This is a genomic window from Leclercia sp. M-A074-M (assembly GCF_965195605.1).
GTDB lineage: Bacteria > Pseudomonadota > Gammaproteobacteria > Enterobacterales > Enterobacteriaceae > Enterobacter.
The window spans coordinates 55,418-112,103 of record NZ_CBDAHM010000001.1 but is presented as its reverse complement, the minus strand read 5'-3'; the positions used below and the strand labels follow the sequence as shown (position 1 = coordinate 112,103).

Genomic DNA, 56,686 nt, shown 5'->3' with positions numbered 1-56,686 from the left:
CCTAAAGGCTTGTGGGAAGCCGTTCTCAGGATATTCAGACCGTGTCAACACCATTTCGCAATATGCCAACACGCTGTCAGGATCGCAGTTGAGGTAGTCTTGCTCAAACAGGTCAACTTCGTCGTGCTGACTTTTTATTTCTTCGAGGTAAGCAGTTCTTCGGGCCTGATAATCAGCAACTAAAGCATCAAGCTCAACTTTCTGGCTTAAAAGTTTAATTGAATGATCTTCCTTACTTTTATTGAAAGATTCTTCTGCCTGCTTCAATTCTCGATAATATCTGTTCTTTACCCACGGGAAAATAGTCTTCCATGCAGCTGGAGCATGCACAACTTTTATCTCTGGCTCCGGGTCTGGTAAGAGATGCTTAGGTGTTTTGAAGTCTTCGAATTTTGGGTGTTTTTTCAGCGCCGAAAAATCAATTGAATCATCAAATTCGAGAGTATGTTCCAGAAGTGTTGAAAGCGCGGAAATAGTCTCGTTCAGCTCAGCGTTAAGATCGGAAACTTCATCTTGACGTTCTTCCAAATACATGGCTTTTGCTAACTTATCAGCCTCCTTTTGCTCGCGAAGTCTCTGAGCATTATCACGTTTTATTTCGCGCTCTATTCGGCGAGCCTCGGCAAACTGATGGCGCTCTGCTCTCTTACGCTCACGCTCTGCTGCTGCTACGGCTCTGCCTGTAGCACGTATAAAACCTTCAAATCCTGATCTCCGTCCCATCCCAATCCCCAACATAAAGTTCAGTTTGCAACAAGGGAAGTTGCCTCAAGCAACCGTCCATCTAATTAACCTGTAATTAATCTACTTTATTAGCACCAACTCAATCTATAACATTTTAAAAAAGCAATTAGCCCACATCTCAAAATATGCAGGTTTGTTTTCGCTTATCCAATCAACGGAGTGCTGGTCATGATCACTAACTGATTGAGTGCTGTTTTATCAACGTCCGCTTCTGGCACAAAACGGAAGTTACTCTTCCCTTGTAAGCGGGACTCTGTTGGGGCGTACTGAACTTTACAGACTTAAACGAGCGCTTTGCACACAGTGCGGCAAGCGGGCTTATGCTCTCATTTTTCATAATTCTTATCGGCATTTTGTGTGCCTAAAGCATTGATCAAAACGGCCTATAGGTATACTGTATATTCATACAGTTAATGCAGCGGAGGCTATTATGAGAGTTGAGTTAAGCATTGATAGAACTAAAGAACTTCCTAAGGGCGCTGTCCCGGCTCTGGAAAAAGAACTGTTAACACGACTGCAGGATCAGGTAGGCGATTGCACCCTAGTTATACGACGAACAGGCTCAGATGGGTTAAGTGTTCTGGGCGGTGAAAAGGACGCGAAGAAGAAGGTAGAAGAGATCCTCCAGCAGACCTGGGAAAGCGCTGACGACTGGTTTTATTAATTCAGCATGTAATTAGTTTCCTGGTGGAAGGGGAGGTTTGGTGAAGCAAAGAGAAGAATTTCCAAAAAAGGGTTATGCAGTCATCAGGTGTCACGATGGGGTTATCGTTGCACGACTGCACTCATTTCCTGAATGTGATCGTGCGCTGATGTACAGGCGAGGTGATGAGGTGTCGTTTACGCCGCTTCTGGATGATGAGATTGTAGGGTCGCCAACTCTCTTTACGCAGATGCTGGAGCGGGCAGGTTACCGCGTTTCGCTTAATTCTGTTAAACTCCCGTCATAGGCCTGAACAACCTATACCTGCTGCGCCACTGGAGAGATACCATGGCGCAAAAACCTACCAAACAAAAACTTAATCTGGTTCCTTTCGGAATCAGCGGTTTCTTTTTGCCTGCGCACTTACAGGTGGCAGCATGAAGAAAACCAGCTTTATTCACACTCAGCTCACCACAAAAGAAGTGGACGAACTCGAGGCCCGCTATCGCGCTAATGACGTACGGACTGTGCGCAGCCTTGATTTCGATCTCATCCACTGGACACTCACCGCTTATCTGCCGGAGGCAAACAGAGCCCCGCGTCAGGATAAGACCTTCCAGCAAAAGCTCTGGAGGGAAGCGTGAAAACCTACAACATCACCCCGATGGGCAAACCCAGGATGACCAGGGCGGATAAGTGGAAAAAGCGGCCGGAGGTTCTCCGGTACCGCGCGTTCTGCGATCACGTTCGGCTGCTGGGCGTTGAACTGCCGGAAGCAGGCGCGCACATTACGTTTATCCTCCCGATGCCCCCATGCTGGAGCAAGAAGAAGCGCCAGGAGATGGCAGGGAAACCTCACCAGCAGAAGCCCGACAAAGATAACCTGGAGAAAGCCCTGATGGATGCCATCTATGCCGATGACGCCCATATCTGGGATTCCCGCGTGACGAAGCGCTGGGGTGAGTTAGGGCAGATCATCATCGGGGAGATCGACTGATGCGCGCCTTGCTGAAACCGGTTATTGCCCGGGAACTGGGCGTTGTGCTGCTGAAACCCGGCAGCGAGCTGATGCCCATGTTCATTTCAGGGCGCGTGCTGGTGGAGAGCCAGCCTGCCAGTATGGCCAGCTTTGAGACCGGGAGAGTGCCCGATCTACGGCAGCCGCTGGCGGCCAATCCGGCGCTGCGTCCGTTCTTCCTCCACGAAAAGGTGATCACCGCTGCTGGTGGGCTGGCTGGCCTGGAATACTGGTTGCTGCGCCACGGCGGCGGCACCTGCCAGTACCAGCACAGCGACTACCACTATCACGAACTGACTACCATGCGGCATGAGCCCGGTGCGATTCTTCTTTGCGGCCACTGCGACAACCGGCTGCGCGAGCAGTACACCGAACGACTGGCGGAGCTGGCGCGGCAGAACGTCATCGACTGGGTGCTGGACATCGTCCTTGTAGCGCTGGCACTCGATAAAACCCGTGAACTATCTCTGGCTGAATTGTGCTGGTGGGCTGTTCGTACCGGCGTCACCGATGCGCTGCCTGAATCCGTTGCCCGAGATGCATTGCGCCTGCCGGCGGAGAAACAAACGTACCGCGAGAGCGAGATCGTACCGTCGGTACCGGCCACCAGCATCATCGCCGACAAAGCCCGCGCGCTACCTGCAGCACCTGCAACACCTGCAGGTGCGCCACCAGCCATTAAGCCAATCGTGGGCGTCCTGGTGGATCCCGAGTCCCCGCAGACCCTGATGAAGCGGCCAAAGCGGACCCGCTGGGGCAAACCCAAATATCTGGCATGGGTTAAGACGCAGCCCTGTGAGTGCTGTGGCAGGCCGTCAGATGATCCACACCATCTCATCGGCTGGGGTCAGGGAGGCATGGCAACGAAGGCGCACGACAGTCTCGTGATCCCTCTGTGCCGCCAGCACCATACCGAACTACATAACGATCCGGTGAAATTCGAGCGTAAGCATGGTACTCAGCCGGAAATGATAATCAGAGTGCTGGACCGGGCCTTTGCGCTCGGCGTTCTGGCTTAAGGAGAAGATGATGCGAGATATGTATGAACTGATGGAGCGTTGGGGAGCTTGGGCTGCTTCAGACAGTAGTGGCGTTGACTGGCAACCTATAGCTGCAGGATTCAAAGGGCTCATGCCTCACGGCAAAAAATCACGTCTTCAATGTGACGACGATGAGGGGCTCAAGATTGACGGTTGCGTGGCGCGTCTGCGGAAATGTAAGCCAGACGAGTATGAGTTGTTAATCGCACATTTCGTAGTAGGTATCTCATTACGAGCTATAGCTAAAAAACGCAAATGCTCAGACGGGACGATAAGGAAAAAATTACAAACAGCATTGGGGTTTATTGACGGATGTTTGTCATTTCTACCTTTGTTACAATGACTTAATCTTAATGCAAAAACTCTCTACATTCCCTACTTTTATATGTATATAATACCAGGATATAGTGATGGAGAATCTTGTGAACATTCAAGCAGTAGACATTTTTTGTGGCGCGGGTGGCTTAACTTTTGGTTTAAAAAAAGCTGGGATTGATGTTTCCCATGGTGTTGACATTGATGACTCTTGCCGCTACGCCATTGAGATAAACAACCCGCAAACTACGTTCATTAGCCAATCAGTTACTGAATTGAAATCCAGCGATGTGTCTACTATGTACAAAGACGGGAATCTTAGGTTGCTTGCTGGATGTGCTCCATGTCAACCGTTCTCCAAATACCGTAATCCTAATAGTCGGGAAGATGATTCTAAGTGGCGTTTATTGACAGAATTTCAAAGGCTTGTAAGCGATATTCTACCTGAGCTTGTGACCATGGAGAATGTACCACAGCTTAGGAATCATAATGTTTTTGAAGAATTTGTAAACGCATTAAAGGCACTTGGATATCATTTGTGGTATGGCGTAGTCAAATGCTCTGACTACGGTTTACCTCAAAATAGGCGTAGATTAATTCTAATTGGCTCCAAATTGGGGCCAATTAGTCTCGATCAAGAAAAAGTTAGTAAAAAAGTTACTGTTAAAGATGCAATTGGTCAGTTGCCAAAAGTAGATGCGGGTGAAAAACTTGAAAGTGATCCCTTGCATTGCTCCCCTAAATTAAGGGACCTTAATCTTAAACGAATTATGCATTCTTTGCCTGGAGGTACATGGGATGATTGGCCTGAAGACATTAGAGCCGACTGCCATAAAAAGAATTCAGGCTCTACTTACAAAAGCGTTTATGGCCGGATGATTTGGGATGACACAAGTCCCACAATAACTACCCAATGTTATGGTTATGGAAACGGACGATTTGGTCACCCGGAACAAAATCGCGCAATTACATTGCGCGAAGCTGCTATTTTACAATCGTTCCCGTTAGATTATAAGTTCCTTGACAAGGATACACCATTTTCATTCCAAAAATTGGGAACTATGATTGGAAATGCTGTTCCCCCTATAATTGGTCAAATAATAGGGGAAACATTCGTCAGGCACGTTGAGGGGATAAATACCCGTTAGAGGTAATATAATTTTCTGTTGAACTAATCAATAAGCGCAAATATAAGTCAATTCTTTCCGATCTTAGTTTAACTTCTTCTAGAGGGTCAATTTGACCCTTTTTAGAAAAACTGGTGCTTCCATGCGCAAGCTCATTTCTAATATCCTTAAGTAAATCTAAATCAACCCCATTTCTACATTCTGGTGAATTAGCAATGTTGATACCATAAGCTTGGGTTATTTTGTGTAATACAGGTTTGCAGACATTTCCATTAAATTCTTTCCGTATATTTAATGAAGCTGAAATGATTTTTTTTGAGATGTCAGAACCTATTTTTTGATATAGAGATTTTCCCGTTTCGTTATCTGAAATAATACGATGAAGGATATTTACCTGAAACTTCTCCCGAAGGGAAGTATAATTCACACCATTATCTTGTAAATGGTCATAAATTGATTCAATGCAACCTCTGGCGGTGTTTTCTACTTGATTATAAAGCATCATATGTACGGATGATTTTAAAATATTAATCCTTAGAGTATTGGATTCTATTTCATCTTGATAGGTTTGCTGTTCCAGTTGCTGGGTATGAGCCTCTAAAGATGATGCGAGAGTAAGTAACTCCATAATATCTCTCGCTCTTTCTTCATACTCATCTCTTAAATGAAGCAGACTCATAGTTATATCCCTAAGAGTTTATCTTTAACATAGAATATTCTGTTCTTGAGTTGACTGGTGTTGTTGGCACTATCAGCAGTAACTATTGTTTCAAATTCTTCTCCAAATAACCAATCTCCTACAGGAATAGCGGGTTCTTGTAATTGCGGGTTAGTTTTTAAGGCAAGTGCAGTTCCCACAGCAATAGCTTCGTATCTGGCGCGGGGTGTAGTTTTACTCGTTGGTGTCTTTTTGAATCCCATAGGGAAATGAGCATCAACAAAAGTAAGCATGCTTTCAAAATCATGTTTGAAGGTGTCAACATCTTGTTGGTTGACATTTTCGGCCTGAATATTGAGATAATTATCAATAAATGGAGCAACAAAGCCTTTATAATTATCTAGATCGTTCAAATATGCAAAAAATCTCAAAACTAGTTCACGATGATCGCCATTGGAACGTTTCCGATCAGATAATGGAGCCAAGCGACCAAATAGTGGGTTTGTTGAGCAAGGGGTCACTACATCTCTGTAGAATATTGATGCAGCCGCATCTGAACCGTGCCTAACTTCCATTGCTTCCAATCTTTTCACACCTGAGTTGATCCTTTCGAATAAATCCCTTCTATGTTGCTCCTCTACATCACCTTTTAACTCTATAAATCTTAATGATGCCCTTAAAAATCGTCTTTGTCGACTGGCTAAAAGATCAGAAAATTTAAAGCCCTCTAAGCACTTCAATTCTTTTAAATCCTTCAGTTCAAATTGATCATTCCAAAAATAATAAATCGAGCGAATCCTTTGAGAACCATCAATGATTTCCACGCGACCGTCTAGTTCTGGATCTTCATTAAACACATCAGCTATATAAAGGTATGGTATTGGAAAGTCTAATAATATGCTTTCGATAAAACGAGATGCCGTTTTGATATCCCATTTATAGTCGCGTTGATAATCAGGAATAAATAGCTCATTTTTATCAATGTCAAGGTTATCGCCATACTTTTGAACAATTACTTCAACGGTCCACTCACGTACGTTGTACCCAATGTTTCTCTGAGCAAGCCTAATATCATTGTCAGCAGAGGCGACCAAGGCCGCGATTTCTGCTTTTTTTCTGTTTTTTGTGTTTTCATCTTGTATCTGTTCAAGTTCTTCTTTGAGTTCTTTAAGCGTAGTCATGTCACAGTTCCTTTAACTGAAAAGTAGATTGTAAGAAAACAATAACGCGTACGCAAAAACTATCGTAACCTGTTAAGAGTAGTTTCTACGCCACGGACTTAAAACGATTTTAAACCTCGCTTAGGCGGTTTTTTATCCTCTATTTTAGTTGCCAGTGCGCTGCTTGGACGAGTGATATACTGATGATGGCATGTGATAATGCTCTCGATACGATTACAACACTCAGGTGGGGAAGCGCCCACTACACAGAGACAACTGCATGACCCTGACCAGCATTCATTGCTGGTCTTTTTTATCTGCCATTAGCTCAACTGGAAAGAGCACGGAGCTTCTACCTCTGTGGTTCGGGGTTCGAGTCCTCGATGGCGGACCATTGCATCGCTTCATTCTTAATTAAGTATTTCTCACACCAGCCCGTAACCAAAATGGCTAGACTCTCCTCACAGTGAGGGAGGGAATGGCATGATAGAGGGGTTTTACTGGATACAGCACAATGGCAGAATTCAGGTTGCCTACTATACCCATGGAGAAACGGAAGACCTTGAAACGGGTAAGACCGTAATCGGTATCTGGCACCTGACGCAGGGTGATCCCATTTGTGATGACGGCGAAGCAGAAGTTCTGGAAGGTCCTCTTACACCATCATGATCTCGTCGGTCGTTCCGGGTTTGATGAAGGTGGTCGTTATTCGAATGCGTTCCCTGTAATTACAATTTAGGCGAATTTGGAATAACGCTCCTATTAACTGGCATCATCGCACTCCTGTAACCAGACTTAGTTTTCTGCTTACGACTGAAAGGAGCGAACTATGCCAGTTAACCATGCTGAATGCATCGAAGCCTGCTACAAATGCGCGGCTGCCTGTGATTATTGTGCTGCTTCATGTCTGAAAGAAGAACAAGTGGATATGATGCGTGAGTGCATAAGACTCGATATGCAGTGCGCGAATATTTGTCGGCTCGCAGCGCAATTTATGACCTTTGATAGTGAATTTGCCAGATCGCTATGCCGGGTCTGCGCAGAAGTCTGTCAGAAATGCGGTGAAGAATGTGGGAAGCACGAAGCAGAACATTGTCAGAAATGCTCTGAAGCCTGCCTTCGTTGTGCAGAAGCGTGCCGCTCGATGGCTTAATGGAGCTTTCTCCCAGTTTTCTGTTTGAGCATCGACACTTAGAATTCTGACAAATTTTTGCTATGGTTATGAGTCAGGTGAATCCCCCTATGCGGCGGGGCAATCCAGTTAACTGCTAAGTGCAGATATGCTTGCGGCTCGTATGACTGATAACGAGTCACCGGGAGGCACCCGGCACCTGTCTTATTCCATTTCTGAGTTAAATATCGCCTGCTCGTAAAGCAGGCTTTTTTATATGCGCTTCGAAACCAATGCTATTATTTAATCGTGAACCAAGCCATAACCATTAACCGGACATCCTGACCGGCCAGTAACGCTGCCCGACACAGCTGTTGTATGGATGATGGCGAGGTAAAACACCTACCTACTTAAATTTCCAACTCAGTTAGGCCCGCTTAAAACGCGGGCCTTTTTTTATCTCAGGCTCCCGGAACCCCCATCAAGGTCCTGTCGTTAATTCATCCGGAGAGTCTGATCCCTTCCCACACAACACCCGCGAACCAGCGAGGTGAGAGATATGAAAATGCATAATGACCCCCACTCCTGGACGGAGTTAATCGATCTACTCCACAGCTGGTGGCGTGGTGAAACACCCATTGGTGCCGTGCTGCTGTCAGTTGTGATGGCAGTGCTGAGAATTGCCTACGGCGGCGGTGGCTGGAAAAAGATGTTGCTGGAAGGCCTGATGTGCGGCGCCATGACGTTAACGGCTGTATCTGCACTGGATTACGTAAACCTTCCTCAATCCCTCTCCATTGCAATCGGCGGGGCGCTGGGCTTTGTCGGCGTCGAGCAGGTCCGTTCTGTAGCAAACCGAGTTATCAACGTTCGCTTTGGTGGTGACACCAAGTAAGGGACACTATGAATCAGGCACAATTTCAAAAGGCGGCTGGGCTAAGCGCCGGGTTAGCTGCGCGCTGGTATCCGCATATCGACGCAGCTATGAAAGAGTTCGGCATCACCGCAGTTAACGATCAGGCCATGTTCATCGCGCAGCTGGGCCACGAGTCGGCAGGCTTTGCCTCGCTGGTGGAGAACTTCAACTATTCGGTTGGCGGTCTGAAGGCGACCTTCGGTAAGCGCCTGACGGCATACCAGTGCGAGATGCTGGGCCGGGTTGACGGTAAGCAGACTGCCCACCAGCCGCAGATCGCCAACCTGGTATACGGCGGCCGCATGGGCAACATCTTCGAGGGCGACGGCTGGAAATATCGTGGCCGTGGCCTGCTGCAAATCACCGGGCGGGAGAACTACACCAAATGCGGCGCAGCCCTGAAGCTGGATCTGGTAAGCACGCCGGAGCTGCTGGTGCAGGAACGAAACGCTGCCCGGTCGGCGGCCTGGTTCTTCGCGTTACGTGGTTGCCTGCTGTATTCCGGCGATATTGTGCGGGTCACGCAGATCATCAACGGTGGGCAGAATGGACTGGCTGATCGCAAGGTGCGTTACAGCCGGGCGCTGGCGTCGCTGTCATGAAGCTGCGATACGTTCTTTTGGCGCTGGTGGTCGCTATCTCGTTAACCGGGGCGATGGCCTGGCGTTCTGGCTGGAGCGCACACGCTGACCATATCAACGCGCTGGCGGCAAAGAAGAAAGAGAACTCCGAGAAAGCCATTCAGCCGGTAGAAGAGAAAGCCGTCGCGGCCACCGCCGAGGGCAAAGTGATTTACCGAACCATTACCCGCGACGTGGTGAAATATGTTCAGTCTCCGGATCGTACTGTGTGCCAGTTTGACGATGCTGCTGTGCAGCTGCGCCAGCGTGCAATCGACGCTGCCAACTCCATCAGCGGATTTGATGCAGGAGCCGTGCAAGGGAAGTGATGCTGGTGCCAATAGCGACGAAGATCTACAGGCTGATATAGAGACCGCGCAATGCCTGCGCCAGCTGCGTTTAGATAATTACCGCTGGCAGGCCTGGTATAACGCTGTAAAGTAAATGCCGAGCGAAGCTAAATTGCTGGTGGGCTTACTTGCTCTGAAAAATACCCCTTCCGAAATGAAATCCTGCAGTTCGGAAGGGAGACCAAGAGGGGTCATCTTTACAAGGAGAATATCAATGTAGTGCATGACTCAATAAAAATCCCAAGTATTAAAATAATAACGAAAATGACACTTTTTTCTGATTAGGCTAATACCTGCTGAATATTTATTAGCCCGACTAAGCAAAAAGTTTTATACAACTCACATTAAAAATTTCGGCATCAACTACATTCAAATTGCACGAGTGATTCGACATCTTTGCCATTTAAGCCAATCCCCCTAAGCGGTGGGGCAACCAGTAAATGCTGGACGTATGCGAATTTGCTTACTGGAGTAAGTTCACCGGGAGGCACCCGGGGTTTGAGGGTAAGACTGAAGGAACAGGCATAACGTCGAACTTTGTGCAAAAGCTATCTACATTGCTGTATGACCCTGACCAGTTCTGTCCGAGCTGGTCTTTTTTTGGCAAAAAAAAGCCCCCTGGAGAGAGGGCAAGACATGCTATGGACGGATGTTTCTGAGTGTACTCATGCGGGTCATGAGACAGTTCCATGGGATTCCCTGGTGCAGGTAGGAGCCTTGCAGGGAGTTATAAATATGGTTCGTAGTTCTGATTTAACAAGCGGAAGCGGTAATACCAGGATGATTCTTAATACATAAAAGTAAACGTCCTGATATAGGGTCATATGCTTCGTTAAAGTCTTAACCCTGAGGCCCGGACACCGCCTCCTCTGAACTTTAAGCATAGAAAATTCTCAGCCTCGAAATCGAGAGGCTTTTTAATCACCGAGGAATAAGCATGACAGTAGTTCTTACAGCAAAACAGATTGAGGACCTGGCAGCCTTCGCTAAAGAGGACGGCCAGGCACAATACACCATCACCACTGTGACAATCCCTGAGTTTGATGCGGATGATGGCGAGATTACTCCTGAATATACCGGATTGATTGTGTACTCCGATTCACTTGAACATGGTGTGCTGCAACTCGACGACTAAGTAATCATTACAAAGCTCATCTGCTGGTGGGCTTGATAATGTTAATGAGAGTTTAAAAAGGAAAAAAAACCGGAAGATGCGACATCATCATCCCCGGCAACCTGACACACCATTGTTGTATTTATTTCCCAAAGAAATCATGGCTTATTGATTACATATGGGCAAGAAAACGAAACATTAAATTAACTTAAGTAAAACATTTCATATTTAATTAGTCGTGATTATCAATCCGAAATTGTGCGTGTGAGCATCTTCGTATGTGGATATGAAAATGAGACTGCCACCTTGAGCGAGTAGGATAATGCTGGAGTGTTTCAAAAAAGAAGCCCTCACAAGGAGGGCCACAGCAGTCTCAGTTCAGGTGCTCTTTTTATTAATGTTTCCCCGGAGTTGGCATTCTCCGCACAGAGTCCCAAATAGCCTGGCAGGCTATGGGCTAACAACAAGCGTAAGCGTGGGATATTAAGAATTTCCTCAAAAGCCATCACCATGGGCAGACCCATAGTAATGGCTTTAAGGATATAGCCTGGACATTCCCAACAGGTGACAAGACGATCTCCGGACCTGCGGAGCTTTTTTATGCGTATCGCCGATGCATTAACGTATATGATAATCATTATCATTTGTGGGTCCTTTCCGGCATATCGGCCTGCTACGGGGCGGCGTCCTCGCAGATTATCGCTATTTATGAAAATTTTCGGGTATTTGCCGTTTCCGTTCTTCTTCTGGCTATCTTGCTGTTTTTACTGAAAACACCCCTTCAATAGAAAGGAAATGGTGAAGCCCAGGAAATGGTGATTTGGCGTCTGTCGTTTCCTTTCTCTGTTTTATGCCAGGAGTGAGCAATGGAGGTTAACAAAAAACTCTTATCCGAGATTTTCGGCGTCAGCGTTCGTACCATCCAGAACTGGCAGGACCAGGGGATGCCGGTAGCGCGAGGAGGCGGGAAAGGGAACGAAGTTATGTATGATTCCGCCGCTGTTATCGAATGGTATTCCGCGCGGGATGCTGCCATTGAAAATGAAAAATTACGGAAAGAGGTTGAGGATCTGCGCATTGCCTCCGAGTCCGATCTTCAACCTGGCACCATTGAATATGAGCGACACCGTCTTACCCGAGCACAGGCTGACGCTCAGGAACTTAAAAATGCCAAAGAGTCCGCTGAGGTTGTGGAGACCGCATTCTGCACGTTCGTGCTGTCGCGGATAGCCGGAGAAATTGCCAGTATTCTCGATGGAGTGCCTCTGTCGGTTCAGCGGCGCTTCCCGGAACTGGAAAACCGACATATTGATTTCCTCAAGAAGGACGTCATTAAGGCCATGAACAAAGCAGCTGCGCTGGATGAAATGATACCGGGGTTGCTGAGTGAATATATCGAACAGTCAGGCTAAGGGGTTGCAGCACTCTGTGAGTGCGGGACTCCGTTCGCTTTTCCGGCCCGAGCCGCAGACAGCTGTTGAGTGGGCAGACGATAACTATTACCTCCCGAAAGAGTCTGCTTATCAGGAGGGGCGCTGGGAAACCTTACCCTTCCAGCGTGCGATCATGAATGCCATGGGCAACGACTATATCCGTGAAGTGAATGTCGTGAAATCTGCCCGTGTTGGTTATTCAAAGATGCTGCTCGGGGTGTATGCGTATTTTATCCAGCATAAGCAGCGAAACTCCCTTATCTGGTTGCCGACTGACGGCGATGCCGAAAACTTTATGAAGTCGCATGTCGAGCCGACAATCCGTGATATTCCCTCGCTCCTGTCCCTTGCTCCCTGGTATGGCAAAAAACACCGGGACAATACCCTCAGTATGAAGCGTTTTTCAAACGGGCGTGGATTCTGGTGTCTGGGTGGGAAGGCCGCAAAAAACTATCGTGAGAAATCCGTCGATGTGGCGGGCTATGACGAACTGGCCGCCTTTGATGAAGATATCGAGAAAGAGGGGTCCCCGACGTTTCTGGGTGATAAGCGTATTGAAGGCTCGGTCTGGCCCAAGTCCATCCGCGGATCCACGCCAAAAGTCAGGGGCACCTGCCAGATTGAGCGTGCCGCGAAAGAGTCGCAGCACTTTTTGCGGTTCCATGTTCCCTGCCCGCATTGCGGGGAAGAGCAGTACCTGAAATTCGGCGATAAAGAGACACCGTTCGGCTTCAAGTGGACGCCGGGTGAGCCTGCGAGTGTGTTTTACCTTTGCGAGCATAATGCCTGTGTGATTAAGCAGCAGGAGCTCGATTTTGCGCAGGCCCGTTACCTTTGCGGGGAGACGGGGATCTGGACGCGGGACGGTCTGTGCTGGTTTTCATCATCCGGTACCGAAATTGACCCACCTGACAGCATCACTTTTCATATCTGGACCGCCTACAGTCCCTTCACGACTTGGGTACAAATCGTCAAAGACTGGATCAAGACCAAAGGGGACACCGGCAAGCGTAAGACTTTCGTGAACACCACGCTTGGTGAGACATGGGAGCCGAAAATTGGCGACCGTCCCGATGCTGACGTAATGGCCGAACGTAAGGAGCACTTTGGCGCCGCGGTACCGGAGCGGGTGGCCTACCTGACAGCCGGTATCGATTCACAGCTTGACCGTTATGAAATGCGGGTCTGGGGCTGGGGGCCCGGCGAGGAAAGCTGGCTTATCGACAGGCAGATCATCATGGGCCGTCATGACGATGAAGCCACTCTGCTCAGGGTTGATGAGGCTATCAACCGGACATACACCCGGAAAAATGGGGTGGAAATGTCGGTTTCACGCATCTGCTGGGATATCGGCGGTATCGACCCGACCATCGTCTACAACCGCTCGAAAAAGCATGGCCTGTTCCGCCTGATACCTATTAAAGGGGCATCTGTCTACGGTAAACCGGTTGCCAGCATGCCGCGAAAACGCAACAAAAACGGTGTTTATCTCACGGAAGTGGGCACCGACACGGCTAAAGAGCAAATCTATAACCGTTTCACCCTCGTGCCAGAGACCGGTGACCCCCTCGCCGGGGCAGTTCATTTCCCTAATAACCCTGACATCTATGATTTAGCCGAAGCTCAACAGCTGACAGCTGAGGAGCAGGTCGAAAAGTGGGTGGACGGCAAGAAAAAGATCGTCTGGGACAGCAAAAAGCGACGAAATGAGGCGCTCGACTGCTTTGTCTACGCACTTGCAGCCCTGCGGATCAGCATTTCGCGATGGCAGCTTAATCTCGATTCTCTTCTGGCAAGTCTGCTGGAAGAAGACAGTGGGCGTAAAATTCACAAAACCCTGGCTGATTACGCCCGGGCATTATCCGGAGAAGAATAATGGCGACACAGGCTGACCTGGAGGCAGCACGCGCTGCATTACATGACCTCATGATGGGTAAACGGGTGGCAACGGTACAGAAAGATGGCCGAAGGGTGGAATTTACAGCTACCTCAGTCAGCGAGCTGAAAAAATATATTGCTGACCTTGAATCTCAGGTTGGCTCCACTTCACGGCGCCGGGGACCGGCAGGGTTTTATGTATGAAATTACCAGCTTTAGTGGGGCCGGACGGTAAAACATCCCTGCGCGAATATGCTGGGTATCACGGCGGTGGCGGCGGATTTGGCGGCCAGTTGCGATCCTGGAATCCGCCCATCGAAAGTGCTGATGCGGCGCTCCTGCCTAATTTCTCACGTGGAAATGCCCGTGCTGACGATCTTGTACGAAATAACGGCTACGCAGCAAACGCCGTGCAACTTCACCAGGATCACATAGTCGGGTCATTTTTCAGACTGAGTTACTGCCCGAGCTGGCGTTATCTCGGCATTAAAGAAGAGGAGAGCCGCGCGTTTGCCAGGGAGGTTGAAGCCGCCTGGTATGAGTATGCTGAAGATGACTTTTGCGGAATTGATGCCGAGCGCAAGCGAACGTTTACGATGATGATCCGTGAGGGGGTCGCGACGCATGCATTCAACGGTGAGTTGTGCGTGCAGCCCACCTGGGACAGTGATTCAACGCGGCTTTTCCGCACGCAATTCAAAATGGTCAGCCCGAAGCGCGTGAGCAACCCGAATAACATGGGGGACACCCGGAACTGCCGTGCCGGTGTCAGCATAAACGATGCTGGTGCAGCGCTGGGTTATTACGTGAGTGAGGACGGTTACCCGGGCTGGATGGCTCAGAAATGGACGTATATTCCCCGCGAACTGCCCGGGGGCAGACCATCGTTTATCCATGTGTTCGAGCCGCTCGAAGACGGGCAAACCCGCGGTGCCAACGTGTTTTACAGCGTGATGGAGCAGATGAAGATGCTCGACACCCTGCAAAACACGCAACTACAGAGTGCGATCGTGAAAGCGATGTATGCAGCCACCATCGAAAGCGAACTGGATACGCAGACGGCAATGGACTTTATCCTCGGCTCTGACAGTAAAGACCAGCAAAGCAAAATGACAGGCTGGCTCGGTGAGATGGCATCGTATTACACCGCGGCGCCGGTTCGGCTCGGTGGTGCCAAAGTCCCGCACCTGATGCCTGGTGATTCACTGAATCTGCAGTCAGCGCAGGATACGGATAACGGTTTTTCAACCTTTGAGCAGTCACTGCTGCGCTATATCGCCGCCGGGCTGGGGGTCTCATACGAGCAGCTCTCGCGTAACTATTCCCAGATGAGTTACTCCACCGCACGCGCCAGCGCCAATGAATCCTGGGCGTTCTTTATGGGTCGACGCAAGTTCGTCGCATCCCGGCAGGCCTGTCAGATGTTTGTCTGCTGGCTGGAAGAGGCGATTGCGCGCCGGGTTGTCACCCTCCCATCCAAAGCCAGGTTCAGCTTCCAGGAAGCGAGAACTTCATGGGGTAACGCAAACTGGATCGGTTCGGGGCGCATGGCTATTGATGGCCTGAAGGAGGTGCAGGAGGCTGTAATGCTTATCGAGGCCGGTCTCAGTACTTATGAGAAGGAGTGCGCCAAACGCGGGGATGACTATCAGGAAATATTTTCTCAGCAGGTACGTGAAACTATGGAGCGCCGGAGCGCGGGCCTTAAACCCCCGGCCTGGGCGGCAGCCGCTTTTGAATCCGGGCTGAAAAAAACAAACGAGGAGGATAAAGATGACGCCAGAGCTTCGTAATCTCCCGCATATTGCCAGCATGGCCTTTAATGAGCCGCTGATGCTAGAACCCGCCTATGCGCGGGTTTTCTTTTGCGCCCTGGCAGGCCAGTTGGGTATCACCCGACTGACGGATACGGTGTCGGGCGTCACGCTCGGCGCTGAACAAATTGCAGAGCCGCTGGCACTGTTTGGCGAAGATGAGGAAATGGGACCCCGGCCAGCGCGCAGTTACCAGATAACGAACGGCATCGCAGTGCTACCCGTTTCCGGCTCGCTGGTCAGTAAAACCCGTTCGCTGCAGCCTTATTCCGGCATGACGGGATACAACGGGATCATTGCCCGCCTGCAGCAGGCCATGAGCGATCCTGGCGTCGACGGCATTCTCCTCGATATGGATACGCCTGGCGGGATGGTGTCCGGGGCATTCGACTGCGCCGACATTATTGCACGGATGCGCGATATCAAGCCCATCTGGGCGCTGGCAAACGATATGAACTGCAGCGCCGGGCAGCTTATCGCCAGCGCCGCTTCCCGCCGCCTGGTCACCCAGACCGCGCGTACGGGCTCAATCGGCGTGATGATGGCGCACAGCAACTACGGCGCTGCCCTGAAAACGCAGGGCGTCGAGGTGACCCTGATTTACAGCGGCGATCACAAGGTTGATGGCAACCCCTACGAAAAACTACCGAAAGATGTTCGCGATGATTTTCAGACGCGGATCGACGCCACGCGTCAGATGTTTGCCGAAAAGGTTTCCGCTTATACCAGCATGTCTGTGCAGGCCGTACTAGACACCGAGGCGGCTGTCTTCTCCGGCCAGGAGTCCGTGGATAACGGTCTGGCGGATGAACTTGTTAACAATACCGATGCGCTCGGCGTGATGCGTGAAGCACTCGACAGACGCAAAAAAACAACCACTGGAGGAACTATGCCATCACCTTCTGCATCTGCAGCGACCAATCAGCCAGCTGACCAGACAGCTACACAGACTACTGCACCGGCTGAGCAGGTCACTACCGTTGACACAACAACCGCTGCCTTGGTGGCCCCGGCAGATCTCAGCGCTCAGGTATCGGCAGCCGTAGCCGCAGAGAATGGTCGCATCATGGGTATTCTGAACTGTGAAGAGGCAAAAGGTCGCGAATCACAGGCCCGTGCGCTGGCCGAAACGCCGGGCATGACGGTCGAGAGTGCGCAGCGCATTCTGGCCGCGGCACCGCAAAGCGCCCAGGCGCGTACCGATACGGCGCTGGATCGTCTGATGGAAACCGCACCAGGTGCGCTTTCAACAGGGAATGCCTCTGCTGAGGCCGGCGACGATTTGTTAAACACCCCCGTTTAAGAGGCTAACATGGCAATCACTGAAGTATTTACTCATCACCAGCCGCTCGGTAACAGCGATCCGGCACACACCGCGTATGTACCGGGCGCACTGACGGCATCCGCCCCGGCAATGACCCCGCTCATGCTCGATGCTACGTCCGGTAAACTGACCATCTGGGACGGCGAGCATGCAGGTGCAGCATGCGGCATTCTGGCGGTTACTGCTGACCAGAACAGTGCAGAACTGGCATTTTATAAATCCGGTTCATTCCGCATCGAAGATGTGCTCTGGCCTTCTGCCGTCACCGACGACCACATTAAGCGCAATGCATTCACCGGCACGGGCATCAGCATCGTCTAAGTCGCTTCATATCAGTCTCTTTCATCCATAAAGGCCGCCAGCGCGGCTTTTTTTTCGGGAAAAATCTATGTCAACGTATACCACTGCCCAGTTGCTGGCGGTCAATGAGAAGAAATTTAAGTTCGATCCGCTTTTCCTGCGCATTTTCTTCCGCGAAAGCTATCCCTTCAGCACTGAGAAAGTGTACCTGTCGCAAATCCCGGGCATGGTGAACATGGCACTCTATGTCTCGCCTGTTATTTCCGGCAAGGTCATCCGTTCCCGCGGGGGTACCACCTCAGAATTTACACCTGGATATGTCAAACCCAAGCACGAAGTAAACCCGCAGATGACCCTGCGTCGTCTGCCGGATGAAGATCCACAGAACCTGGCGGATCCTGCCTATCGCCGCCGCCGCATCATTCTTCAGAACATGAAGGATGAAGAGCTGGCGATTGCGCAGGTAGAAGAGATGCAGGCCGTATCCGCCGTACTCAGCGGTAAATACACCATGACCGGGGAGGCGTTCGAGCCGGTGGAGGTGGATATGCAGCGCAGCGCCAGAAACAACATTGTTCAGGCAGGTGCTGCGGCCTGGTCCGCCCGGGACAAGGAAACCTATGATCCGACCGATGACATCGAGACGTATGCGGTGAATGCCAGTGGCGTGGTCAACATCATCGTGTTCGATCCAAAAGGCTGGTCACTGTTCCGTTCCTTCAAGGCCGTCAAGGACAAGCTGGATACCCGCCGCGGCTCTAACTCTGAGCTGGAAACCGCACTCAAGGATCTCGGTCAGGCGGTTTCCTACAAGGGTATGTACGGCGATGTGGCAATCGTCGTGTATGCCGGTCAGTACGTTGAAGGGGGCGTGCAGAAGAATTACCTGCCGGATAACACTATGGTACTGGGTAACACACAGGCGCGCGGTCTGCGAACCTATGGCTGTATCCAGGATGTGGACGCGCAGCGCGAGGGCATTAACGCCTCTGCACGCTATCCAAAAAACTGGGTGCAGACCGGTGATCCGGCACGTGAATTCACCATGATCCAGTCCGCGCCGCTGATGCTGCTGGCAGACGCGGACGAGTTTGTGTCCGTCAAACTCGCGTAACTTCCACCCGGTGGCCCTTCGGGGCCAATTTTTCGGAGTAGCTTCCATGACTGAAAAAGAGACACTGATCGCCCGGCTGAAAGAGCTGGGCAAAATGCTTGGCCGTGACGTGAATACCAGCGGCACCATCCAGGAGCTGTCGATGCGTATTGCTGAGCTTGAAGAGGAGCTGGATGGAGATGCCGGTCCGGTTGACGGTGAAAATGGCGTGGAGAATGCTTCCGGCAGCACCGGCAGCACCGGCAGCACCGACGGTGATATTGCTGACGCGGCGAAAGAAAAAACGACAGCGACCACAACCGATGACCGGGTAACAGTAGAAACGCTGGCAACCCTGCATATTGACGCGCTGCATGCCACGCGTAACGAACCGGTGTCCATCGCTGAGCCCGGCGTGATCATTCGCGTATCCGAACAGGATGCAGACGAGCTGATCGCAAAGGGGCTGGCCAGAGAAGTCTGAAGGGGACCGCATGGCTGATTTCGATAATCTCTTTGATGCAGCTATGTCACGGGCGGATGACACGATTCGCGGCGTCATGGGCGCTGATGCAACGGTGACGTCCGGCGCTTTGTCGGGCGTCACGATCCACGGTGTTTTCGATGATCCTGAGAATATTGGTTATGCCGGGGCAGGGGTACGGATTGAAGGAACCAGCCCGTCTTTATTTGTGAAATCAGCCACTGTCCAGCAACTGGAGCGTATGGACACTCTGATGATTAACGGGCGGGCTTTCTGGGTTGAGCGAATTGGCCCTGACGATTGTGGCTCCTGCCATATCTGGCTGGGTAACGGGAGCCCGCCCGCCGGTACCCGCCGTCGTTAAGGAGGCTGCATGTCCATTAAAGGCCTTGAGCAGGCGATAGAGAATCTCAACAGCGTCAGCAACACCGCCGTCCCGCGAGCGTCGGCACAGGCCGTTAACCGCGTGGCAAACCGGGCTGTCAGCCGCAGCGTGGCAGTTGTGTCAAAAGATACCCGGGTCCCGCGAAAACTGGTAAAGCAACGCGCCAGGCTGAGACGTGCGACGGTTAATAAACCCCGCGCGCTTATCCGTGTAAACCGAGGCAATTTACCGGCCATAAAACTGGGTACCGCCAGCGTGCGCCTTTCCCGCAGAAAACGGGATAAGAAAGGGGCCAACAGCGTGCTGCGCATTGGACCGTTCCGTTTCCCGGGCGGATTCATTCAGCAGCTTAAAAACGGTCGCTGGCACGTCATGAGGCGAACAGCAAAGCCCCGTTATCCGATCGAAGTGGTCAGCATTCCTCTGGCAGCCCCTTTAACCACGGCATTTAAAGCTGAGCTGCCGAAGCTCATGGACTCGGATATGCCCAAAGAGCTCCGGGCATCCCTTACAAACCAACTCAGGTTGATTATGACAAAATGAAACACAGTGATATCCGACAGTTGATTCTTGACGCACTGGAAAGCGCGATGGGTACTGACGCCATTTATTTTGACGGCAGGCCAGCAGTGCTCGAAGAGGGAGATTTCCCGGCCGTCGCCGTTTATCTCACCGACGCGGAGTATACCGGGGAAGACCTGGATGCCGATGTCTGGCAGGCCACTCTTCATGTTGAAGTCTTTCTTCCTGCCAGGGTGCCTGATTCGGAGCTGGATGAATGGATGGAAGCGCGTGTTTACCCGGTTCTGGCGGAGATCCCGGGGCTTGCATCCCTTATCACCAATATGGTGCAGCAGGGCTATGACTACCAGCGCGATGATGATATCGGACTCTGGAGTTCAGCCGATCTGAAATATTCCATCACCTACGAAATGTGAGGACGTTATGACCACACCTAACCCGCTGGCACCGACGAAAGGGGCCGGCACCACCCTCTGGATTTACACCGGAAGCGGCGATCCCTACGCCAGTCCCCTTTCGGATGTTAACTGGCTGCGTCTGGCAAAGATCAAGGATCTGCAGCCAGGCGAACTCACCGCCGAGTCAGAGGACGACACCTATATCGATGACGACAACGCCGACTGGGCTTCATCCATGCAGGGTCAGAAATCGGCAGGCGACACGAGTTTTACTCTGGCATGGCTGCCGGGTGAAAGCGGTCAGCAGGACCTAGTGAACTGGTTCGATGACGGCACGGTTAAAGGATACAAAATCAAGTACCCGAATGGCGCCGTCGATGTCTTTAAAGGCTGGGTGAGCAGCCTTGGGAAGACCGTTTCGGCTAAAGAAGTGATGACCCGAACGGCAAAGATCACCAATAACGGCAAACCCTCACTGGCAGAAGACAGCGGTACTGCGGTAATTGGCGTGACGGGTATCAGCCTGGATAAATCCACTGCAGCGGTTGCTGTCGGTGCGACCACGCAACTGGCAGTGACGGTCCTGCCAGCCAGCGCTTCAGATGCTTCCTTCCGCGTCGCGACGTCTGATCCGTCGAAAGCAACAGTGACGGTCAATGGTTCAGTACTGACCGTCACCGGCGTGGCGGCGGGCACCGTTGAAATTATTGTCATGACCAATAGCGGTAACTTTGCGGCAATCTGCAAGGTGACCGTTTCCTGAATCCCGGGGCGTGAGCCCCGTACTCCGGAGTGAATATGTTTCTTAAAACTGAACTGCTCGAGCATAACGGCAGCAGCGTGACACTGTACCAGCTGTCCGCGCTGCAGCGCATTGAACACCTCGAATACCTGAAAGAGCTGGAAGCGGTTGAAGAAGGTGATTTCCAGACCGCTATCACCCTCACCGTGAAAAATGGTGCTTACCTGGTGGCGTTGTCGCTCTGGCATGGTCATGCGCTGAAAGGTACGCTTCCTGATGGCGCGCCGGCGGAAGTGGCGAAAATTCAGGATGAAGTCCTGCAGACCTGGCCGACGGAGCTTATTGCTGAAGCGGATTTTAAGGTGAAACTCCTCTCCGGCATGATTGAACCGCAGCTGGAAGATGCGCAGGTTGGCATCAGCGAACCTGCAGAGCCTGTTACGGCGGAAAAGCCCTCGCCAGTGAGCTGACGTTCGTCCTGAAACTGGCGCGTGAGTTTAGTCGCCCTGACTGGCGCGCCATGCTTGCTGGCATGTCCTCTACGGAGTATGGCGACTGGAAAATCTTCTACCAGGATAATTTCTTTCATGATGCGCAGCTGGACGCCCATTTCTCCGGCCTGCTCTACACCATTTCAACCCTGTTTTTTGCCGACCCGGAATTATCCCCGGACAGTTTCAGCATTCTTTCACCTGTATCTGAACCCGTTGATGTAGCAGAGCCGGACGACGATGCGCTGATGGCGAAGGCGGAAGGTATTTCTGGAGGTATACGCTATGGCCCAGACGGCAGTCGGTGATCTGGTCGTTAATCTTGACGTCAACTCGACGAAATTTAACGAGCAGATCAGCTACGTCAAAAAAGAATTCAGGCAAACGGGTAATGCTGCGAACGACTCTGCTTTGCGGATCCAGCAGTCATTCAGCCGCCAGGAGAATGCCGCGCGTAAGGCAGGCATCTCTGTTGGTCAGTATAACGCAGCAATGCGTATGCTCCCGGCGCAGTTTACTGATGTGGCAACGCAGCTGGCGGGTGGTCAGAACCCCTGGCTTATTTTGCTCCAGCAGGGTGGGCAGGTAAAAGATTCCTTTGGCGGGATCATGCCAACCTTCAGAGCCCTGACTGGTACGGTTTCCCCGTTGATGCTCGGCATCGGTGCACTTTCGGTCGCAACGGGCGCGCTTTTTTATGCCTGGTACCAGGGCTCTTCTACTCTGTCTGATTTCAACAAAACTCTGGTACTTTCGGGGAACACTGCAGGCCTGACTGCCGACCGCATGCTGATGCTGGCAAGAAACGGACAGTCGGCAGGGCTGACGTTCAACCAGACCAGTGAGGCCCTGACCGGGCTTGTCAACGCGGGCGTGCGTGCCGGTGCCCATTTTGACGACATGAGCCAGGCCGTTGCCCGCTTCACCGAAGCATCGGGTGTACCAGTCGATAAAGTTGCCGCTGCGTATGGCAAGCTGACAACTGACCCGACATCCGGGCTCATTGCCATGGCCCGGCAATTTCATAACGTCACTGCCGAACAAATCGCACATGTTGCCCAGTTGCAGCGTGCCGGTGATGAAGCCGGGGCACTTAAGGCGGCAAACGACGCGGCCACCGCCGGATTCAACGATCAGACCAAATCCATCCGCGACAATATGGGGTCGATTGAAACTGCTGCCGATACGCTGAAACGCGCATTTAAGTCGATGTGGGATGCGGCGCTTGATGTCGGTCGGCCCGATACCGCGCAGGAAATGGTGGCAAAAGCACAAGCCGCTTTTAAAAAGGCCGATGAAATCTGGAATCTGCGAAAGGATGACCGTTATGTAAATGATGAGGCCCGTGCCCGGTTCTGGAATGACCGCGAAACGGCCAGGCTGGCGCTGGACATGGCGCAGCAGCAGGCGGGGATTTCCAGGGCTAATGAAGAGAATGCTTCGCGCGAAGCGGTAGCGGAATCTGATCGTCAGAAATATGCTTCACAGGCGCAGTCTAATTACGCTAAAACGCAGTCAGCGCTGGAGAAATACACGGCCAGGCAGAATGAGCTGAATAAGGCGCTGAAAGATGGGCGGATCCTGCAGGCGGATTACAACATCAACATGGCGGCGGCCAAAAAGGAGTACGAGGACTCCCTGAAAAAGCCGACGAAAAGCAGGACACCTGGGGGTGCAAAACTCACCGACACCACCAGTGCGCAGACACTGGAGCTGCAGACGCAGCTTGAGGTTATGCGTCAGCACAGTGATATCAATGACACGATCAGCCAGCAGCGCCAGCAATTGTGGAAAGCGCAGGCCAGATTTACGGTCCTTGAACAGGCCGCCAGAACCCGGGCGCTGACGGAAGATGAAAAGTCCCTGCTCGCCAGCAAGGATAAGGTGCTCGCGCAGGCAGAGATCAATGCAAAACTGGGTGACCAGATCGTCACGCAGGAGCGCCTTAACCGTCTGCAGGATACATCGCAAAAATACGTTACCCAGATGGGTGAGAAAACCCGGGCGCTGGCGGAAAGCGCGGGGATGAGCAGTCGTGCGGCACAGCGGCGCAATGAAGAGGCTCAGTTACTACAGGGCTGGAAAAACGGCGGCGGGTCTGAAAAAGATCAGGGCTACCAGAAAGAGCTGCAGGCGCTACAGGGATATTACCAGGAACAGGATAAAGTGCGCGGCGACTGGCTGTCTGGTGGCAAATCCGCCTGGGCTGATTACGCCGATTCTGCGGGTGACGCGTACGGTCAGATGAAAAATGTCGCGGCCAGCACCTTTGACGGAATGACGCAAAACCTTGCGGACATGCTTACCACCGGTAAAGCAAAGTGGAGTGACTTCACCGGCTCAACGCTTTCGATGCTGGCGCAAATCGCCCTTAAACAGGCGGGAGTAGGGATCGTGGGCGCAGTCAGTTCGGCTATCGGATTTGCCGGGGGCGGCTATACCGGATCGGGCGGTAAATATGAGCCTGCCGGGGTGGTGCACCGCGGGGAGTTCGTTTTTACCAAAGAGGCGACCAGCCGGATCGGGGTAGGGAATCTGTACAGCATGATGCGCGGTTACGCGTCCGGCGGGCTGGTCGGTGGCGGCAGAATGTCCGCTGCGGCCACGGGAGGGATCAGCGTTTATGCACCGGTCAGCGTCAGTCAGCAGGGTGGCGGCGAGTCCAGCCAGGCGGACACCATCGGAACGGCGCGGCAGCTTCAGGGCATTGTTCAGCAGACCATCACTGACCGGCTTAAAAAGGAGATGGGGCCGGGTGGTGTACTTTACCCGAGGAGGTAGCAGTGACAGACACATTCAGCTGGCGCACCCGTAAATCAGCCCGGGGAACAGAAAGCGCCCGTACGCTTCAGTCCCAGTTTGGCGACGGGTATAAACAGGTCGCTGGAATGGGGATCAATGACAGGTCCGAAGTCTGGGATCTTGACTGGACGGGCACACGAAGCGAGGCCGCAGTGCTGCGCGCGTTTCTTATGTCGCACATCACCAAATCGTTCTGGTGGACGAACCCCTGGGGGGAGAAGAAGCTCTACCGGATGAAGGCTGATTCCTTCAGTGCTTCGTTCCCCTCCGGAAAAAAAGCGACAGTAGCGTTCACGTTCGAGCAGTCCTTTGCTCCCTGATTATCTTCAAATCCAGAATGACTTACCGCCTTCGGGCGGTTTTTTTATGGGGTGAATATGAGTTTCACGCAGGATATTCAGCAACTGGAACCGGGCCAGTTAGTCCAGCTGGTTGAAATAGACGGCACCGAATTTGGCATGGATACCATTTTGCGCTTCCATGCCCACAATATTGCTTCTGCAGGCTGGTCTGCATTCGCGGCTGACAACCTGCCTGCCATTATCTGGCAGGGTCAGCAGTACGACCCTTACCCTTACGAGCTGAAAGACCTGGAGCTGTCCAGCACCGGGGCGCAGCCCACACCCACGCTTTCCGTGTCGAACGTCGGCAACTACGTGACTGCGCTTTGCCTAGAGTATGACGACCTGGCGAGGGCCAGGGTAAGAATTCACACCACGCTGGCGAAATACCTGGACGCGGCCAACTGGACAGCCGGCAACCCGAATGCCAGCCCGGCGGACGAACGCGTGCAGCTTTTTTACGTCAACGCCAAAACCGCTGAAACGCGGGTGCAGGTCGACTTTGAACTGTGCTCACCCTTTGACATCCAGAACCTGCAGCTGCCCACCCGGCAGATCACGCCGGTCTGCACCTGGTGCACTCGCGGCTGGTACCGCACCGGCACCGGGTGCGACTACAACGGGAACCGCTATTTTCTCAAGGATGGCACCCCCACAGATAACCCGGCGCTGGATATGTGCGGCGGCCAGAGGCAGGACTGCGAAGCGCGGTTCGGAACCGGTAACCCGCTGCCGTTTGGCGGCTTCCCGGCGGCAAACCTTCAGGGTAAATAACCATGCGAAAAAAACTGATGGATGCGATCCGCGCTAATGTTGCCGCGGAATATCCGAACGAGGCCTGCGGCGTGGTGGTGCAGGCCGGACGGGCGCAGCAGTACATTCCGTGCCGGAATATTTCAGCAACACCCACTGAGGCCTTCACGATCTCGCCGGAGGATAAGCTGGCAGCATCGGAGCAGGGCGAAATCATTATGGTTATCCACTCGCATCCTGATGTGGTGCAGCTTGTGCCGTCCGAAATGGACAGGGTGCAGTGCGACTGGTCCGGGGTGGAATGGGGCATCATGAGCTGGCCGGACGGTGATTTTTGCACGCTGGCACCCCGTGAGGACCGGGACTACGCCGGGCGGCGCTGGGTGCTGGGCTTTGCTGACTGCTGGTCGCTGATCCGTGAGTGGTTTCAGCGTGAGCACGGCATTACCCTGGGTGATTACTCGGTACCGTACGAGTGGTGGGAGCAGGGCGAAAATCGCTACGACGATAACTGGGAGGCAGAAGGCTTTATCCAGGTAGACCCGGCTGATATGCGTCCCGGCGATATGATCATGATGCGCATACAGGCGCAGGTAACCAATCACGCGGCTGTTTACCTCGGTCATCACGAGCACCAGGAAAACATCATGCTGCACCATAATTTCGGCAGCCTCTCTGCCCGGGTGCCGTACGGCAAATATTACCGCGACCGCACCGTTCGTGTGGTCCGACACAGGAAGCTGATGAATGCTGAAGACACTCATTCTTGAAGGCCGTATGGCGAAAAAGTTCGGGCGCGAACACCAGTTTCACGTTGAGGATCTGCGCGAGATGCTGCGCGCCATGTGCAGCCAGGTTCCCGGCTTTAAACGCTACCTGTCAGAAGGGCATATGCAGGGGATCCGCTTTGCCTTCTTCAATGGCAAAAACAACATCGGCCTTGACGAGTTTGACATGACCCGCGGCGGTACGGTGTACCGTATTTCGGCCATTACCGAAGGTTCAAAACGCGGCGGTGTGCTGCAGATCGTTATCGGGGCGGTGGCTCTCGTGGCCGCGTATTTTACCGCGGGTGCCTCGCTGACGGCGATAGGTCTGAGCACAGCTGCCGCAACCGCGACAACAACGGCCCTTACGGGACTCGGTCTGTCGATGATGCTGGGGGGTGTTGTCCAGCTGCTGACACCCCAGCCGAAATACAACGTCGGTGCCTCGTCCAGCACGGACAACAAACCCAACTACGCCTTTGGCGCGCCGGTGAATACCGTGGCTGTGGGTTATCCGGTACCTGTGTTCTTTGGTGAGCGCGAGATCGGCGGGGCCGTCATCAGCGCGGGGATCTTCTCCAGCGACCAGCAGTGAAATTTATTGTTAGCTACAGGCCACCTCCGGGTGGCTTTTTTTATGGGTGAACTATGCGACTTCCCGAAGATGAAACCCTTATTCAGGGACGTAAAGGCGGCAGTGCTAAACAGCACACCCCTGTTGAGGATCCGGATGACCTGCTGTCGACAGCAAAATTAAAAATGCTGCTGGCGATCGCTGAAGGTGAAATCCAGGGTGAGCTGACGGCACAGAACATCTTCCTTAACGACACCCCACTGGCGAACGCCGACGGCAGCTATAACTTTACGGGTGTGAAGTGGGATTTTCGCCAGGGCACTCAGGATCAGACCTATATTCAGGGGTTGCCTGAAGTCGACAACGAAATGTCGGCAAACGTGACCGTCACCACCACCGCGCCCTGGACACGCCAGTTCTCTGACCTGATGCTGGATGCCGTGCGTATTAAGCTGAGCCTGCCCGTACAGTACACCTATAAAGACAACGGCGACATGGTCGGGACGGTCACGGAGTACGCCGTTGATCTCTCGACTGATGGTGCTGCCTGGCAGACAGTGGTTAACGGCAAATTCGACGGAAAGACAACCACGGAATACCAGCGCGATATCCGCATTGATCTACCAGCGGCCACTACTGGCTGGGCTGTGCGGGTACGTCGTATCACGCCTGATTCCATCGGGAACTCAAAACTGATAAACGCCTTCAAAGTGTTCTCGTTTGCTGAGGTGATCGACAGCAAGTTACGCTATCCCAATACGGCGCTGCTGTATATCGAGGTCGATGCCAGCCAGTTTACCAGTGGCGCGCCGAAGGTGACCTGCAGGCCGAAGGGGAAACTGGTACGCGTGCCGGACTCCTACGACCCGGTTACGCGCACCTACAGTGGCACCTGGTCCGGTGGCTTCAAAATGGCCTACACCAACAACCCGGCCTGGGTATTTTACGATCTGGTGCTGGATGAGATTTACGGCATGGGTACTCGCATCGATGCTGCCATGATCGATAAGTGGGAGCTGTACGCCATTGCGCAGTACTGCGATCAGAAGGTGTCGAACGGGGCGGGTGGGACCGAGCCGCGCTTCACCTGCAATGTCTACATCCAGAGCCAGCAGGACGCCTACACCGTTCTCAGCGATCTGGCGGCGATATTCCGCGGGATTACCTTCTGGGGCAACGACCAGATTTACGTGCGCGCGGATGTGCCACAGGATGAAGTGGATTTTACCTACCATGCCTCGAACGTGATCGACGGGTTGTTTACCTACGGCGGCGGCAGCTACAAAAACCGCTACTCGTCTGCCCTGGTGTCGTGGTCTGATCCTCAGAACCATTACAGCGACACGGTTGAGAGTGTCTACGATTCCGACCTGGTGAAGCGGTACAGGGTCAACCAGATGTCGATGACGGCGATTGGCTGCACATCCCAGAGCGAAGCGCACCGCCGGGGCCGCTGGGCGCTGCTGTCTAATGCGCGCGACGGAACGGTGTCATTTGGCGTGGGACTGGACGGTTATATTCCCCTGCCCGCAGAAATTATCGGTATCGCGGATCCGTTCCGTGCCGGCAAACAGAACGGCGGGCGTATCCGGGCGGTGAGCGGGCGTAATGTCACGCTTGATCGCCCTGCTGACTATGCCGCTGGCGACCGCCTGGTGGTCAACCTGCCGGACGGCAAGGCGCAGACGCGGACAATCGCGTCCGTCAGCGCAGACAAACAGACGGTGACGGTCACCACCCCCTTCAGGCTGCCGCCTGAGTCCGGTGCAGTGTGGGCCATCGACAGCGATAACCTGGCTATCCAGTATTTTCGCGTGACATCCATCCGGGCTAACGACGACAGCAACGGTGGTTTCACGATCACCGCGGTCCAGCATGACCCGAATAAATACCGCTATATCGATGACGGCGTGCGCATCACCCCGGCACCGGTCACCGTCACGCCGGTAAGTGTTCTGCCGGCACCGAAAAACATTACCCTCACTGAAACCGACCACATTGAGCAGGGACTTACCGTTGCCACCATGAATGTGTCCTGGGACAGGGTGGATGGCGCTATCCGGTACCAGACGCAGTGGCGCAAGGATAATGGCGACTGGATAAACGTGCCGGTGAGCAGCGCCCAGGGATTTACCGTGCAGGGGATTTACACCGGGAGTTATGACGTGCGGGTGCGTGCGCTTAACGCCCAGGATTCAGGCTCTCCGTGGGGCTACGCCGATACGACTTACCTCACGGGCAAAACCGGCAAACCTGGCACGCCGCAGAGCCTGCTGGCGAGCGACGATGTCGTCTGGGCTATCGACATCACCTGGGCTTTCCCGGATGGCTCAGGTGATACGGCATACACCGAGATTCAGCGCACCACCACCGAAGACAAAGCTAACCCGCAATTACTGGCGCTGGTGCCGTATCCGGCCACGCATTACCAGCATGGCCCGATGCGGGCGGGCGTCAGTCAGTGGTACCGCGCCCGTCTGGTGGATCGTATCGGCAACACCGGCGACTGGACGGCTTGGGCGGCAGGGCAGTCCAGCTCGAACGCCGGTGATTATCTCGACATGATCGGCGACACGCTTGAACAGACCGAGGGCTATAAAAACCTCGTGTCGGATATTGCCGATCTCAGCGACGATATTCAGTCAGCGCGCGACGACATCACCGCAGTTACGACAGAGTCGGCGGCAACCAAAGCAGGCCTGGCACAGGAGGTCACGGACCGTAAAAAAGCCATCACCGACGAAGCGGCAGCACGTGGCCAGGCGTTGCTGACCGAAAAGAACGCGCGCGTCGCGGATATCAGTAACGTCAATCAGACGATCCAGACCACCACCGAATCACTGGCGCAGATGATGGCGCAGATTTCTGCGGGTACTGGCGCACAGTTTGATCCACTCAAAATCTGGTATTTCGATTCGACAGTGGAGGGCTGGACCGGGAACGGGACCCCGACCTTTGTTGACGGCTGGATACGCCCGGCGAACCATGCTACCGATCCCTGGGTGGCGTCTCCCGGCTCACTGGGTGTTAACTCGTCGTCCTATCGCTTCGTTAAAATGCGCATCAGGAAGTTCGGGGCGCCGGGCTGGGCGGGGCAGCTGCGGTGGCGTGGTACCGGTGGCTTCAACGACACCAACATGCTCACTGTCGGCGAGCCTGCATACGACGCCAACGGGATCGCCACGCTGGAGTTCGACAATATCCCCTGGCTGACTGAAGCCACGATGAATCAGTTCAGGCTGGATCTGTCCACTAAGCAGGATGCGACGAACTACTACCTGATTGACTGGGTAGCGCTCGGACGGCCTACTCCCGGTGCAGGGATGGCGGCCCTTCAGGCAGAAACGACAGCCCGTGTCCAAGGCGACCAGGCGGAAGCCACAGCGCGCGAGACGCTGGCGGCGCAGATCCGGGGCGGTTATACCGGTGATGACCCGTCGAAGCTGGCCTCGGGCTTGCTCTACAATGAACGCCAGGCGCGCATCACGGCGCAGGAAGCGGAGGTGACAGCCAGGACGGCGCTGGAAGCGACCGTTAACGCCAACAAAGCCAGCGTGACGCAGGAGCTGGCAACGCTGACGACTGAGCAGGAGGCGCAGGCTACAACGCTGTCGGGCCTGCAGACCACCGTCGGGAAAAATACCGGCGATATCACGCGCATCGATAAAGCCGTCGCTGATAACAACAAAGCGCAGACTACCGCGCTGGCTGCGGTAAAGGCTACCACCGACCAGAACACGGCTGACATCAGCACGGAAACCACGGCCCGTACGGATGCAGACAGTGCGCTGGGGCGTCGTATCGACAGCCTGAAAGTGGATGTGGACGGTAACACTGCCAGCCGCGACGCCGGTATTGTTGGTAGTGTCAGTAACGCGCTCGCCAACTTCATGGCGTTCTCTGATCAGCGCGTCACGTTTGCCGTTGGCGAAACGAAAACGATGGCCGAGATCACCGAGACCCGGAAGACCGCCGCGGATGCCACAAGCGCTGTGGCGGAGCAGGTCACTACGCTTAAAGCCACGGTTGAGCAAAACGGGCAGACTAACGCCGCCGCCATCACGCGCATTGATAAAGCCGTTACGGATCTGGGGAGCGCTACCGCGACCAGCATTGAGAAGGTCACAGCGTCTATTGGGCAAACCAACGCTAACGTCCAGACGACCAGCCAGGCTGTTGCTGACATCAACGGTAAGCTGAACGCGCAATGGGGCGTTAAAGTCCAGGTGGAAGCGAACGGTGTCAAACGCATCGCGGGTATCCAGCTGGGCATTGACGGTACAGGGGCTTCAAACTTCCTGATTTCTGCCGATACGTTCGCGGTTTATAACCCGACGACGAACGGGCAGGAGTTGGTGTTTGCTTCGACCGGTGGGCAGATGTTCATGCGTTCGGCATTCATCCAGGATGGCTCGATTGATAACGCCAAAATCGGATTCCAGATCAGCTCAAGCGACTGGAACGATCTTGGACCGTGGGACCCGAACGGGCGTGGCTGGTGCATTAGAAAAGACGGCTCTGCCTATTTCAATAGCGTGACAATAAGAGGAACAGTTTACGCCACTAACGGGAGTTTTTCCGGGACGGTTTACGCGACGGACGGCAGCTTTAAGGGCACCGTAGAGGCAACATCTTTCATTGGAGACGTGGCAAACACTGGGGTATTCCCCGACGCCACCGGCAGATCAAACGGCATCGCAACTGCGACCGTGAACATGCATTACACCGATTCCAGCAATAACGGACTCGGCAAAAACGCCGTTGTGGAGGCGATGATCTACGTGCGAGGGATTACAGGTGCGGTCACGGCCACCGTGCAGATGGTCATTGCAGGCAACACCCGCACGATTAACTACGATGTCCCCATTGGTGGGGTATGGCTCACCGCCCGACATGCGGCGTCCGGCATGGGCGGCCAGCGTATCGACGCCAGCATCACCGTTACTTCAAGTAATGCGTCGGTCGGTGTTACCGCCCCGACAATGACGGTAACGCGCGGCACCGGCTCTTTCTCCTCCTGACCCTCATAACCACACCTCAATAACCCAGCTCCGGCTGGGTTTTTTTTAAGGACAACACGATGGCCACACTTGATGAAGATTTGGCGAAAGCCGTCTCTGAAGGATTTCGCCTGGCGCAAAGCAGTATCATCAACCAGGACCTAATTTTATCGGGTACCGGTGACGTCACCGTAACCCTGGCAGACGGTTCGAAAAAGACGGGTCCCAGCTGGTCAAAGCTGATCGCCCTGGCCGGAGCGGCAGGAGCCAGCGCTGCTGCTGCCAAAACCTCAGAAACGAACGCAAAAACCTCTGAGACGAATGCGAATTCATCAAAGACCGCAGCGGCAAGCAGCGCTTCAGCAGCCAAGACCAGCGAAATGAATGCCAAAACCTCCGAGACGAACGCAAAAACGTCTGAGACGAATTCCAAAACGTCGGAGACCAATGCTGCTAATAGCGCCAGCAGTGCCGCTGCATCTTTGGCCGCCGCGCAGAAACTCACGTCTGTACCCTATGAGGCTCCACCATATCCAGACGTCTGGTTGCCTCTCAATGATGATATGCGGCTTAAGGAAGGCATTGCACCATATGACACGTTTACTATTTCCGGGCAGGTACTGGAGCTGCCAACAAAATCGGCGCTGTTAACCCGCTCAACTACCGGGACCTATTACGATAAATCAGGACTGATGAAGTTAGCCGATATTAATGAACCTCGCTTTGACAAGCAGGGTCTTATGATCGAATCAGGTGCAACTAATCTATATACGTATTCAGAGACTATTGGTGCCGGAAGTGGTGTCACGGCGACCAATAATGCCGGAGTTTCTCCAAGGGGTGATATGACAATGTCGCTTATCACTGAAAATACGGCGAACACTGAACACTATGCGGGTGATCGGAATATAGTTTTAACAGCAAATACAGTTTATTGCTTTTCTGTTTTTGTTAAAGCTCACACTAATTCCCGAAATTTATATTTGCGCATTGCTTCTGGTAGTACAGCAGGAGTTTTCTTTGATCCCGTCGCGGGGGCGTGGTCTGGAAACGGAACGGGTGCGGCTTATTCTGATCGCGGATTCGAGGATATTGGAAACGGTATTTATCGCGTCTGGATAACGTTCATCGCTGCCGCAAGCCAGAGTACAGTCATCCGTATTCAATTAGCGAACGGTGTTACAGCAAGCTATACAGGTGATGGAAAATCCGGTTTATATGTCTGGGGTGCGCAACTGGAAGAGTCGCCAGCACCTACCTCATATATCAAGACAATATCCGCCACTGTCACTCGCGCTCCAGATTTATGGGATATGTCGAGCATCAATGCCGGATACCGGACTCTTGCTGACAAATTCAAGCGCACTGTCGCGTTTGAATTCGTAAGTAAAATGGCTCCTTCTACAAGCTATGCGGAGGTGTTACGGAACGGCGGGGTAAGCAATGACATTATTTGCCGACTTCTGCCATCCAACCGGCTTGCGTCTTACAGAAGCTCTGGGGGGATCACAGTTAATATGGATCAAACCCTGTCAGGGGTTTATGTCCATAAAGTTGTAGGAGATGTGGTTACCATTTATTGGGATGGCAAAAATGCCACGGCAACGTCTCTTCCGGTGGGAACGACGCAAACACCGACCAGATTAGGTAATAACACGCCAAACTCAGTCGCCAAATTCGTATATTACATTCGCAATCTACGCATCTGGCATCGTGAACTGACAGAAAACCAAATATATGGACTCCGCTAATGAGAGACTTATATCTGCGCTTTAATGACGCCGACGAAATGCGCACGCAATTAATCGCAGCGGGGTTTGTGGATGATGAAGAACAGGGAGGTTTATATCACCCTGATATCAGCCTGGATATCGTCGGCGTTATCACTGTTCCTGCTGAAGTTATCAATTCCGGTGAAGAAAACGAAGTTATCAAATACACCACCGAACCCGGCTATCATGTCAATTTGCGGGTCATGAATGACTCGTTCGATTCATCCGGGCTGAACGACTTTGTGGTTAATCCGAAAACACCGGCTCGCGTCTGGGCGTAAGGAATTAAGTTATGGCAAACAGAATAGACACGGCTGAATTAAACAGGGCCATTGCTGCATGGACATCAGTTATTAACGACGCATCTCCGCCGGGGGTCGGGAGTACGGTTTATGGCGGATACATAAAGTCACAGTACACCGTAAATGGCGTTGAGAAGATATCCGCCCAGCTGCAGATCGTGAAACGCATCGAATGGAACTACTCCATTGCCAGACTGGTGGTGTTGCAAAATGCGGGGGGTACTGACTCCGCGCAGAACAACTACTTCGACTTCATGTCCAACGGCAATGTGCAAATCCCGGGACGTTTGTATATGGGCGGTCCAGCCGTGAGTTCGTGGTGGAACTCAGCACAGGCCCACTATGCCTCTTATTACGCGGAGACCGCCACGGATTCTCCGGGTAACGGGGCTATAGCTGGCCTTTCCTGGGGGTATCAACATGGCGGTGGGTATAACCTTCGATCGATGTGGGGTAATGTTGGTAACGGGCTGAGTTCCTGGGCTAACACTGCACTAACACAGTTCGGAGATAGTGGGTCCAAGATACGGTACTGGTATTTCACCCCAGCCAACGGGGATTTAGTCACCTCGACAAGTGGTGATGGCGGCTTTGCTGGCAACTACACCTATCAGAAGTCAGCGACCTCTGATGCCACTCTGAAGCACGATATCACCTATGACGACGGCCAGGCATCTTACGAGAACATCAGGAAGCTGAAACCCTGCACGTTCGTGTATAACGGCGATTACTTAGAGCGTGTGCGCCGGGGGATCATCGCCCAGGACGCTTTGCGGGATATCGACAGCGAGTATGGGAAGCTGGTTCCTGCGGCGCCTGAATTTGACGAAGAGGGAAATCGTTGTGATAAAGATGACACACTGGCTTTGGATAACAACGTCGTCATGATGGATACGGCGCTGGCGCTGCATCACGCGATTGCCAAAATCGAAACACTGATCGCGCAGGTCGCGCAGTTGCAGGCTGAGGTTCAGGCGCTGAAAGCATAACGGCAGCCGGATGTTCAGCTGTAATTATCATTAGCTGTCTCAGCGAACAACTCAGGATAGAAAAAAAGCCCGCACGGGAGCGGGCGTAACTCCATAAGTTTTGTTATCAATCCCGCGCTCATGACGCAGGTCGTTAACATATCGGCAGCATCAGCCATTACTTTAGGTAGGGAGTATTAGCGCTTCGTTTAAAATCATCTAAAATTAATAGAGGTGAATCCCCCTGTGCGGCGGGGCAATCCAGTTAACTGCTAAGTGCAGATATGCTTGCGGCTCGTATAACTGGTAACGAGTCACCGGGAGGCACCCGGCACCTTAAGCTGTTTGTTTGTGCTGATTTCATTTGCCTGCCTAATCAGCAGGCTTTTTTTTACGGCCCTGATGGAGGCTCAGATGGCAAGTTTTGCTTTGTTAGCCGTTTTGTTTGTGCTTATCGTGTCGGGTCTTATCAATCTTTTGAGAACGTTATTAAATATCTGGTGCGGTCCGGAGCAACATTAAATCGTCCCGGATGACGCGTGGCTCTACCATAAACTGCTAGCGCTGCTGGCTCATTGCACTTGGCCATATTTGTTAGTTAGTGCTTTTAAGCCTGGCTACGAAAACATTAAGAAATGTTAATCATTGCACCTTTAGTTATAAAGAAACTGTGTATGATGTCAGTTCAGCAAACGGCGTGAGGCGTTGTACCCGTTATGAAATTCATCTGTCCTGCATGTAAAAGCAACCGGTTCTTTTTCACCTCCTTCAATCCCGTGCAAAATCTGCCACACGGTGCGTTATGTTCTGTATGCGGAACCCGGCTCACCGCGCGCTCCATCCTTCCTGCGCCACGCAGAAGACGATGGCCTAAACAAGTGGTATAGACAAGCCGCCACGATGATCAAAAAATAGTTAAAGTTTCATCCGGGAGATATTCATTCAGAAAGAATGTGAATTTAATAAGATGATTTCTTTAAGGTTTTTCCAGTATTATACGGTAATCATAATCTGATAACGGATAGCTGAGCATTGGCACCACACAGAAAAAACCACACAAAACTATCCCTTAAACTGCTCTTACTTCCGGGGTTTTCATTACTGTCCATGGGAGTTTTTCTGGAGCACCTGCTTTCATTACAATCTCCTGGTGATGGAGAAACGTCTCTCACCTTTGGCTGGGATTTAGTTGCACCTGATAATGAGCCTGTAACCTCAGCCTGTGGTACGCAAGTTAAAACCAGCCTGACTCTGAACTCACAGGAACTGGTGTCGGGTATTAGCCATTACTTAATCATTTTCGGCAGCAGGTCCGGTCACGATAATGAACAGCCCGCGTTTTATCTGAAACCAGTTATCGATAAGGCACTCAAAAAGGGAATGGTCGTCGCAGGTATGGACCACGCCGCTTTTCACCTGGCAAAAAATGATTTCATCAGTGAACTTACCCTGGCTGCTTTTAATGCTACCCGGCGTTCAGGTGAGCATTATTCTTCTGAATCCATTCCAGTTCATACCGGTGTTTTAACCAGAGGTGACATATGGCTGTGTACGGGAGGGCATGCTGCTTCAAAGATAGCCGAGCTCATTGGGCAAAAAAGACTGGAAAGAATCAGCGAAATAAAAAAATTAAGCACCGCGATAGTCAGTAAGGAGGCTAAGTATAATTCGGACGGGGCCCTTACTTCCATGTCCACAGAGGTTACATCAACTCTTCAGTTTTTAAAAAATAATCTGGCCACGCGCCTTGAGGCGGATGCCATCGCGTCGCGCTTCGGGTTAAACAGGCGAACCCTTGATTTAATGATGATTCGCGAGACGGGCAGAACCGTCAGGCAGACCATCGTACATCTGAGAACAGACTATGCCTGCCACTTACTGGCACAGAAAACGAAATCACTGAAAGAGGTGGCTGAAGAGTGCGGTTTTGCGAATCTTAGCCAGTTCACCAGGCTCTTCAAAAAAAGAACGGGATTAACGCCCGCAGCATGGCGTTACGATGCCTATCTTAACTCGCCCCGGCAAAAATAGTTTTGAGCAGGTAATGCACTTTTAGCCTTAAAAAGTGGTTATCAAAACTCTAAGCAATTATGGCAAAAACAAGGAGTTATAAAGCAGGTCAAACAAGCCATAAAATCTGTTTTTGTGTTACCATTCTTATAGAAAGTAATGGCTTACAATGATTGCGTGGAACTACTGCTGCGTCACATGGAATGGTTCGAAGCCGCAGACCTGATCGTTAAAGGTATGGAAGGCGCGATTAACGCCAAAACCGTAACCTACGATTTCGAACGTCTGATGGAAGGCGCTAAGCTGCTGAAATGTTCAGAGTTTGGTGACGCGATCATCGAAAACATGTAATCCGGATTTCGGGTTGTATGTGAACGGGAGCCTGATGGCTCCCGTTTTTTATTAGCATTCTTGCGCTGCTGCGGATGCCCTACCTTCTTACTCCCTCTTTGTCTCTTTTATTGATGCCATGAATGGCTAATATCGCAACGTCCGGACAGACGTGCTGATGCACATCCGTCGTCGCGGCTATGTTTGATATTTTAATAACAAACACAGGCTTACCCGAACATCGCAAAAAAGGAGATATGCATGAAGCGTCCAAACTGGTTTCAGATTTCTGCTGAGGGTGGAAAGGCTATGGGAGCACTTCATCATTACGCTACTACCGGGACAGATTTGCCTGCCGATCTGATTCATCTGGTTTTTTTACGTGTTTCACAGATTAACGGTTGTGCGCACTGCATTGATATACATACGCGCGACCTTATCAAAAGCGGCATGTCCGTCGAAAAATTGGTCCTGGTGCCGGTGTGGCGAGAAGCGACCTACCTTTTCTCGGATGTGGAGCAAGCTGCGCTTGCATGGGCAGAAGAAGTGACCCTTATCAGTGAAACACACGCTTCTGATGAAGCCTATTCCGCAGCGCTTGCTCTATTTGGTGAAAAAAATCTGGTTGAACTGACCATTGTGATTGCCACCATGAATGCCATCAATCGGATGGGCATCAGTTTCCGCATGAAGCCGCTCGCTAAAGCCTGAAATCATACCCGTTGGTTTAGTTTCACTTTGTGCGTACAGCAGATCTTAAGCCAGACCGCAGAGGGCTCAAATAAATGAGCCCTGAATTGAGCTTGAGGCCGATAAACCCCGGTTATTTTAATTTGAAACCGCGCTGCATGACCGTTTCGCGTAAATTGATTCGCCCGCCGAGATAATCCAGGCTGGTCGCGGAATCAACGACGGAGCCGGCCCAGGTTTTGTCGCGCATATTCTGGCGACGACGAAATGCCTGATATGCATTTTCATAGCCTTCAAGGTACGAGCGATAGCGATCCTGTTGGTAGTGATTGTAATGGAGTACCATTGGCTGAGCCGGTCGCGGGCGAATGCTGCTGGTTCTGGCTCTGTCGGGCCACCCGGTTGCCATGCCAAACGTGACAAAGCTGTACTCAGGCAGGTTGATGATATTTGCCACCTCTTTGGCAATATTACGCATCACCCCGAGATAGACTATTCCTAAGCCTATGGATTCCGCTGCAACGGCAGCGTTCTGGGCGGCAAGCGCGGCATCAATCGATGCCATCAGGAAAGAGTCGAGGTAGTCGAGCACAACAGGCTCTTTACCGGCATCTTTTGTTATTCCTGCACCTCGCGACAGATCTGCTACCCAGAGGAGCAGGGCGGGTGCTTCCTCAATCCACGGGATACGGTCCACGGGCACTGAACGTGCTACGGTATCTGAAATACGCTGTTTAAGCGCCGGGTCCGTAACGGCTACCAGGCTCCACTGATTCAGGGCAGAGGAATTTGAGGCTGATTGCGCCGCAGCGACCATGGTCTCTATTGCCCCATCCGGGAGAGGTTCAGGCAAAAATGTCCTGACAGATTTATGGCCCAGCAGGGCTTCAACCTGCGGCGTCCAGATAATGTTGTCTGGTTTGGGTTGCTCAACACCGTATCGGGCTTCCAGCAACGCCTGTTGTTTTGCAGTAACGTCAGTCATGGTTTTACTCTCCTTCGGCAAATTTCATGACCGCAGGATAGCTGGAGTTGCCACACGGATAAGCCCCCGATTTACGACTTCAGTTTCCATATGTGTGCACAATCAGATGGCATACTTTAAAATAGAGACATGGATCATCTGTTAGCTATACGTATATTCCAGCGCATCGTAGAGACGCGCTCTTTCACAAAGGCCGCAGCACACCTGGATTTGCCGCGCTCCACTGTCAGTAAGAATCTCAAATTATTAGAGGAACATATAGGCACTAAGCTGATACAGCGCACGACACGTACTGTCACCTTAACGACTGAGGGTGCCGAGTATTACAGAAGGATCAGTAAGCTCGTCACTAAACTCGATGAAACCGAAGGCGCCATTCGGGATATGGGCGCCGCCGCGAAAGGAAGGCTGCGCATTGATCTTCACTCCTCGCTGGCGAATTTTGTCCTGATGCCGGTACTCGAAGAGTTTCGTGAACGCTATCCCCATATACAGCTGGCGCTTGGGGTGGGCGATCGCCCGGTTAATCTCATAGAGGAAGGTGTAGACTGCGCCATTCGCGCAGGTGAGCTGACGGATTCTTCTCTGATTGCGCGAACGCTGTATAAAGATCGCTTAATCACCTGTGCAAGCCCCGGCTACCTGAAACAGTATGGCGTTCCCAAAAAACTGACTGACCTTGAAAATGGACATAAAATCGTCGGCTATTTCAGTGCTGCAACCGGTGAGGCCTGGCCTCTGCGTTTCATGAGCAGGGGAGGCGAAAAACAGTTGGCAGCATTTGATATCGCCGCGAATGATAGTGCCGCGCTGATAAGTATGCTTGTCCACGGCATGGGCATAGGGCAAACACATGCTTCCGTAAGCCGTCGCTTTATAGCATCGGGTGAACTTGTTCCTGTTCTTGAAGACCTGACGCACAGACAATTTCCTGTCTCTATTATTTTCCCGCCAACAAAGCCGTTAAATGGCCGATTGAGAATATTCATCGACTGGATGATTGAGAGATTTTCTGGAAATAGTGCTTGGTAGGAAGCCGATGGGTGCCCGTTTTTTATGGTTACGCAGGAGGAATAATGCTTGATGAGACAGCGCTTCGCCGCATTGCCGCAGGTGAACTCTTGGCGGCAACACCAGCAGAGCTTGCCGCCGAACTTCTGACTATCCGTCAGGAGAACGCCCGCCTGAAGCAGCTTCTCGCAACCGAAGTGAAGCTCCCTTATGTCAGCGCCAGCCCGGTGTGCGATATCGAGGCCGGATACGCGGCAGGCGTCACCGACTGTAAAGAGGCGATACGTCGGGCAGGTTTTTTAATCGAAGGGGATGATTAAAAGATGAAACCCGACGGATGCCGGGCCTGCTCACATTAAAACCAGTTAAATTTGTCCGAAAGTATAAGCAACAAGGAACTGGCACAAACAAGGTTAATACAAATCACGAATCTGCTGGAAACATTCATGTTATCAATACCATTATGGCTGTACTGGGATTGTGCTAATAAGCGTAATCGCAAATCCCAGAACGTCAAATCGCAGGATAACAGGCAAAAAAAAGCCCACGAAACGTGGGCAAGTAATACTGGAAGCAATGTGAGCAATGTCGTACTGAATACCTGAGTGATTTGCTCAACTATTCAGTATTGAGAAAGATAATATTTCTCATTAACGATTACAACCCCATCTTTTGTGTGGGACGCCGTTTGTGGACTTAATCTTAAAATCTTCACGTGATGGCTATCACAAACTTGCATTTCTGAATCCTGTGCTAAGCTTTCTGTGTACTTGATTTGACGACAAAAACCATACAGAGAGGAAAGCAGTTATGGGAATCATATCCTGGATTATCTTTGGGCTTATTGCAGGTATTCTGGCGAAGTGGATCATGCCGGGCAAAGATGGCGGTGGGTTCATCGTTACGGTCATTCTGGGCATCATCGGTGCCGTAGTGGGTGGCTGGATCAGTACCCTGTTCGGATTCGGCAGAGTCGATGGCTTTAACTTCGGCAGCTTTATGGTTGCAGTAATTGGTGCGCTGGTGGTGCTGTTTATTTACCGTAAGGTAAGAAGCTAACCCGACACACTTCAGAAAAAAGACCGCCAATGGGCGGTCTTTTTTCGCGATTCACCACCAGCCTAACTGGCTTCCGGCCACGGCCACAATGGCGACAATCAGCATAATAATCGTCGTTTTTCTCATTTATCCCCCAGGCGCAGCGTAGCCGCCGATAAAAAACCACGTTAAAAACACCACCGCCGTGATAAAAATCACGATCGGGAACAGAATACCAAGCCGCATGCTATCACCTGTCCTGAAATACAAAACCCGTCGAGTGTACGGGGTTAATCGATATTGAGAAAGGGCGTTTTCCGTTTCCCTTTTTTATCGCTGTACATGGCGGCGTCGGCTACCCGCAGTGCGCTATCTGCATCCAGTCTGGCAGGATCCACCTCAATCACCCCCAGGCTGGCGCCCGGGTAGACCAGATGCACATCACCCAGCCAGTACTCCCCGGCGATCTGTGCGCTCAGCTGTCTCTTCAGCACCGTCAGCGACGTCTGCTCGCCGCTTTCGCTATCATGACTCAGGCAGGCCACCAGGAACTCGTCGCCACCCAGCCTGCCGACGATATCATCCTCGTCGCGTCCTTGATTCAACCGTTTACCCACTTCCACCAGGAACCGATCGCCAGCCTCATGGCCAAAGCGATCGTTAATAAGTTTGAAATTATCCAGATCGATATAGGCGATAATGGCGTTGCGGTTCAGATGACGCGCCAGCGAGAAGAGGGTGGTGAGATTTTCAAAAATCGCGCGACGGTTAGGCAGCCCGGTCAGGGCATCGGTATAGGACCAGGTAATCAGGGCGGCGTTAGCTTCACGCAACTGCCGGACAAGCGACTCTTTCTCAATGTACTGGGCGATGAGCCCGGCGAAGAGCTTTAAGACCTGCTCGCCGCGTTCGCTCAACGGTTGTTTATGGGTGCTGGTGGCGCAGAGGGTGCCATAGAGCGAACCATCCGTCAGATGAACCGGTATGCTCACGTAGGTGGTGATACCCAGCGCTTTTGCCGCGTCGCAGTCTGCAAAGCGTTCGGGGACGTTATCGCTATAGAAGCAGTCGGAATCGATCGCCCGTTTGCACAGCGTGTCGCCCCAGGGAACGCTGAGCCCTTCCGGGATTTGCATCTGTTTGCTGTTTCTGGCGTAGAGAATATGCTGCAGACGGGCGTTGATATCAATTTTGGTAAGGTAGGTGGACTCCATGTCCGTCACTATCTCAAGCATTTCGAGCAGCTGACGCACCAGGCCCTCAAGTGATTGCTCAGTGCTGAGCGTTTCTGAAACACGGGCAAGAATAATATCCGACATGACGCTGCTCAACTCCCCTTACAGATGATCTCTGTACCTGTCTGATTTGCTCAAAGATTGACGGCGGATAGTAAAACATGAATTAACAACATTTCATATATTCAGGCGAGGAAGGGCACATTCTGGCAGGAAAAAGCCCCGGCGCAGGGCCGGGGAAAATAACAGCTTGATTACGGAATGATGTTCTCTGGTCTTTGCGAGAACGATGGCACTATAGCGAGGAAAGATGTTGGCAGAATGAAGAAATCATGGAGAAAGATTAACCGCCTCCCCTGGTGACAGGGCAGACCGGCTGGGATAAACTTTGCTAAGATAATTCTTAAACTCTCAGTATCCAGCACGAGGAAGTATGTTCCAGTTAAATCCGGGCAGCCTGGCGATGATTATCGGCGCCCGCACGCCAGCAGGTCGTCGCAATATTGGTAAATCTGTGGAGCTGTTTAGCCTCTGTCAGCCGGGGCAGCGTTTTTTAAACCCGGTCAACGGCGTGGTGACCGAGCTGCCGCGAGGGGCAGAACGTCCCCTGTGGCTGGTGACCGGTGATGTCTGGTCGGTGGATAACCAGCACGGTTTTGCCTTTGTTCGCCCGGAACACCTGATGCCGCTCACTCCTGAAGAGGCGCCTGAAACTCTCGACGCGCTGATGCTGGACTGAATTACAGCTTACGCAGCCAGTCGGCTAACACCAGCGCGTGATTGTGCTCCCGGTCTTTCGCGCCATAGAGCAGCGTCACGGGCTGGTTGTCGGCCAGACGGGCAATGCGCCGCCCCTCATCTTCCTGCAAGGCCAGCTCCTGACGATAATGTTTGCTGAAGCTGGCGAAATCGATGGTCTCACTGTGAAAGTCCTTGCGCAGTGCATTGGAAGGCGCCAGCGTTTTACACCACTCATCGCACGCTAACGCCTCCTTTTTCATGCCCCGCGGCCAGAGTCGATCCACCAGGATACGGTAGCCATCGTCCTGGCTTGCCTCGTCATACAGTCGTTTGCACTGAATCATTCTCTTGCTCCTTAATCCGGGTGACGCGGTGCTGGCGGTCACGATCGTAACGCTATCACAGGTTGGCTTTCCGCTTTTGCCCACTTATTTTAAGGTGTTGTGATATCAACGAAAGATCGGTAGTCTGACGCGCCTTATGTTATCTGATATTTATCTGGCATAAGGATCACTGTATGGAACTCTCTGCCCAAAAAGATACCCTCCGAATTGCGCTGGTCGGCGACTACAATCATGACGTGCCGGCTCACCAGGCGATTCCTCTCGCCATTGATGATGCCGCCGCGGTGCTGGACATTACCGCCGACTACGACTGGCTGGCCACCACCGAATTAACCAGCCCGGAAGACCTGGTCGGCTACGACGCGATCTGGCTGGTTCCTGCAAGTCCCTATAAAAATGCTGACGCTGCGTTCATTGCGGCGCGGTATGCCCGGGAGAACAGCGTGCCGTTTCTGGGCACCTGCGGCGGATTCCAGCATGCGCTCATTGAATATGCGCGTAACGTTCTTGGCTGGCAGGATGCCGCCCACGCAGAAACCGATACCGCAGGGCGAATGGTCATTGCCCCCCTGACCTGCTCGCTGGTGGAGGTCGCCGATACCATTGAACTACGCGCTAACACCCTGATCGCTAAAGCCTATGGTCAGGAGGAGATCGAGGAAGAATATCGCTGCAATTATGGCGTTTCGCCTGAATTTGCGCAGGAGCTGGAGAAGGGCGATATGCGCGTCACCGGCTGGGACGCGCAGGGGGAGATCCGTGCCGTAGAGTTGGTCACCCATCCATTCTTTGTGGCGACGCTGTTCCAGCACGAGCGCGCTGCCCTTGCAGGGCGTCCTGCGCCGCTGGTGCAGGCGCTGCTTCGCGCGGCACAGAGTTACTGAATAAAGGGCTTAGCCGGGTGTGATCTCCCGGTCACGCCCGGCAAGGATCCCGCACACGGCCATGATGACTGACACCAGCGCACAGGCCAGCAGCGGGATCCGCCAGTCGCCGTTGGTATCATGGATTTTACCCATCAGCGGCGGGCCACAGGCGGCAAGCAGATAGCCGACCGATTGCGCCATCCCGGAAAGGGCTGCCGCCTGATGGGCCGAACTGGCGCGCAGGCCAATAAACGTCAGGCCGAGGATCATCGTCGCACCGGAGCCAAAGCCAAAAATCAGCGTCCACATCACCGCCATCGCTGGCATAAACCACAGCCCGGCAGCACTTACCGCACACATCATCGCCGCCAGTCCGGCGATACCGCGCTGATCTTTCAGGCGAAGCAGGATCAGCGGCACGACAATTCCCGGTGCCGCGGTCGCCAGCTGTAACAGCCCGTGCAGGGAACCCGCCTCGGTTTCGCTGTATCCGTGACTCTGCAGGATCGCCGGAAGCCAGCCAATAATCACATAGTAAATCAGCGAGTTAATCCCCAGAAACAGCGTCACCTGCCAGGCCAGTGCGGAACGCCAGATGCCCCGGCTGTGCAGGGCGCGGGCGCCGCTCAGGGAGCCGGCAGGGCGCTGACGCCATTGCGGAAGCCACAGCAGCAGGGCCAGCAGAGGAAATACCATCAGCATTAACAGCGCGCCGTGCCAGCCCGCGCCGCTCAGGGCAACCGGCACCACCAGCGCCGAGCCCAGCGCGGCGGCAGCTCCCATGGTCAGGGAGTACGCCCCGGTAAGTTTCGCCACCTGGCCGGGGAAATCGCGTTTGATCAGCCCCGGCAGCAGGACGTTGCCCAGCGCAATACCGCAGCCAATGATGGCGGTGCCGCCAAACAGCAATGCCGAAGAGGGAAGCGAACGCAGGGCAATCCCGGCGATGATCAGCAGCAGGGCGATAAAGAGGCTGCGCTCCATCCCGATGCGCCGGGCGAGGCCGGCCGCCAGCGGCGAAATCAGCGCAAAGGCCAGCAGGGGAAGGGTGGTAAGCAGTCCGGTCTGGGCGGTGGTCAGGGCATAATCTGTACGAATAGCATCCAGCAGCGGCGCTGCACCGGTAAAGGTCACCCGCAGTGAGGTGGCAATCATCAGGATCCCGGCAATCAACAGCGCTCGCTGTTTGCCGGTAGCAGAAAGGGCAAGGGTCATGGGAATCTCTTACGTCGAAATGAGGCTACAGGATACGCATTTTCACCGTGGTTGAAATCAAGCTAAAATGACAGATTATCGCTAATATCGGACAAAATGATGCCTGGACTCGGCCTTGCGGGATACGATCCCGACAGCCAGCACGATCCTGCGGTGGCGTTTCATGTACGCGTGGTGGAAGATGAGCAACGCATTCCGTTCCACCAGCACCGCAAAGGCCAGCTGATTCTCGCCCTGCACGGAGCCATTACCTGCGAGGTGGAAAATGCCATGTGGATGGTGCCCCCGCAGTTCGCCGTCTGGATCCCCGGCCTGCTGCCGCACAGCAATAAGGCCACGCCCAGCGCCCGCCTCTGCTTTTTGTTTATTGAACCCGGCGCGGTATCGATGCCGGACCGCTGCTGCACCCTGAAAATTTCACCTCTGGTGCGGGAGTTGATCCTGACCCTGGCGGAGCGCAGCCCCGCTGAGCAGGAGCCTGCCACCCGGCGGCTGGTGCAGGTGCTGTTTGATGAGCTGCCCCGACAGCCCCAGGAGCAGCTGCAGCTCCCTGTATCCACGCACCCCAAAATCCGCCTGATGAGTGACACCATGGCCGAATCGCCTGCCGCCTGGCAGACGCTGCACCAGTGGGCGCGCCATTTTGCGATGAGTGAGCGCAATCTCGCCCGGCTGGTGGTCAGCGAAACCGGGCTCAGCTTTCGCCGCTGGCGGCATCAGCTCCAGCTGATTGTCGCCCTGCAAGGGCTCATTAGCGGGCAGTCGGTGCAGCAGGTGGCGCAAAACCTGGGTTATGACTCCACCACGGCATTTATCACGATGTTCAAAAAGGGACTGGGCCAGACCCCGGCCCGGTATGTCGCCAGCCTCGCTACGACTTCCCGATAAACAACGACACCAGCCCGGCGGCGATCAGCGGGCCGACCGGGACGCCGCGGAAGAGCGCCACGCCTAACACCGTACCCACCAGCAGGCCCGCGACCAGCGTGGGCTGAGAGCTCATCAGCGTAACGCCGCGACCGCCAAGCCAGGAGACAAATACCCCCACGGCAATGGCGATCAACGATTTCCAGTTCATAAAGGCATGGATAAGCGTGGAAGCCGGTAAAGTGCCGCTGGCGATGGGGGCCATCACCCCGATGGTCAGGATGATGATCCCCACGGTCAGCCCCTGTTTTTCAATCCACGGGAAAAAACCGCTAAGCGGCGTCACGCGAACGATGATCAGAACCAGAATTGATATTGCGACCGTGGTGTTATGGCTGATAAAGCCCAGCGCGGCCAGGCCCAGAAGAATGAGCAGGGTAGGGTCAAACATAGGGTATTCCTTGCCAAAATAGAAAAGTAAGCCTGCTTACTTTACGTGCTCGCGTGCCGGTAAAAAGGGTTTTGTGCAAAAAAGAGTGTGATTTGGGCGATTGCCTGAAGTGGAGAGACGGTGCGGATTAACGCCACGGACAGGCGGTTCAGTCGGGAAAAAATGGCGTTATTTTGAATATTCGCTGCTGGCGTTGAGTATCAGCAAAACCAACAACATGACAATTTTCAACTTTTTTCTACCGCTCTTATTCTCCTCACGCAACGTTGTTCCGGTTTACCCCCTTCGGCAAACTTTACGTAGTTTATGTGCCTGCTCGTTAAGCGCTTTCGTTATCGAAAGGATTCGGTTTCGCAGCGGTACACCACGCCACTCTTCAATCAGGCACAGCAATGAAAAAATTTACGTTTCCCCCCCATCCTCTGGCTCTGGCGCTGCTCACCGCCTTTTCCGGCGCAGCGCTTGCCGCGGGGACTATCAGCACAGCACCGGTGAACGATCAGGATGTGATCACCGTGACGGCACCGGTTCTTTCTCCACTTGAAGTGGTCACGTCGCCCAAAACCCCGCGCCAGCCGGTGCCGGCCAGCGACGGCTCGGATTACCTCAAAACCATCCCCGGCTTTAGCCAGATCCGTAATGGCGGCAGCAATGGCGATCCGGTATTTCGCGGCATGTTTGGCTCACGTCTGCGCCTGCTGACCAACGACAGCGAAATGCTCGGCGCCTGTCCGGCGCGAATGGATGCGCCAAGCTCGTACATCTCGCCGGAAAGCTACGATCTGCTGACGGTCACCAAAGGGCCGGAAACCGTACTCTGGGGGCCGGGGAACTCCGCCGGGACGGTACGCTTCGAACGTGAACCGCCCCGTTTTGACAGCGCCGGCATCAAGGGCGACGCCAGCTTTCTCGCCGCTTCGAATGACCGCTTCGATGAAAATGCCGACGTCAGCTTCGGTAACGACACGGGCTATGTACGCCTCAACGGCAATAAATCGAAAGCGGGCGACTACAAAGACGGTAACGGCGATCGCGTGGCCTCGAAATGGGACAAGTGGAACACCGATCTGGCCATCGGCTGGACACCGGATGCGGATACGTTACTGGAACTCACCGCCGGTCAGGGGGATGGCGACGCAAGCTATGCCGGGCGCGGCATGGACGGATCCCAGTTCAAGCGCGAAAGCCTGGGCCTGCGCTTTAAGAAAGAGAATATCGGCGACATTTTCGATTCCCTGGAGATGAGTGCCTATTACAACTACGCCAACCACATCATGGACAACTACTCCATGCGCTCCCCCGGGACCCCGGACTCCGGCTCCATGAACGGCATGCCGATGGGATCGATGGATATGTCGATGCCGATGGAAAAACAGGTCGATCGTCGCACCGTCGGCGGCAGGATGGTGGGGACCTGGCTATGGTCAGATTTCCAGCTGCAAAGCGGGCTGGATATGCAGACCAACACCCATCGCAGCAATGAAGATGATGAGGACAAAGGCTGGCAGGAGGATGCACGTTTTCACGATTATGGCGCGTTCGGCGAGCTGACGTGGAATGCGACCGATCTGAGTAAAGTGATTGGCGGCGCGCGTCTGGATAAGGTCGAAGTGGATAACTATACCGGCATCGGCAGCGACAGCCGCGAGGATACCCTTCCGGCGGGCTTCCTGCGCGTGGAGCATAATCTGGGCGCGGCACCGGCGATGGTCTACGCCGGGCTCGGTTATACCGAACGATTCCCCGATTACTGGGAGCTGTTTTCGCCCACCTATGGCCCGGACGGCACCTCGGATGTCTTTGATAATCTCAAACCAGAGCAAACCACCCAGCTTGACGTCGGCGCCCAGTATAAAGGCGAGCGTACCACCGGGTGGATCTCCGCCTATGTCGGGCGCATCAACGACTTTATCCTGTTTAGCTACGATCCGGACGATTCCCACGTCAGCCAGGCCGACAACGTGGATGCCACCATTATGGGTGGGGAGATGGGCGCCTCCTGGCAGCTGAGCGATCAGTGGAAAACCGACGCTACCCTTAACTACTCCTGGGGGGAGAACACGGACGACCACCAGCCGCTGCCGCAAATGCCGCCGCTGGAGGCGCGTCTTGGCCTCACGTGGGAGCAGGGCGACTGGAGTTCAACCGGCCTGCTGCGCATGGTGAGCCCGCAGCATCGGGTGGCGATGAACGAAGGTAACGTGGTCGGCAAAGATTTCGATCAGAGCGCTGGCTTTGCCATTCTCTCCGCCAACGCGGCATGGAAGGTGAATAACTACCTGAAGCTGAGCAGTGGGGTCGATAACCTGCTGGACAAAAACTACAGCGAACATCTTAACCTGGCGGGGAACAGCAGCTTTGGCTACTCCTCCGACACGCCGGTCAATGAACCGGGTCGGACCGTGTGGGCAAAAATGAACGTTACGTTCTGACAGAAAGCTAACGTAAAACCGCCGGTCAATGACCGGCGGTGGCGTTAACTGTTGCTGGTGGCAGATTGCTTATGGAAAAGCTCTCTGAATACCGGATAGATATCGTCCTGGTCGCGAATGTGCTGCATCGCGAAGTTATCAAACGTGCTTTGCAGATGTTCATACTCACGCCACAGCGTCTGGTGAGCGCGGCGGGTGATCTCGATATAGCTGTAGTAACGCACAACCGGCAGCAGTTTTTTCGCCAGAATTTCATGGCACAGCGGCGAATCGTCTGCCCAGTTATCACCGTCCGACGCCTGAGCAGCATAGATGTTCCACTGCGCCGGGTCGTAACGCTCTTTCACCACCTCATCCATCAGCTTCAGGGCACTGGAAACGATAGTCCCCCCCGTCTCCTGTGAGTAGAAGAACTCATGCTCATCCACCTCCTTGGCCTGGGTATGATGGCGAATATAGACCACTTCCACGTTCTTATAGGTTCGGCTCAGGAAGAGATAGAGCAGAATATAAAAGCGTTTGGCCATATCTTTGGTAGCCTGATCCATCGAGCCGGAAACGTCCATCAGGCAGAACATCACCGCCTGGCTTGAAGGCTCAGGACGCTTTTCGTAGTTCTTGTAACGCAGGTCAAAGGTGTCGATAAACGGCACACGCTCGATTTTGGCGCGCAGTTCGGCGATCTCTTTGCGTAAACGCTCCTCTTCCAGCAGCTGCGCTGGCTCGCTTTTCGCCACACTATCCAGGCTTGCTTCCAGCTCGCGCAGTTCACGCCGTTTGCCCGCGGTCATGGCGGTACGGCGCGCCAGTGAGTTCTGCAGCGAACGCACCACGCTGATATTTGCCGGCACGCCGTTGGCGGTAAAACCGGCCCGGTGGGTTTTGTATTCGTTCAACTGACGATGCTGGTTCTTCTTCAGATTCGGCAGGGCCAAATCCTCAAACAGCAGATCCAGGTACTCATCCTTGGAGATCTGAAACACAAATTCGTCCTGACCTTCACCGTCCTGGCTGGCCTGGCCCTGACCACTGCCGCCGCCACCGCCGCCCCCCTGTGGACGTTCAATACGGTCATTCTGGACAAAATGGTCATTACCGGGATGAACGCGATGGCGCAAACCACCGCGTCCCTGATGGAACATCGGTTCGCTAATATCATCCGTCGGGATAGAGACGGACTCCCCGCTGTCTACGTCGGTCACCGAACGCTTGTTAATGGCCTCGGAGATCGACTGTTTGATTTGCGCTTTATAACGACGCAAGAAGCGCTGGCGATTCACCGTGCTCTTGTTTTTGCCGTTAAGACGCCGGTCAATAAACCAGGTCATATGCCCCCCGTACTGCATTTGCCAACTTTCAGTGCCCGTAAGTGCCGGACAGCGCTGACGCTTATCCGGCCTACGGAACATTGTTGTAGGCCCGGCAAGCCACACGCCGCCGGGCTTTTTGGGCTGTTAAGACGACTTACGCACGCGCAGGTACCATTCGCAGAGCAGGCGAACCTGTTTGCGGGTGTAACCTTTCTCCATCATGCGGTCGACAAAATCGTCGTGCTTTTTCTGCTCGTCGGTTGAGGTTTTGGCATTGAACGAAATGACCGGCAACAGCTCCTCGGTATTGGAGAACATTTTCTTCTCAATAACGGTGCGCAGTTTTTCGTAGCTGGTCCAGTTTGGATTCCGTCCGCTGAAGTTCGCTCTGGCGCGCAGCACGAAGTTGACGATCTCGTTACGGAAGTCTTTCGGGTTACTGATCCCGGCAGGCTTCTCGATTTTTTCCAGTTCCGCATTCAGTGACTCGCGGTCAAACAGCTGGCCGGTATCCGGGTCGCGGTACTCCTGATCCTGGATCCAGAAATCGGCATAGGTGACGTAGCGGTCAAAAATGTTCTGTCCATACTCGGAGTAAGATTCCAGATAGGCGGTCTGGATCTCTTTGCCAATAAACTCGGCGTATTTCGGGATCAGATAGCCTTTCAGGAACTCCAGGTAACGTTCAGCCTGTTCCTGCGGGAACTGTTCACGTTCAATCTGCTGCTCCAGCACGTAGAAGAGGTGTACCGGGTTAGCGGCCACTTCGGTGTGGTCAAAGTTGAACACACGGGAGAGGATTTTAAACGCGAAACGCGTGGAGAGACCGTTCATCCCTTCATCGACACCGGCGTAGTCACGATACTCCTGATAGGATTTCGCTTTCGGGTCGGTATCTTTCAGGCTTTCACCGTCGTAAACACGCATTTTCGAGTAAATGCTGGAGTTTTCTGGCTCTTTCAGGCGCGACAGGATCGAGAAGCGCGACAGCGTCTCCAGGGTTCCCGGGGCGCAAGGGGCATGAACCAGCTCACTGTGGTTAAGCAGTTTTTCGTAAATCTTGATCTCTTCGGAGATCCGCAGGCAGTAAGGCACTTTGACAATGTAAACACGGTCAAGGAACGCCTCGTTGTTTTTATTGTTTCTGAACTGAACCCATTCAGATTCGTTGGAGTGCGCCAGGATAATGCCGTTAAACGGCAGGGCGGAAATACCTTCCGTCCCGTTGTAGTTACCTTCCTGGGTTGCCGTCAACAGTGGATGCAGCACCTTAATCGGCGCTTTAAACATCTCGACGAACTCCATAATCCCCTGGTTGGCGCGGCACAGCGCACCGGAATAGCCGTATGCGTCAGGATCGTTTTGCGCGTGGTTTTCCAGTTTACGGATATCCACTTTACCGACCAGAGCAGAGATATCCTGGTTGTTCTCATCACCCGGTTCAGTTTTGGCAATCGCAATCTGCTCCAGAATGGATGGCCATACTTTCACCACGCGGAATTTGGTGATATCACCGCCAAATTCGTGCAGGCGCTTCGCTGCCCACGGCGACATGATCGTCCCGAGATAGCGGCGAGGGATGCCGTACTCTTTATCCAGTATCTGCGCATCTTCCTGCGGGTTAAACAGGCACAGCGGATGGTCGTTCACCGGGCTACGTTCACCGTTGGCGCTCAGGACGTAGATAGGTACGCGCTGCATCAACGATTTCAGCCGCTCGGCCAGCGAGGATTTACCGCCGCCAACGGGACCCAACAGATACAAAATCTGTTTCTTCTCTTCCAGACCCTGAGCAGCATGTTTCAGATAAGAGACAATCTGCTCGATGGCATCTTCCATGCCGTAAAATTCTTCAAACGCAGGATATCGGGCGACGACCCGATTCGAAAACAGACGGGAAAGCCGTGGCTCCTGGGCGGTATCAACCATATTTGGCTCACCGATAGCCATCAATAGTCGTTCCGCCGCATTGGCATAAGCACTGCGATCTTGCCGGCAGATGGTAAGAAACTCCTGCAGTGTGAACTCTTCGTCCTTGGCAGCTTCATAACGCTGGCGATAGTGATCGAATATATTCATGGCATGCCGTCCTTTCGTTTTTTAGCACAGGAAAAGAGCCGTTCATATGAATAGTAGAGGCTCCCGGAAGCGGGATCCGTTGCACCTCACTGCCAGAGCAGCAACCCGTGTGCCAGGTCGGGCGGCTGAAACTGCGGGGTGATCAGGTATTCAGCTTCTTAAAATTAAGCGTAGATGGCATTTGCAAAACTTGCATGTATGCCAAAACTAATTTCAATGACATATCAATAACTCATCCAAAAAAATAGCCAAATCTTAAACGTCAAACACACTTATTTCACTGAACGGTAATGCGCGTGACAGCGTTTCGTCATCTGCCGCAAACAAAATATTCTGTTAATCAAATTGATTAGCAGACAAAAAATTTTGAGCAATGGGGGAGATGACGGTTACACTTCACTCGCTGATTATTTGACTACAGGAAAGAATGGATTGTGACCAAACTCAAACTTCTGGCACTGGGGATTATCGTTGCCACCTCAGTAAGTACAGCATACGCGGAGAATCAGTGGTCAATTGGTGCTGGTGTCGGCGTAATCAATAGCCCTTATAAACAGTACGATCGTGATTTCTACCCGGTTCCGGTTATCACCTATGAAGGCGATAACTTCTGGTTCCGTGGGCTGGGCGGTGGCTACTATCTGTGGAACGACCAGACCGACAAACTCTCCATCATGGCTTATTACGACCCGACGCACTTCAAGCCTGGCGACAGTGACAACCGTCAGCTGCGCCAGCTGGACAAGCGTAAAAGCACCATGATGGCGGGGATTTCATGGGTACATAACACGCAGTACGGTTTCCTGCGCACCGCCCTGGCTGGCGACACGCTCGACAACAGTAACGGTTATATCTGGGATCTGGCGTGGTTGTACCGTTACACCAACGGCGGGCTGACGCTCACCCCGGGCATCGGTCTGGAATACAACAGCGACAACTACAACGACTACTATTATGGCGTTTCCCGTAACGAAGCACGACGCAGCGGCCTGCGCAGCTTCGATGCAGACGACAGCTGGCAACCGTACCTGGAGCTGACGGCCAGCTATAAATTCGCCACGGACTGGAACGTCTACGGTACCGGCCGCTATACCCGTCTCAGCGATGAGGTGAAAGACAGCCCGATGGTTGATAAATCGTGGACCGGTCTGATGTCGGTGGGTGTGACCTACAGTTTCTGATTGTGCATTTGTACTGCGCAATTTGTGCATCATAACGGGGCCCTCGGGCCCCGTTTGTTTTAGGGTGGTGCAGACAAACAGGAGCGTATTATGAGCGAAAAAACCGTCAACTTTGGCGACAACAGGGTGCTTCCGGCCATCGGTCAGGGCACTTGGTATATGGGTGAAAAGGCAAGCCAGCGCCGCCAGGAGAGCGATGCCTTACGGGCAGGCATTGAGCGGGGGCTGACCCTGATCGATACCGCGGAGATGTATGCCGAGGGCGGTGCGGAAGAGGTGGTTGGCGAGGCAATCAAAGGCCAGCGCGATAAGGTCTTTCTGGTCTCCAAAGTCTACCCGTGGAATGCCGGTGGCAAAAAAGGGATTGCCGCCTGCGAAGCCAGCCTGCGCCGTCTGGGCACCGATCATATTGACCTCTATCTGCTGCACTGGCGGGGAAATTATTCTCTGGCAGAGACTGTCGAACTGATGGAGACGCTGCAACAGCAGGGCAAAATTGGCCGCTGGGGCGTCTCGAACCTTGATTATGCGGATATGCAGGAGCTGGGACAGGTGCCGGGCGGGCAGGCCTGTGCCACCGATCAGGTGCTCTACCATCTGGCCTCACGCGGTATCGAATATGATCTGTTGCCCTGGTGCCAGCAACAGCAGATGCCGGTGATGGCCTATTGCCCGCTGGCGCAGGCCGGGCGACTGCGCGCCGGGCTGATGAATCACCCGGTGGTCAATGCGATTGCCAGAGAGTACAACGCCACGGCGGCCCAGGTGCTGCTGGCGTGGGTGATCGGTCACCCTGGGGTGATGGCGATCCCGAAGGCGTCATCAATCATGCATGTGGAAGAGAACGCGGGCGCGCTGGGCATTACCCTCTCAGCAGAGGCGTTACAGAAGCTGGATGCCGCCTTCCCGGCGCCGAAAAACAAAACGGCATTAGACGTGGTGTGAAGTGTGCGTCATGCCCTCTCAGCATGGAGAGGGCAAGGGCAGGGCATTAACGCTTCACAATGTGAATGGTTTGTCCCAGACGGGTCGGTTTCTCTTCCGTCGCTTTTTGCGGTTCGCTGACGCAGGCGGTCTCTACGCAGACAAAGGTTTTATAACCGTCATCCGGCATATCGCCCATGCTGACTGACAGCGCCGGGCCAGGGTTCCAGCCAACCACGTTGCTGTGGTGGTGATGAATTACTTCAATGGCGCGGTTCAGGGAGGTATCTTCGATAACGCTGCACGCTTCCGGGTTCAGATAGACGCGGTCGGTACGATCCGGGAAGGTTTGCGCGCCGTCGGTCAGTCGGCCTTCTTTCGCATTATCCACTTTGTCGATAAAGGTATCGCCAAGGCCGTTCACGGTGACGGCAGCGATATCGCCGACGTTGAAGTAAGTGTGCAGGGCGGAAGTGGTTTCAAATTCACCGTGCGCTTCCAGTTCGATCTCGCAGGTTTTACCCAGCTTAAAGCGGGCATAGAGAGTGAAGTCGTGCGGCCAGAGTTTGCGCGTTTCATCATCGCTTTGCAGCTCAAAGGTTAACACCACGCCGGACTCATCTTCGTTGTGGGCTTTCAGCGTCCACGGCAGGTTGCGGGCAAAACCGTGCGACGGCAGACCCTCCTGCGCCGCCGGGCCAAACCACGGCCAGCAGATTGGTACGCCGCCGCGAATAGCGGCCCCTTTTTTGAAAGAGGTGTTATCGCTTAGCCACAGCGCTTCCATTTCACCTTCCGGCTGCCAGGAGAGCAGGTGCGCGCCGTGCAGGGCAACAGAAGCCTGAACCTGCGGATGGTCAACTACGATCACTTCAACATCGTCAATCTGACGGCGGGAAAGCACAGGGGTAAGCTGTTCGACTACCGGAAGTGCAAAAATTGTTTTAATCATTACGCAATCCTCTGTCTTTAAAGCAAAAAAAAGGCGACCAGGGTCGCCTTTTTGGATCAATTTCTCATCTCACTTATTTGGAGATGTGAGCGATCAGGTCCAGAACTTTGTTAGAGTAGCCGGTTTCGTTGTCGTACCAGGAAACCAGTTTCACGAAGTTGTCGTTCAGTGCGATACCTGCTTTAGCATCGAACACGGAAGTGCACACTTCGCCGTTGAAATCGGTAGAAACAACGTCGTCTTCGGTGTAACCCAGAACGCCTTTCATTGGGCCTTCAGAAGCCGCTTTGATTGCTTTCTTGATTTCTTCGTAGCTTGCTGCTTTTTCCAGACGAACGGTCAGGTCAACAACAGATACGTTTGGAGTTGGAACGCGGAACGCCATACCAGTCAGTTTGCCGTTCAGTTCTGGCAGAACTTTACCTACAGCTTTAGCTGCGCCGGTAGAAGATGGGATGATGTTCTGAGCTGCGCCGCGGCCGCCGCGCCAGTCTTTGTGAGACGGGCCGTCAACGGTTTTCTGAGTCGCGGTGGTTGCGTGAACAGTAGTCATCAGACCTTCGATGATGCCGAAGTTGTCGTTGATAACTTTTGCCAGCGGTGCCAGGCAGTTGGTGGTGCAGGATGCGTTAGAAACGATGTCCTGGCCAGCGTAAGTTTCGAAGTTAGCACCACGAACGAACATTGGGGTATTGTCTTTGGAAGGACCAGTCAGAACAACTTTTTTCGCGCCAGCGGTGATGTGCTTACGCGCAGTTTCGTCGGTCAGGAAGATACCGGTTGCTTCAGCAACAACGTCAACACCGATTTCGTTCCATTTCAGGTTAGCTGGGTCTTTTTCAGCAGTAACACGGATGGTTTTGCCATTAACAACCAGGTGGCCGTCTTTCACTTCAACGGTGCCGTTGAAACGACCGTGAGTTGAGTCGTACTTCAGCATGTATGCCATGTACTCAGCGTCTAACAGATCGTTGATGCCAACGATTTCGATGTCAGAACGTTCCTGCGCAGCACGGAAAACAATACGGCCGATACGGCCAAAACCGTTGATACCTACTTTGATAGT

The 56,686-nt window shown here is 53.2% G+C and carries 60 protein-coding genes, 1 tRNA gene and 3 pseudogenes (2 of these 64 cut by a window edge); 49 read left to right on the top strand and 15 right to left on the bottom strand.

Going from position 1 to position 56,686, the window contains the following annotated elements:
• A protein-coding gene (locus ACOKCT_RS00615) for a restriction endonuclease (protein ID WP_420193061.1) crosses the window boundary here: on the bottom strand, positions 1-723 show its 5' portion. Its footprint begins 891 nt before the window's first position; the window shows 723 of its 1,614 coding nt (coding positions 1-723); its start codon is at positions 721-723; the stop codon falls past the left edge of the window.
• Positions 724-1,174: 451 nt separating this feature from the next.
• Between ACOKCT_RS00615 and ACOKCT_RS00610 the strand changes: the two genes are divergently transcribed.
• The 6 genes from ACOKCT_RS00610 (at position 1,175) to ACOKCT_RS00585 (ending at position 4,908) form a co-directional block, all read left to right on the top strand.
• Positions 1,175-1,408, top strand: coding sequence for a DinI-like family protein (locus ACOKCT_RS00610; protein WP_420193060.1), 234 nt, complete (start codon positions 1,175-1,177; stop codon positions 1,406-1,408).
• Between the two features lie 416 nt (positions 1,409-1,824).
• Positions 1,825-2,031: a hypothetical protein gene (locus tag ACOKCT_RS00605; protein WP_032651386.1), complete on the top strand. Its 207-nt coding sequence runs from the start codon at positions 1,825-1,827 to the stop codon at positions 2,029-2,031.
• A complete protein-coding gene (locus ACOKCT_RS00600; RefSeq protein ID WP_420193059.1) occupies positions 2,028-2,384 on the top strand; it encodes a RusA family crossover junction endodeoxyribonuclease in 357 nt (118 codons plus the stop codon). The genes ACOKCT_RS00605 and ACOKCT_RS00600 overlap by 4 nt, the downstream gene beginning before the upstream one ends.
• The gene (locus ACOKCT_RS00595; protein ID WP_420193058.1) at positions 2,384-3,424 is read left to right on the top strand and encodes a DUF968 domain-containing protein; all 1,041 of its coding nucleotides are present in this window, start codon (positions 2,384-2,386) and stop codon (positions 3,422-3,424) included. The genes ACOKCT_RS00600 and ACOKCT_RS00595 overlap by 1 nt, the downstream gene beginning before the upstream one ends.
• 10 nt (positions 3,425-3,434) lie before the next feature.
• Positions 3,435-3,788, top strand: a complete 354-nt coding sequence (locus tag ACOKCT_RS00590; protein WP_420193171.1) for an antiterminator Q family protein — start codon at positions 3,435-3,437, stop codon at positions 3,786-3,788.
• A gap of 79 nt (positions 3,789-3,867) precedes the next feature.
• Entirely contained in the window at positions 3,868-4,908 is a 1,041-nt protein-coding gene (locus ACOKCT_RS00585) for a DNA cytosine methyltransferase (protein ID WP_420193170.1), read from the top strand.
• On the opposite strand, the gene ACOKCT_RS00580 is transcribed toward ACOKCT_RS00585, so the two are convergent.
• Both ACOKCT_RS00580 and ACOKCT_RS00575 read right to left on the bottom strand, forming a co-directional pair.
• Positions 4,877-5,566 (bottom strand): MAE_28990/MAE_18760 family HEPN-like nuclease, encoded by a 690-nt coding sequence (locus ACOKCT_RS00580; protein WP_420193057.1) that lies wholly within the window; start codon positions 5,564-5,566, stop codon positions 4,877-4,879. The two genes, ACOKCT_RS00585 and ACOKCT_RS00580, sit on opposite strands and share 32 nt — an antisense overlap.
• Before the next feature lie 2 nt (positions 5,567-5,568).
• Complete coding sequence (locus ACOKCT_RS00575; protein ID WP_420193056.1) at positions 5,569-6,726, bottom strand: DUF262 domain-containing protein; 1,158 nt, start codon at positions 6,724-6,726, stop codon at positions 5,569-5,571.
• 296 nt (positions 6,727-7,022) lie between these two features.
• Here ACOKCT_RS00575 and ACOKCT_RS00570 point away from each other — a divergent pair.
• The 34 genes and pseudogenes from ACOKCT_RS00570 (at position 7,023) to ACOKCT_RS00405 (ending at position 38,010) form a co-directional block, all read left to right on the top strand.
• Positions 7,023-7,099: transfer RNA gene (locus ACOKCT_RS00570), tRNA-Arg, on the top strand.
• A gap of 89 nt (positions 7,100-7,188) precedes the next feature.
• The gene (locus ACOKCT_RS00565) at positions 7,189-7,374 is read left to right on the top strand and encodes a hypothetical protein (protein WP_312343905.1); all 186 of its coding nucleotides are present in this window, start codon (positions 7,189-7,191) and stop codon (positions 7,372-7,374) included.
• Positions 7,375-7,534: 160 nt separating this feature from the next.
• Positions 7,535-7,858 carry a four-helix bundle copper-binding protein gene (locus tag ACOKCT_RS00560; protein WP_072010776.1) on the top strand — a complete coding sequence of 108 codons (324 nt, stop codon included), beginning with the start codon at positions 7,535-7,537 and terminating at the stop codon, positions 7,856-7,858.
• 517 nt (positions 7,859-8,375) lie between these two features.
• Positions 8,376-8,711, top strand: a complete 336-nt coding sequence (locus ACOKCT_RS00555; RefSeq protein ID WP_032651393.1) for a phage holin, lambda family — start codon at positions 8,376-8,378, stop codon at positions 8,709-8,711.
• 8 nt (positions 8,712-8,719) lie between these two features.
• Positions 8,720-9,334 carry a glycoside hydrolase family 19 protein gene (locus tag ACOKCT_RS00550; RefSeq protein WP_420193055.1) on the top strand — a complete coding sequence of 205 codons (615 nt, stop codon included), beginning with the start codon at positions 8,720-8,722 and terminating at the stop codon, positions 9,332-9,334.
• Positions 9,331-9,681: a hypothetical protein gene (locus ACOKCT_RS00545; protein ID WP_420193054.1), complete on the top strand. Its 351-nt coding sequence runs from the start codon at positions 9,331-9,333 to the stop codon at positions 9,679-9,681. Before ACOKCT_RS00550 ends, ACOKCT_RS00545 begins: the two co-directional genes overlap by 4 nt.
• A 958-nt stretch (positions 9,682-10,639) precedes the next feature.
• The gene (locus ACOKCT_RS00540) at positions 10,640-10,837 is read left to right on the top strand and encodes a hypothetical protein (protein ID WP_420193053.1); all 198 of its coding nucleotides are present in this window, start codon (positions 10,640-10,642) and stop codon (positions 10,835-10,837) included.
• An 845-nt stretch (positions 10,838-11,682) separates the two neighbouring features.
• Positions 11,683-12,228, top strand: a complete 546-nt coding sequence (locus ACOKCT_RS00535) for a terminase small subunit (protein ID WP_114387374.1) — start codon at positions 11,683-11,685, stop codon at positions 12,226-12,228.
• Positions 12,203-14,125 carry a phage terminase large subunit family protein gene (locus ACOKCT_RS00530; RefSeq protein ID WP_138368720.1) on the top strand — a complete coding sequence of 641 codons (1,923 nt, stop codon included), beginning with the start codon at positions 12,203-12,205 and terminating at the stop codon, positions 14,123-14,125. Before ACOKCT_RS00535 ends, ACOKCT_RS00530 begins: the two co-directional genes overlap by 26 nt.
• Positions 14,125-14,331, top strand: a complete 207-nt coding sequence (locus ACOKCT_RS00525) for a phage head-tail joining protein (protein ID WP_138368721.1) — start codon at positions 14,125-14,127, stop codon at positions 14,329-14,331. The genes ACOKCT_RS00530 and ACOKCT_RS00525 overlap by 1 nt, the downstream gene beginning before the upstream one ends.
• Positions 14,328-15,920, top strand: a complete 1,593-nt coding sequence (locus ACOKCT_RS00520) for a phage portal protein (protein ID WP_420193052.1) — start codon at positions 14,328-14,330, stop codon at positions 15,918-15,920. Before ACOKCT_RS00525 ends, ACOKCT_RS00520 begins: the two co-directional genes overlap by 4 nt.
• Positions 15,901-17,244, top strand: coding sequence for a S49 family peptidase (locus ACOKCT_RS00515; protein WP_138368723.1), 1,344 nt, complete (start codon positions 15,901-15,903; stop codon positions 17,242-17,244). Before ACOKCT_RS00520 ends, ACOKCT_RS00515 begins: the two co-directional genes overlap by 20 nt.
• A gap of 9 nt (positions 17,245-17,253) precedes the next feature.
• Positions 17,254-17,586, top strand: coding sequence for a head decoration protein (locus tag ACOKCT_RS00510; RefSeq protein WP_420193051.1), 333 nt, complete (start codon positions 17,254-17,256; stop codon positions 17,584-17,586).
• 67 nt (positions 17,587-17,653) lie between these two features.
• Positions 17,654-18,679 carry a major capsid protein gene (locus ACOKCT_RS00505; RefSeq protein WP_420193050.1) on the top strand — a complete coding sequence of 342 codons (1,026 nt, stop codon included), beginning with the start codon at positions 17,654-17,656 and terminating at the stop codon, positions 18,677-18,679.
• A 46-nt stretch (positions 18,680-18,725) separates the two neighbouring features.
• Positions 18,726-19,142: a DNA-packaging protein FI gene (gene gpFI / locus ACOKCT_RS00500; RefSeq protein WP_420193049.1), complete on the top strand. Its 417-nt coding sequence runs from the start codon at positions 18,726-18,728 to the stop codon at positions 19,140-19,142.
• A 10-nt stretch (positions 19,143-19,152) separates the two neighbouring features.
• Positions 19,153-19,506 carry a head-tail joining protein gene (locus ACOKCT_RS00495; RefSeq protein ID WP_138368727.1) on the top strand — a complete coding sequence of 118 codons (354 nt, stop codon included), beginning with the start codon at positions 19,153-19,155 and terminating at the stop codon, positions 19,504-19,506.
• 9 nt (positions 19,507-19,515) lie between these two features.
• Positions 19,516-20,070 (top strand): phage tail protein, encoded by a 555-nt coding sequence (locus tag ACOKCT_RS00490; RefSeq protein ID WP_420193048.1) that lies wholly within the window; start codon positions 19,516-19,518, stop codon positions 20,068-20,070.
• Positions 20,067-20,465, top strand: coding sequence for a phage minor tail U family protein (locus ACOKCT_RS00485; protein WP_138368729.1), 399 nt, complete (start codon positions 20,067-20,069; stop codon positions 20,463-20,465). Before ACOKCT_RS00490 ends, ACOKCT_RS00485 begins: the two co-directional genes overlap by 4 nt.
• 7 nt (positions 20,466-20,472) lie before the next feature.
• Complete coding sequence (locus ACOKCT_RS00480) at positions 20,473-21,210, top strand: phage tail protein (protein ID WP_138368730.1); 738 nt, start codon at positions 20,473-20,475, stop codon at positions 21,208-21,210.
• Positions 21,211-21,245: 35 nt separating this feature from the next.
• Complete coding sequence (gene gpG / locus ACOKCT_RS00475; RefSeq protein WP_138368731.1) at positions 21,246-21,659, top strand: phage tail assembly chaperone G; 414 nt, start codon at positions 21,246-21,248, stop codon at positions 21,657-21,659.
• A pseudogene (locus ACOKCT_RS00470) lies at positions 21,656-21,982 on the top strand (phage tail assembly protein T); the annotation flags it as partial. The gene gpG and the pseudogene ACOKCT_RS00470, both read left to right, overlap by 4 nt.
• Entirely contained in the window at positions 21,966-24,461 is a 2,496-nt protein-coding gene (locus ACOKCT_RS00465; protein ID WP_420193047.1) for a phage tail tape measure protein, read from the top strand. The pseudogene ACOKCT_RS00470 and the gene ACOKCT_RS00465, both read left to right, overlap by 17 nt.
• 2 nt (positions 24,462-24,463) lie before the next feature.
• Positions 24,464-24,802, top strand: a complete 339-nt coding sequence (locus ACOKCT_RS00460; RefSeq protein ID WP_420193046.1) for a phage tail protein — start codon at positions 24,464-24,466, stop codon at positions 24,800-24,802.
• A 57-nt stretch (positions 24,803-24,859) separates the two neighbouring features.
• On the top strand, positions 24,860-25,597 hold the full coding sequence (locus tag ACOKCT_RS00455) for a phage minor tail protein L (protein ID WP_420193045.1): 738 nt from the start codon (positions 24,860-24,862) through the stop codon (positions 25,595-25,597).
• Between the two features lie 2 nt (positions 25,598-25,599).
• Entirely contained in the window at positions 25,600-26,346 is a 747-nt protein-coding gene (locus ACOKCT_RS00450) for a C40 family peptidase (protein ID WP_420193044.1), read from the top strand.
• Positions 26,324-26,938: a tail assembly protein gene (locus ACOKCT_RS00445; protein ID WP_262673253.1), complete on the top strand. Its 615-nt coding sequence runs from the start codon at positions 26,324-26,326 to the stop codon at positions 26,936-26,938. The genes ACOKCT_RS00450 and ACOKCT_RS00445 overlap by 23 nt, the downstream gene beginning before the upstream one ends.
• A 53-nt stretch (positions 26,939-26,991) precedes the next feature.
• Positions 26,992-29,455: pseudogene (locus ACOKCT_RS00440) on the top strand (host specificity protein J); the annotation flags it as partial.
• A gap of 23 nt (positions 29,456-29,478) precedes the next feature.
• Entirely contained in the window at positions 29,479-31,938 is a 2,460-nt protein-coding gene (locus tag ACOKCT_RS00435; protein ID WP_420193169.1) for a phage tail tip fiber protein, read from the top strand.
• A gap of 59 nt (positions 31,939-31,997) precedes the next feature.
• On the top strand, positions 31,998-33,668 hold the full coding sequence (locus ACOKCT_RS00430; RefSeq protein WP_420193043.1) for a phage head spike fiber domain-containing protein: 1,671 nt from the start codon (positions 31,998-32,000) through the stop codon (positions 33,666-33,668).
• Positions 33,668-33,970: a hypothetical protein gene (locus ACOKCT_RS00425; protein ID WP_420193042.1), complete on the top strand. Its 303-nt coding sequence runs from the start codon at positions 33,668-33,670 to the stop codon at positions 33,968-33,970. Before ACOKCT_RS00430 ends, ACOKCT_RS00425 begins: the two co-directional genes overlap by 1 nt.
• Positions 33,971-33,981: 11 nt before the next feature.
• On the top strand, positions 33,982-34,980 hold the full coding sequence (locus tag ACOKCT_RS00420; protein ID WP_420193041.1) for a tail fiber domain-containing protein: 999 nt from the start codon (positions 33,982-33,984) through the stop codon (positions 34,978-34,980).
• A gap of 1,011 nt (positions 34,981-35,991) precedes the next feature.
• A complete protein-coding gene (locus tag ACOKCT_RS00415; protein ID WP_420193040.1) occupies positions 35,992-36,990 on the top strand; it encodes a helix-turn-helix domain-containing protein in 999 nt (332 codons plus the stop codon).
• Positions 36,991-37,149: 159 nt separating this feature from the next.
• Positions 37,150-37,320 (top strand): annotated as a pseudogene (locus tag ACOKCT_RS00410) (isocitrate/isopropylmalate family dehydrogenase); the annotation flags it as partial.
• A gap of 240 nt (positions 37,321-37,560) precedes the next feature.
• On the top strand, positions 37,561-38,010 hold the full coding sequence (locus ACOKCT_RS00405; protein ID WP_103179238.1) for a carboxymuconolactone decarboxylase family protein: 450 nt from the start codon (positions 37,561-37,563) through the stop codon (positions 38,008-38,010).
• A gap of 112 nt (positions 38,011-38,122) precedes the next feature.
• Here ACOKCT_RS00405 and ACOKCT_RS00400 read toward each other — a convergent pair whose 3' ends face one another.
• Entirely contained in the window at positions 38,123-38,974 is an 852-nt protein-coding gene (locus tag ACOKCT_RS00400; protein WP_159339099.1) for a nitroreductase family protein, read from the bottom strand.
• A 129-nt stretch (positions 38,975-39,103) separates the two neighbouring features.
• Between ACOKCT_RS00400 and ACOKCT_RS00395 the strand changes: the two genes are divergently transcribed.
• On the top strand, positions 39,104-40,006 hold the full coding sequence (locus tag ACOKCT_RS00395; RefSeq protein WP_159339098.1) for a LysR family transcriptional regulator: 903 nt from the start codon (positions 39,104-39,106) through the stop codon (positions 40,004-40,006).
• 44 nt (positions 40,007-40,050) lie between these two features.
• Positions 40,051-40,305: a hypothetical protein gene (locus tag ACOKCT_RS00390; RefSeq protein ID WP_103179241.1), complete on the top strand. Its 255-nt coding sequence runs from the start codon at positions 40,051-40,053 to the stop codon at positions 40,303-40,305.
• Positions 40,306-40,340: 35 nt separating this feature from the next.
• Here the strand turns inward: ACOKCT_RS00390 and yncL are convergent, their stop codons facing one another.
• On the bottom strand, positions 40,341-40,433 hold the full coding sequence (gene yncL / locus ACOKCT_RS00385; protein ID WP_071886459.1) for a stress response membrane protein YncL: 93 nt from the start codon (positions 40,431-40,433) through the stop codon (positions 40,341-40,343).
• Between the two features lie 362 nt (positions 40,434-40,795).
• On the opposite strand from yncL, the gene ACOKCT_RS00380 reads away from it, so the two are divergent.
• Positions 40,796-41,044: a GlsB/YeaQ/YmgE family stress response membrane protein gene (locus ACOKCT_RS00380; RefSeq protein ID WP_032617669.1), complete on the top strand. Its 249-nt coding sequence runs from the start codon at positions 40,796-40,798 to the stop codon at positions 41,042-41,044.
• A 51-nt stretch (positions 41,045-41,095) separates the two neighbouring features.
• On the opposite strand, the gene yoaJ is transcribed toward ACOKCT_RS00380, so the two are convergent.
• The 3 genes from yoaJ to ACOKCT_RS00365 are packed head-to-tail and all read right to left on the bottom strand — an operon-like array spanning position 41,096 to position 42,342.
• Positions 41,096-41,170 (bottom strand): protein YoaJ, encoded by a 75-nt coding sequence (gene yoaJ, locus ACOKCT_RS00375; RefSeq protein WP_073885218.1) that lies wholly within the window; start codon positions 41,168-41,170, stop codon positions 41,096-41,098.
• Entirely contained in the window at positions 41,171-41,269 is a 99-nt protein-coding gene (locus ACOKCT_RS00370; RefSeq protein ID WP_103179242.1) for a YoaK family small membrane protein, read from the bottom strand.
• A gap of 44 nt (positions 41,270-41,313) precedes the next feature.
• Positions 41,314-42,342, bottom strand: a complete 1,029-nt coding sequence (locus ACOKCT_RS00365) for a sensor domain-containing diguanylate cyclase (protein ID WP_420193039.1) — start codon at positions 42,340-42,342, stop codon at positions 41,314-41,316.
• 349 nt (positions 42,343-42,691) lie between these two features.
• Between ACOKCT_RS00365 and ACOKCT_RS00360 the strand changes: the two genes are divergently transcribed.
• A complete protein-coding gene (locus tag ACOKCT_RS00360) occupies positions 42,692-42,997 on the top strand; it encodes a hypothetical protein (RefSeq protein WP_263950941.1) in 306 nt (101 codons plus the stop codon).
• Position 42,998: 1 nt separating this feature from the next.
• Here the strand turns inward: ACOKCT_RS00360 and ACOKCT_RS00355 are convergent, their stop codons facing one another.
• Positions 42,999-43,343, bottom strand: coding sequence for a DUF488 domain-containing protein (locus tag ACOKCT_RS00355; RefSeq protein WP_263950940.1), 345 nt, complete (start codon positions 43,341-43,343; stop codon positions 42,999-43,001).
• A gap of 173 nt (positions 43,344-43,516) precedes the next feature.
• Here ACOKCT_RS00355 and ACOKCT_RS00350 point away from each other — a divergent pair, with 173 nt between their 5' ends.
• Positions 43,517-44,227: a CTP synthase gene (locus ACOKCT_RS00350; protein WP_263950939.1), complete on the top strand. Its 711-nt coding sequence runs from the start codon at positions 43,517-43,519 to the stop codon at positions 44,225-44,227.
• Positions 44,228-44,236: 9 nt separating this feature from the next.
• Here ACOKCT_RS00350 and ACOKCT_RS00345 read toward each other — a convergent pair whose 3' ends face one another.
• On the bottom strand, positions 44,237-45,424 hold the full coding sequence (locus tag ACOKCT_RS00345; protein ID WP_103179247.1) for a CynX/NimT family MFS transporter: 1,188 nt from the start codon (positions 45,422-45,424) through the stop codon (positions 44,237-44,239).
• A gap of 96 nt (positions 45,425-45,520) precedes the next feature.
• Here ACOKCT_RS00345 and ACOKCT_RS00340 point away from each other — a divergent pair, with 96 nt between their 5' ends.
• Entirely contained in the window at positions 45,521-46,312 is a 792-nt protein-coding gene (locus tag ACOKCT_RS00340; RefSeq protein WP_103179248.1) for an AraC family transcriptional regulator, read from the top strand.
• On the opposite strand, the gene ACOKCT_RS00335 is transcribed toward ACOKCT_RS00340, so the two are convergent.
• Positions 46,296-46,742: a DUF441 domain-containing protein gene (locus ACOKCT_RS00335; RefSeq protein ID WP_103179249.1), complete on the bottom strand. Its 447-nt coding sequence runs from the start codon at positions 46,740-46,742 to the stop codon at positions 46,296-46,298. The two genes, ACOKCT_RS00340 and ACOKCT_RS00335, sit on opposite strands and share 17 nt — an antisense overlap.
• A 392-nt stretch (positions 46,743-47,134) precedes the next feature.
• On the opposite strand from ACOKCT_RS00335, the gene ACOKCT_RS00330 reads away from it, so the two are divergent.
• Positions 47,135-49,174 (top strand): TonB-dependent copper receptor, encoded by a 2,040-nt coding sequence (locus tag ACOKCT_RS00330; RefSeq protein ID WP_420193038.1) that lies wholly within the window; start codon positions 47,135-47,137, stop codon positions 49,172-49,174.
• A 44-nt stretch (positions 49,175-49,218) separates the two neighbouring features.
• Here the strand turns inward: ACOKCT_RS00330 and ACOKCT_RS00325 are convergent, their stop codons facing one another.
• Positions 49,219-50,502: a YeaH/YhbH family protein gene (locus ACOKCT_RS00325; RefSeq protein WP_420193037.1), complete on the bottom strand. Its 1,284-nt coding sequence runs from the start codon at positions 50,500-50,502 to the stop codon at positions 49,219-49,221.
• Between the two features lie 126 nt (positions 50,503-50,628).
• Positions 50,629-52,563, bottom strand: coding sequence for a protein kinase YeaG (yeaG, locus tag ACOKCT_RS00320; RefSeq protein WP_103179251.1), 1,935 nt, complete (start codon positions 52,561-52,563; stop codon positions 50,629-50,631).
• A gap of 434 nt (positions 52,564-52,997) precedes the next feature.
• Here yeaG and ACOKCT_RS00315 point away from each other — a divergent pair, with 434 nt between their 5' ends.
• Entirely contained in the window at positions 52,998-53,744 is a 747-nt protein-coding gene (locus ACOKCT_RS00315) for a MipA/OmpV family protein (protein ID WP_420193036.1), read from the top strand.
• Positions 53,745-53,834: 90 nt separating this feature from the next.
• The gene (locus ACOKCT_RS00310) at positions 53,835-54,689 is read left to right on the top strand and encodes an aldo/keto reductase (RefSeq protein WP_180209302.1); all 855 of its coding nucleotides are present in this window, start codon (positions 53,835-53,837) and stop codon (positions 54,687-54,689) included.
• 46 nt (positions 54,690-54,735) lie between these two features.
• Here ACOKCT_RS00310 and ACOKCT_RS00305 read toward each other — a convergent pair whose 3' ends face one another.
• Complete coding sequence (locus ACOKCT_RS00305) at positions 54,736-55,620, bottom strand: D-hexose-6-phosphate mutarotase (protein WP_103179254.1); 885 nt, start codon at positions 55,618-55,620, stop codon at positions 54,736-54,738.
• Positions 55,621-55,693: 73 nt separating this feature from the next.
• Positions 55,694-56,686: the 3' portion of a glyceraldehyde-3-phosphate dehydrogenase gene (gapA, locus tag ACOKCT_RS00300; RefSeq protein ID WP_061495017.1), read on the bottom strand. Its footprint extends 3 nt past the window's final position; the window shows 993 of its 996 coding nt (coding positions 4-996); its start codon lies off the right edge, out of view; its stop codon occupies positions 55,694-55,696.

Coding starts and splice junctions, on each gene's coding strand:
- ACOKCT_RS00380 (WP_032617669.1), top strand. CDS start 40,796: ATGGGAATCATATCCTGGATTATCTTTGGGCTTATTGCAGGTATTCTG.
- ACOKCT_RS00495 (WP_138368727.1), top strand. CDS start 19,153: ATGGCTGATTTCGATAATCTCTTTGATGCAGCTATGTCACGGGCGGAT.
- ACOKCT_RS00605 (WP_032651386.1), top strand. CDS start 1,825: ATGAAGAAAACCAGCTTTATTCACACTCAGCTCACCACAAAAGAAGTG.
- ACOKCT_RS00465 (WP_420193047.1), top strand. CDS start 21,966: ATGGCCCAGACGGCAGTCGGTGATCTGGTCGTTAATCTTGACGTCAAC.
- ACOKCT_RS00540 (WP_420193053.1), top strand. CDS start 10,640: ATGACAGTAGTTCTTACAGCAAAACAGATTGAGGACCTGGCAGCCTTC.
- ACOKCT_RS00455 (WP_420193045.1), top strand. CDS start 24,860: ATGAGTTTCACGCAGGATATTCAGCAACTGGAACCGGGCCAGTTAGTC.
- ACOKCT_RS00480 (WP_138368730.1), top strand. CDS start 20,473: ATGACCACACCTAACCCGCTGGCACCGACGAAAGGGGCCGGCACCACC.
- gpG (WP_138368731.1), top strand. CDS start 21,246: ATGTTTCTTAAAACTGAACTGCTCGAGCATAACGGCAGCAGCGTGACA.
- ACOKCT_RS00580 (WP_420193057.1), bottom strand. CDS start 5,566: ATGAGTCTGCTTCATTTAAGAGATGAGTATGAAGAAAGAGCGAGAGAT.
- ACOKCT_RS00450 (WP_420193044.1), top strand. CDS start 25,600: ATGCGAAAAAAACTGATGGATGCGATCCGCGCTAATGTTGCCGCGGAA.
- yncL (WP_071886459.1), bottom strand. CDS start 40,433: ATGAATGTTTCCAGCAGATTCGTGATTTGTATTAACCTTGTTTGTGCC.
- ACOKCT_RS00490 (WP_420193048.1), top strand. CDS start 19,516: ATGTCCATTAAAGGCCTTGAGCAGGCGATAGAGAATCTCAACAGCGTC.
- ACOKCT_RS00565 (WP_312343905.1), top strand. CDS start 7,189: ATGATAGAGGGGTTTTACTGGATACAGCACAATGGCAGAATTCAGGTT.
- ACOKCT_RS00365 (WP_420193039.1), bottom strand. CDS start 42,342: ATGTCGGATATTATTCTTGCCCGTGTTTCAGAAACGCTCAGCACTGAG.
- ACOKCT_RS00505 (WP_420193050.1), top strand. CDS start 17,654: ATGTCAACGTATACCACTGCCCAGTTGCTGGCGGTCAATGAGAAGAAA.
- yeaG (WP_103179251.1), bottom strand. CDS start 52,563: ATGAATATATTCGATCACTATCGCCAGCGTTATGAAGCTGCCAAGGAC.
- ACOKCT_RS00535 (WP_114387374.1), top strand. CDS start 11,683: ATGGAGGTTAACAAAAAACTCTTATCCGAGATTTTCGGCGTCAGCGTT.
- ACOKCT_RS00510 (WP_420193051.1), top strand. CDS start 17,254: ATGGCAATCACTGAAGTATTTACTCATCACCAGCCGCTCGGTAACAGC.
- ACOKCT_RS00545 (WP_420193054.1), top strand. CDS start 9,331: ATGAAGCTGCGATACGTTCTTTTGGCGCTGGTGGTCGCTATCTCGTTA.
- ACOKCT_RS00305 (WP_103179254.1), bottom strand. CDS start 55,620: ATGATTAAAACAATTTTTGCACTTCCGGTAGTCGAACAGCTTACCCCT.
- ACOKCT_RS00425 (WP_420193042.1), top strand. CDS start 33,668: ATGAGAGACTTATATCTGCGCTTTAATGACGCCGACGAAATGCGCACG.
- ACOKCT_RS00360 (WP_263950941.1), top strand. CDS start 42,692: ATGTTCCAGTTAAATCCGGGCAGCCTGGCGATGATTATCGGCGCCCGC.
- ACOKCT_RS00350 (WP_263950939.1), top strand. CDS start 43,517: ATGGAACTCTCTGCCCAAAAAGATACCCTCCGAATTGCGCTGGTCGGC.
- gpFI (WP_420193049.1), top strand. CDS start 18,726: ATGACTGAAAAAGAGACACTGATCGCCCGGCTGAAAGAGCTGGGCAAA.
- ACOKCT_RS00430 (WP_420193043.1), top strand. CDS start 31,998: ATGGCCACACTTGATGAAGATTTGGCGAAAGCCGTCTCTGAAGGATTT.
- ACOKCT_RS00575 (WP_420193056.1), bottom strand. CDS start 6,726: ATGACTACGCTTAAAGAACTCAAAGAAGAACTTGAACAGATACAAGAT.
- ACOKCT_RS00355 (WP_263950940.1), bottom strand. CDS start 43,343: ATGATTCAGTGCAAACGACTGTATGACGAGGCAAGCCAGGACGATGGC.
- ACOKCT_RS00340 (WP_103179248.1), top strand. CDS start 45,521: ATGATGCCTGGACTCGGCCTTGCGGGATACGATCCCGACAGCCAGCAC.
- ACOKCT_RS00395 (WP_159339098.1), top strand. CDS start 39,104: ATGGATCATCTGTTAGCTATACGTATATTCCAGCGCATCGTAGAGACG.
- ACOKCT_RS00335 (WP_103179249.1), bottom strand. CDS start 46,742: ATGTTTGACCCTACCCTGCTCATTCTTCTGGGCCTGGCCGCGCTGGGC.
- ACOKCT_RS00515 (WP_138368723.1), top strand. CDS start 15,901: ATGACGCCAGAGCTTCGTAATCTCCCGCATATTGCCAGCATGGCCTTT.
- ACOKCT_RS00520 (WP_420193052.1), top strand. CDS start 14,328: ATGAAATTACCAGCTTTAGTGGGGCCGGACGGTAAAACATCCCTGCGC.
- ACOKCT_RS00370 (WP_103179242.1), bottom strand. CDS start 41,269: ATGCGGCTTGGTATTCTGTTCCCGATCGTGATTTTTATCACGGCGGTG.
- ACOKCT_RS00525 (WP_138368721.1), top strand. CDS start 14,125: ATGGCGACACAGGCTGACCTGGAGGCAGCACGCGCTGCATTACATGAC.
- ACOKCT_RS00405 (WP_103179238.1), top strand. CDS start 37,561: ATGAAGCGTCCAAACTGGTTTCAGATTTCTGCTGAGGGTGGAAAGGCT.
- ACOKCT_RS00485 (WP_138368729.1), top strand. CDS start 20,067: ATGAAACACAGTGATATCCGACAGTTGATTCTTGACGCACTGGAAAGC.
- ACOKCT_RS00610 (WP_420193060.1), top strand. CDS start 1,175: ATGAGAGTTGAGTTAAGCATTGATAGAACTAAAGAACTTCCTAAGGGC.
- ACOKCT_RS00400 (WP_159339099.1), bottom strand. CDS start 38,974: ATGACTGACGTTACTGCAAAACAACAGGCGTTGCTGGAAGCCCGATAC.
- ACOKCT_RS00420 (WP_420193041.1), top strand. CDS start 33,982: ATGGCAAACAGAATAGACACGGCTGAATTAAACAGGGCCATTGCTGCA.
- ACOKCT_RS00435 (WP_420193169.1), top strand. CDS start 29,479: ATGATCGGCGACACGCTTGAACAGACCGAGGGCTATAAAAACCTCGTG.
- ACOKCT_RS00445 (WP_262673253.1), top strand. CDS start 26,324: ATGCTGAAGACACTCATTCTTGAAGGCCGTATGGCGAAAAAGTTCGGG.
- ACOKCT_RS00555 (WP_032651393.1), top strand. CDS start 8,376: ATGAAAATGCATAATGACCCCCACTCCTGGACGGAGTTAATCGATCTA.
- ACOKCT_RS00390 (WP_103179241.1), top strand. CDS start 40,051: ATGCTTGATGAGACAGCGCTTCGCCGCATTGCCGCAGGTGAACTCTTG.
- ACOKCT_RS00595 (WP_420193058.1), top strand. CDS start 2,384: ATGCGCGCCTTGCTGAAACCGGTTATTGCCCGGGAACTGGGCGTTGTG.
- ACOKCT_RS00590 (WP_420193171.1), top strand. CDS start 3,435: ATGCGAGATATGTATGAACTGATGGAGCGTTGGGGAGCTTGGGCTGCT.
- ACOKCT_RS00310 (WP_180209302.1), top strand. CDS start 53,835: ATGAGCGAAAAAACCGTCAACTTTGGCGACAACAGGGTGCTTCCGGCC.
- ACOKCT_RS00345 (WP_103179247.1), bottom strand. CDS start 45,424: ATGACCCTTGCCCTTTCTGCTACCGGCAAACAGCGAGCGCTGTTGATT.
- ACOKCT_RS00330 (WP_420193038.1), top strand. CDS start 47,135: ATGAAAAAATTTACGTTTCCCCCCCATCCTCTGGCTCTGGCGCTGCTC.
- ACOKCT_RS00560 (WP_072010776.1), top strand. CDS start 7,535: ATGCCAGTTAACCATGCTGAATGCATCGAAGCCTGCTACAAATGCGCG.
- ACOKCT_RS00550 (WP_420193055.1), top strand. CDS start 8,720: ATGAATCAGGCACAATTTCAAAAGGCGGCTGGGCTAAGCGCCGGGTTA.
- ACOKCT_RS00325 (WP_420193037.1), bottom strand. CDS start 50,502: ATGACCTGGTTTATTGACCGGCGTCTTAACGGCAAAAACAAGAGCACG.